Here is a 57,671-nt window from a genome sequence, read left to right on the forward strand (position 1 = left end):
GAGGTGGTGTGGGGGCGTATGTGGTGCAAGACCAGCTCGGAGCAACTAAAATGACTAATGTGGCGTTATCTTATTCGCAGCACATTAAAATTGGTGCAGGTAAGTTAGGTATTGGCGTACAGGGTGGTATGATGCGGATACGCAAAGGCGAATACAGGGCAAATGACCCCGGTGATCCTAGTGTACCCGAAAACAGTGCGGACCGGAAATTTGATGCAGGCGCCGGAATTTGGTATCATTCAGAAAAATTTTATTTTGGGGCCGGAATAAACAATCTTTTGCGATCGAAATACGTTTTTGAAGATAGTTTAGGAGTGGAAACGCCTGATGCAGGTAATATTACAGCAGAAAATCATTTGCACGTAACGGGTGGCTATAACTACGAAGTAAATCCGGGATTGGTACTAACCCCAACGGCTATTGTAAAATATGATTTTAATAAAATATCATTCGAAGGTGGCGTGCGCGGAACCTTTAATCAGAAATTCTGGTTAGGAGCCGGTTACCGGTATCAGGAGGCTATTACAGGTATGGCTGGAGCTTATTTATTAAAAGATAATACCTTGCGGCTGGGATACGGATTAGATTTAACAAATTTTGGAGTGGAAGCAAAAGCACGTACCTCCCACGAAATTATGCTATCTTATATTTTCCCGAAACCTGCCAATATTATTAAACCTCCGGTAAAAACACCACGTTATAGCTTTTAATAAATAGAAGAAATACTGCTTTTATGGTATTTTATTTTAGTAAAAAACTGTAAAATATTAAATATCATTGCTGTTTCTCTGTAGAAGTTAAATTATTCGGGGATTAGTAGTATTGTTTTTAAAATCTTATTGGTATATATTTGCTAGTCTTTAAAAAGTAATAAAAAGTCAAAAAAATTATCTTGTAATAGATCATGAATAAGTTTATCAAATTGTTCTCTTTGGCTCTTGCTGCCGGTTATTTAAGCAGTTGCGGATTGCTGGGAAGGGGTAATGAAGACACCGGCGATTTGTATGGTACAATGGACCGTCCGGAGTTTAATCCGCAGGAAGTGCCTTATGGGATGGTGCCATGTCCGGGAGGTACATTTCACATGGGACAAACCGATGAAGATGTAGCTGCTTCTATGTCTAACCTGAACAAGCAGGTTACTATTCGTGGCTTTTACATGGACGAAACCGAAATTACAAATAACGAATACCGGCAATTTATGGATGCCATTAAGCAAGACTCCATGGATGTGCTGACACCGGAATACGTAATGACCGAACTCTACCCGGATACCACCGTTTGGATGCGCGACTTTACTTATTCTATGGGTGACCCCATGATGCAGTATTATTATTCTCACCCGGCTTTCGACGAATATCCGGTAGTAGGGGTAGATTGGTTTGCTGCTAAATATTTCTGCGACTGGCGTACTAAACTGAAAACAGCTAGCAATATTGAAAATGAACTGGCTGCCAGCGTAAACTTCCGGTTGCCATCTGAAGCCGAATGGGAATATGCAGCCCGGGGCGGCCGCGATTTAGCAACTTATCCATGGGGCGGTCCTTATATGCGAAATGCCAAAGGTTGTATGCTGGCTAACTTTAAGCCAGGTCGTGGCGATTATTATAGCGATGGATATAGCTATACGGCACCGGTTGGTAAATATTTACCTAACGATTTTGGCTTGTACGATATGGCAGGTAATGTTTCGGAGTGGTGCGAAGATGCTTACAACGAAGCAGCCATGCCGGTAGTTTGGGATTTGAACCCTACTTATTATAATGATAATGAACCGCGCAAAGTGGTAAGAGGCGGCTCCTGGAAAGATATTGCATATTATTTAGAAACTGGTACCCGTAACTTTGAATATCAGGATTCTGCCCGTTCTTATATAGGATTCCGGTGCGCTATGATTATGCTGGGAGATACCGAAAGTAACCGCCGATAAAAAAAAAAGTTAATTGTATTTTTTTTATAAATGTAATTTTTCTTATTTTTACAGCACTAATAAAAAAACCATAAAAAAACCAAAAACAATAAACAGTAAAAAACAATGAGTACAGCAAAAGGCGGCAACTTCTTTTTTGACAAAGTAATGCCAAAAGTTTATGGAATAGGCGCAGCAGTAGTAATTATTGGTGCCCTCTTCAAAATCCTGCACTGGAAAGGTGCAAACGAAATGCTAATGGTTGGTTTAGGAACAGAGGCATTAATATTTTTCTTAAGTGCTTTCCAACCAACCGGACATGATGTAGACTGGACCCGGGTTTATCCGGAACTGGCCGATGATTACGATGGTCCGAAAAGAAAAGTGCCACAAATTGCCGCTTCTGGCCCATCGCTGACCGATGATTTAGATAAAATGCTGCGCGATGCCAATGTAACGCCGGCTACTATTAACTCATTAGGTCAAGGATTAAATCGTTTGAGTGAAACAACGGCGCAAATGGCTGATTTAAGTAATGCTACTGTGGCAACCCAGGAGTATACTACTAAAGTAAGAACAGCCGCTAACTCTTTAGACAAGATTAACCAGGCTTATTCTTCTACCGTGGAGGCTATTACGGCTATGGCTGGTGCCACCGCCGATGCCCGCGAATACCACGAGCAGGTGCAAAATGTAACTAAAAATTTAGGTGCATTAAATGCTGTTTACGAAATGGAATTGCAGGATGCGAACAACCACCTGAAATCTATGAACAAGTTCTACGGCAGCTTAGCGCTGGCAATGGATAACTTAACCGATGCTACTAAAGATACCGAGCAGTTTAAAAATGAAGTTGGTCGATTAACTCAGAACTTACATTCCTTAAATACTGTTTACGGTAATATGCTAAACGCCATGCGGGCACCTACTGCCTAATTTGCGTAGCCTAATATAAAACATCAAAAACATAATTTATTAATTAGTATATGGCTGGACTAAAAGAGACCCCGAGGCAGAAGATGATCGGTATGATGTACCTGGTACTGACCGCACTTCTCGCCCTTCAGGTAAGCTCAGCAATCATTTTGAAATTTAAATACCTCGATGACAGTTTAATGACTGTTAACAACAAAACCGTAGGCGATAACACCGGCTTGGTTAAAGGTATTGCCAAAGCGGTTTCCGAAGGTGGTAACCGGGCAAACGACCAAAAAGTAGTGGCACAAGCCAATGAGGTGCGCACCAAAACGGCCGAAATGGTATCTTACATTCACGAGTTACGCGAAACAATAATTACTAAATCGGGCGGACGCGAAGGTGAAGGATATAAGAACGCCGGCGAAGAAGAAGCAATTGCTGTAACTATGATTGGTGGCAAACGCAATGGCAAAGCTTACGAACTGGAGCAAAAGCTGAATGAGTATGCTACTTTTATGCGGCAATACAATGCCAATGTACCGGCCAAATTAGCTTTAGGAGGTTCCGAAGACCCAACTGCTAGAAAAGACCCGGACCAGCGTAAAAAGGATTTTGCTCATTTAAATTTTGAAGCCACACCTTTAGTAGCTGCTTTAGCCGTAATGGCGCAAAAAGAAACCGAGATTCTGAAATACGAAGCCGATGCATTATCGTCGTTAGCCAGCAAAGTAGGTGCTGATATTATCAAGTTTGATAAAATATTAGCAACGGCCAGCGCTGAATCCAAAACAGTTGCTGCTGGTACTAAATACCGCGCCGAAATGTTCTTAACCGCTTTCTCCGATGCAATTTCGCCTAAAATGAGTTCTAGTGCCGGACCGGTAAAAGTAGTAAACGGTAGAGGTCAGATTGAATTTACGGCTGCTGCTGGTGGTGCTAAAAACAAAGACGGCTTAATTGAAAAACAGTGGACCGGTAAAATTACTTTAAACAATAATGGCCGTGATACTACGTTTAATGTTTCACAGAAGTATTTTGTAGTAGAACCAGAATTGCAAATTCAGTCGGCTTCGGTAAATGCATTGTATTTCAAATGCGGTAACCGCTTAAATGCACAAGTGCCGGCTTTAGGAGCATTGTACGACCCGGTATTTTCCGGCTCAGGAGCATCGTTTACCAAAGGCAGTAAAAAAGGCGAAGTTTTAATTAACCCAACTGCCAAGCAGGTAACCATGAACGTGAGCAGCGGCGGTGTTAAGGTTGGTTCACAAACCTTTGATGTGCGGAAAACGCCTAAACCAGACGTAATTGTATTGGTTAATGGCCGCCCGGTAGATCCTATGAGAGGTTTGCCAGCTAGTTCAGCCCGTCAGGTTAATATTAGAGTAGAGCCGGATGAAGATTTTGCCCGCGCTTTTAAAGAAGATGCCCGTTATCAGGCTACCCAGGTTAAAGTAACTTTAGGTAGAGGTACCGATAAAATTGGTGAGCAAACATTCCCTAGTGGCGTGGCCAATATTTCGGGCTTGATGAGCAGAGCGCGTCCTGGCGATAAATTGGTTATCCAGGTTGGTGAAGTGGTTCGTTTAAATTATAAAAACGACATCGAAGAAATTCCGAACGCTTCGAAACCAACTATCGTAACATTGAATTAATATTTTAGAATGTCATGAGCAGAGTTTATTTATTAGTTTTGTTAATTGCGGGTATGTCTGTTCAGGCCCTTGGACAGACCAGAACCCCAGCTGCCGGTGGCACCCAGCCCAGACAGGCAACTGCTACGCAAACTACTACTACACCGCCGGCGGCTCCGGCCAATACAGCTTATAGTGGTACGCCATCTGTTCGGCCTATTCCGGAAAGTGATATGATGTATCGCCGCACGGTATGGCGGGTAATAGACTTGCGCGAAAAGCAAAACCGGCCTATGTACTCTGTAAACCATGAAGTTACTAAAATAATATTAGATGCGGTTAAGCGGGGTGAGTTAACGGTTTACAAAGATGATTCTTTGAACAAAACCATGACTCCTGAAGAATACCGTAAAGTTCTGGTGAAGCCTGGTGAAGAAATGGAAGAAACAGAAGAAGATCGCCAGGCCCGGCTCGAAGCTGAAAAGCAACTAGCACAAATTAATGCTGCCAGAAGACGCCAGGGGGGTGCTGTTGAGGCCGCACCTGTTGCAACAGCTGCCATGGGACCAATTGAGTATAGCCCGCGTGACATCAAAAAACTGGAACTGAAGGAAGACGTAATTTTTGATAAGAAGCGTTCTCGTATGTATTACGACATACATGCCATAACTTTAAAAGTGCCAAACGCTGTAACTGGCTTTGATGATGTTATTGGGGCGTTTGCTTATAAAGATTTAGTTAAAGTTTTCCGGAACCATCCAAAAGAGGCTATCTGGTACAACCCACAGAATAATGCGAATCATTTAAATTTAGCCGATGCTTTTGATTTACGGATGTTTGGCAACTACATTAAGAAAGTATCTAACCCGAACGATGATGATTTAAAAACTATTCATGGTGGTTCAGAGCAAGCTATTCTGGCAGCCCAAAGAGCTTTAGAAGAAATGATAGAATTTGAATATAGCTTGTGGAGCTATTAATTAAAATTTAGAATCGACAAGAAAAGGAAGCCAGCGGCTTCCTTTTCTTGTTTTAAGCCTTTTGTAGCACAATATTGCAAGTTCTTATGGAGTAGCGAGCTTTGTAAAGATTACCGCGCATTATATTCACTACCATATTAAAAATTGCGCCTTAGCTTCGCTCGTAATGTTTGTTAAGGAATTCTTACGCATCCCATTAAAATATTCTATCACTTAAAGTTTATTTGTTCAATAATATTAAGCTTTGTAGCAAAAGCTAAACGAGTACTTTTAGTAGCGGTAATTATACCGAAATGAGATGATTGCTGCGCTTTATAAATAAAGCAAATGCCATGCCTCCCACCGCGGTCATTCCGCAGGAATCTTATTGGTTGCCTACAAATTAGATTCCTGCGGAATGACCGCGGTGAGCGGGTATGTCTGAGAAAATATTAATAAAGAAGCTAATGAGCCATTTCAATTTGATAGGGTAATTACCAAGTATCTACAACTGATTTAAGTTAAAAACCAACTGATTCATGTTGAAGATGGCATCGGCAATTTTGTTTAACTGCTCGTGTACAATTTCGGTTTGGAGAATTTCGGTATCTAAGTGGAGGTTGATATTCTTAGCCGTAGAAACCAGACCTGTCTTTAACTCCAGATTAAATTTGTAAGCCGGGAAAGGTAGATCTTGGGGAATATTGCCGGCAACATTTTTTTCGGTAATTAAAGCAGTCATAATTTCTTCCAGTTGATCAGCGGCCTGGCGTAAGTAAGTATCGGTTTCGGCGTAAGTGGGGCTATCAACTTTTATTTGAGGCAGCAAGGCGGCCAGCGAAAGCAGCTCCCGCGACAGCCGAACGTTATAAAATGCCAGGTTTTGGGCTATTTCCTGCTTTTGTTTTTTTGTGCCGGGTTCTAGTTGCAATCTTTTTACCGATTCAGCAATTTCAATATTGGCGCCTTCAGCTTTCCGGCGGTCGGCAATTATCCGGGCATGAAATCCGGTCTGCGATAATAATTCGTGGTGAAGTTGCTGCAATAAATTAAAATTTGCCCGCAGGCCACGGGCCATAACAAAGCGCACCTTGGTTCTTTCCCAATCGGGCCATAATAAAAAAGCTGCAGTTACTGATAAGATAACGCCTAATACAGTAGCAAATAACCGATAAGCTGCTAAATGCCAGTCTATCGGGCCCGAAACCTCAAACATGGCTACCAGCATCATGGTTAAAAAAGTAACCGAAACAGCATAGTTGCGCTGTTGAAAGTATAAAAATAAAAACGAGAAGGTAGTAATAGCTAAAATAAATATTACGGGCGGAAAAGGATGAATAATCAGCAACGTTCCTAAAATGCCTCCGAGAAAAGTACCTAAAACCCGTTGCATAGCTTTTTGCTGCGTGGTGCCAAAATCTGGTTGCAATACTACCATTACGGTTAGAGGAATCCAGTAGCCCCGCGGAATCTGAAAGCCCAGGTAAAGCGCCACACCTACCGATGTTACCAACATAAGCCGCAGCGTATGTTTTAAAGGCACATTTTTAAATTGAAAAAGCGCCCGCAAAGGCGGCAATAATCTGGTCTTGTTCTGAGCAGCTACCTGGGTAGTTGGGAGTTGCTTTTTCTGGCGGATGCGCGTTAGCAAGTAATGGGCATCTTCGAGGTAGTGCGTGGCCGAATCTAACAAAGTAATAAACCGATGTAAATCTACCTGGATGGTAAAATCTTTTTGATTGCTGTCGGTTAATATTTGTAGTTGTTCTGTTGAGGTCTTTAGCTGAATAATTATTTCTTTAAGCTTATCTAGTTCCTGCGGGCGGGCCAGCACCAAGGCATTAACAATAATTTTCGCACCGGCTGCCGCCAAAAATAAGCGTTCCTGCACGGCCGGCATAAACAAATGCTTTTTAGGGTGTTCGCGTAAATGTTCCAGGGCATGGTTCATGGCCATAATAGTTACCCCAAACCTGGAGGAAGCCCGCACCACTTTAAGCAAATCGCGGCGTATGAAAAAATACCGGACATGATGCAGGCGCAAATAAGGTAGCACGTCGTTGATGGCCTGCCGCAAATTTATTTCTTTTTCCTGTACCCGCTCGGCGTAGTTTTTCCGGACGTTGGCAGAAGCCAAGAATACGGCCAGATTACTGCTTAATTCCCAGGGGCGGGCAATGCTGGTATAATAAGGCAAATCGGGTAAAAAGAACCAGAAAAACAAAGTAATAAAAGCTGCCCAAAGCCCGCCTAGCCAAACGGCCACGTAACGGTCTATGCCAATATCTAAGGAATGCGGCGGCGGTAATGCCAATAAAAAAATAATAACAGCACAAAAGCCAATAACCTGGCCAAAAGAACCAAATTCCTTCAGCAGCGAGGATATACCAGCAATAAGGGCCATAATAATTATGGCTAATCCAAAATAGGCGCCCAGCAACGTGCCAGCCAGAACTGCCGCCGTAATAAATAATAAACCAATAATTAATATTAAAGCGCGTTGCGGGTAGGTATGCTGAAATTTTATGACCAACAAATTCTGGCCGGTAACGGCGGCAAAACCGCCTAATAACGGTTCATTTAAATAATGCCCAACGGCAAGCGGCACCACCAAGCCCAAAGTAACAATAATAGCATAGAGCACATCCGGATTAAAAAATTCTTTTCGGGCAAAAACCTTTAGGGTATTTCTTAAATCCGGATTAAACATGCGCGCTAAATTTAACCCAAGCTACGAAATATTTGTAGAAAGAGATTTAACTTAACCGTAGCACTTGGTTATATAAACAAGAACATTGGGTTAATAAACAACTGAAATTAAATAGAATAACTTGTCAACAGCAAGTATAAAATAAATAATGGCTAAACTCTTAAGCTGCCGGGTTTGTGGCTTTGGGGTTTGCTTCGCTGGCAAAATAATCGAGCAGCAACCGAGCTTTACTTTTACCTACTTCGGCGGTTAGTTCGGCTTCGCTTAGTTCCCGTATTTTTTTAACCGATTTAAACTTAGCCAATAATTTGTCGGCGGTGGCTTTCCCCAAACCTTTTACTTCGGTTATTTCGGTTTTGAGGGTACCGGCATCGCGCTTGCTGCGGTGGAAAGTAATGGCAAAGCGGTGCGCTTCGTTGCGGATGCGCTGAATGAGCCGCAACGATTCCGATTTTTTATCGATGTATAAAGGCAGCGAGTCGCCGGGGTAAAATATTTCTTCGAGGCGTTTGGCAATACCTACCACGGCCATGCGGCCATAAATACCTAAATCTTTTAAAGCTTTTACAGCCATGCCCAACTGGCCTTTGCCGCCATCAATAATTATTAACTGGGGCAAGGGCGTGCCTTCGTCCAGTAACCGGCGGTAGCGGCGCGTAACAATTTCGTACATCGAGGCAAAATCATCGGGACCGACTACGGTTTTAATATTATAATGCCGATAATCTTTTTTAGAAGCTTTGGCGTTCCGGAAACACACCATCGAGGCCACCGGATTATCGCCCTGAAAGTTAGAATTATCGAAACACTCAATGTGTTTAGGTAATTCGGCTAATTTCAGGTCTTTTTTCATGGTTTCCATAATACGCACCTCATTGGTATCTTTGGCTTTGTCGTTCATGCTTTCTTTCTCTTTGCGCAAATACATGGCATTTTTAAGCGAAAGATTCAGCAGTTTCCGTTTGTCGCCAATTTGGGGTACGGTTATGGTCAGGCCATCCAGAGGTAAAGTTAAATCAATATTTACTAGTATTTCTTTGGAGTCGCTTTCAAACTCGTGGCGCAACTGAACAATAATAGAAGCCAATATTTCTTCGTCGGCTTCGTCCAGTTTTTTCTGAATTTCTAAAGATTGCGTCTGAATAATGGCCCCGTTTATTACTTTTAAGTAGTTAATAAAAGCACATTTCTCGTTCGAAGTAATCGAAAAAACATCAATATTGGTGAGCGTATTGCTTACTACCGTAGACTTGGCCTGGAAGTCTTCTAATATATCTAGTTTTTGCTTAAAGCTGTGGGCCAGTTCGTACTGCATTTCCTGCGCAGCCTCCACCATTTTATCTTTAAAATAATTTTTGGCCGTTCCTAAATTACCCGATAAAATGCTGCGAATCTGCTGAATGTGCAGGTTGTAAGATTCTTCGTCAATTAGATCTTCGCAAGGGCCTTTGCAGTTACCAATATGGTATTCGAGGCAAACTTTAAATTTACCTCTGGCAATATTTTCGGGCGATAAATTATAGGTGCAGGTGCGCAGCGGATACAAACTCCGGACCATTTCCAGCAGCACATTCATAGCCGTAATGCTGGCGTACGGCCCGAAATATTTAGAGCCGTCGGCAATTTTGTTGCGGGTACTGATTACCCTTGGAAAGCGCTCGTTGGTAATGCAGATATACGGGTAAGTTTTGCCGTCTTTTAAAAGAATATTATACTTGGGCTGGTGCTGCTTAATTAGGCTATTTTCCAGCAAAAAAGCGTCCGATTCGGTATCTACAATGGTAAACTCAATATTCCGGATGTTGGAAATGAGCTTAAGCGTTTTTTTGTTGTGCTGGTTAGATTTATTAAAGTAGCTGCTTACCCGTTTCCGAATGTCAACGGCTTTACCCACGTAAATAATCTGGTGATCGTCAAAAAATTTATAAATGCCGGGTTTATGCGGCAAATGGCTTATGATATCTTTTAAGCGTTCATTGGCAGGCATAGCAGGCTCCTCTTCTCCGGCAAAGGTTAATATTGGTACTTAAATAAATAATACGAGGTCGAATGAAGTACCATTACTATCTAAGATATTTACCGGTTTTAGCTTATTTTATATCTCCTCTTCAATATCGGGCTTAGCCGGCGTTAACAATATTTGATCCTGGCTTACCGTATCGCTGATTACACTATTGTTGTATTTACTGCAATCTATCTCAACGGTTAAAGGCTGTTCTGGTTTAGGAAAAGGCGCTTTAGATACACTCAGGTTTTTATCGGCGTATACTTTTTGCATAAACAAGCCATAAATAGGCATCGCCAGTTTATTTCCCTGTCCGTAATTAGCACTCTGGAAGTGAATACTCCGGTCTTCGCCGCCAACCCACATACCGCACACTAAATCGGGGGTTACGCCCATAAACCAGGCATCAGAAAAATTTTGGGTAGTACCAGTCTTTGCGCCAATTTCGTTCTTTAATTTATATCGGTTACGCAAGCCGTGCCAGGCCGTAGCTAAGCGAATATCCACCGCTCCTTGCAGCATGTGTATCATCAGGTAAGCCGTTTCTTCGCTTAATACTTCTCGCGAGCGAGGTACGTTCGTAAACAAAGTATTACCATTTTTATCTTCTATCCGGGTGATGTAAATAGGTTCGGTCCAGGTGCCTTTGTTAACAAAGGTGCCATAAGCTCCGGCCATTTCGTACACCGATACATCGCTGATGCCAAGACCAACCGAAGGCACCGCCTCTATGTTAGAACCCAGTCCCAATCTTTCGGCATATTTTACCACCAAATCCGGGGTTAAATTTTTAACCAGAAACATGGTAACCGTATTAACTGAGTTGGCCAGGGCCTCGCGCAACGTGTAATTTCTACCCGTATATTTATTGTCGCTGTTTTTAGCCGTATAGGCCGGCCGACCGCCCTCGGCCGGGAAAGTTACCGGTATATCGGGTACCTTGTAACAAGGGGAGTAGCCCCGGTCGATGGCTGCGGTATAAACCACCGGTTTAAATGTGGAGCCGGGTTGCCGACGTCCTTGTTTTACGTGGTCGTATTTAAAGTATTTGTAATCGGTACCGCCCACCCAAGCTTTAATGTTGCCATCCAAGGGATTAACCGCAATAAAACCGGTATGTAAAAAATGTTTGTAATAGGCCAGCGAATCCATCGGACTCATTACAACCTCTTTCTCGCCGGATGCTTCCCAGGTAAATACCTTCATTGGTATTTTCTTATTCAGGTAATAATTAATAGAGTCTTTATTACCCTCGTACCGGTTGTTCAGGCTGGTATAGCGTTCCGTACGCTTTATGGCTGTTTCCAGAAAGCCCTGAATGGTTTTTCCGTTTTCATCTACCCACGGCTTACGTTTTTTCCAGTAATCGAAAAACAGCTTCTGCATGGTTTTCATGTGTTCCCGTACGGACTCTTCGGCGTGTTGCTGCATCCGGGAATCGATGGTGGTATATATTTTTAAACCGCCGGCGTACAGGTCGTGGCCGTTGTCGCGGGCCCATTTAAGCAGCCATTTACCGGCTTCTGCCCGCAGGTAAGGCGCAATACCCGTGTTCTGGTTTTCTATCTGAAACTGCAATTTAATATCTTTGGCAACGGCAGCCGAATAAGCAGGTTCATCTATAAAGCCATATTTTTGCATTTGCGAGAGTACCCAGTCGCGGCGTTTTTGCGAACGCTCTTTTTGGGAAATCGGGCTAAACCGCGAAGGGGCATTTACAATGCCCACCAGTAATGCCGATTCTTCGAGCGCAAGGTCTTTGGGGGCTTTGCTGAAAAAGGTTTTGGCGGCCGATTTAATACCGTAAGCATTGCTGCCAAATTCTACAGTATTCAGGTACATTTCCAGAATTTCTTTCTTGGTATAAGCTTTTTCCAGCCTAATCGCAACAATCCATTCTTTGGTTTTAATAATCAGCATGCGCAGGCCCGGAATATCGGCCAGTAAACCTTCGCGGCTGGTGCCGGCCCGGGTGCGGAATAAATTTTTGGCTACCTGCTGGGTAAGCGTACTGGCGCCCCGGCTCCGGCCGGTCAGGCCATAATATCCAACCGCTAACAAACCTTTAAAGTCAATGCCCGAATGTTCTTCGAACCGAACGTCTTCGGTGGCAATTAACGCATCAACTAAATTTTGGGGTAAATCCTGGTATTTAACCGGCGAGCGGTTTTCGCGGTAATATTTTCCCATTAGTACACCATCAGCCGAATACATTTCGGAAGCTACTTCGCTTTGGGGATTTTCCAGTGTCTTAAAGTCGGGCAATTCGCCAAAAAGGTTCAGGAAGTTGATGCTAACGGCAAATACAAACAACGCAAACCCCAGCAAGCCGGCAATAAAAGCCAGCCAAATACTCCCCACCACTTTAGAATATTTTTTGGATGGCGCAACAGACTTTTTAGAACGGGCAACAGACATGTATACTTAGTAATTATTCTTATAAAATGTAAGATACTCTTCCAGGTTACCTTCTTTTAAGAAAACAGGTAAGTTTTCAGAAGAGATTACAAAGGTAGCAAATTCTATACCTCTTATCTTACTCAGCGGCGATTGTGGTGATTTTTGTTTAATGGTGTAAGTTTTGGCTTTGGCGCCATTGGTAAATTCCCGGATTACAACCATATCCTGCGTGGCGTTAAAAGTGGTTGTTTCTACGGTTAAATTATCGGAGGCATTATATTTACTGTTATAAGATTGCATTTTCTCGGCAACGCCGGCAAAGGAAGCATGCGCTTTTGGGTAAATAATTAAAACTACCTGGGGCGCCTGTAAATTAGCCGCGTATTTTGGTTTAGCCGGTTCCGGAACAACTGGCGTGGCCGGGGCTCCCGGTGGCGTGTTAGCAGGGGTATTACTTACCGGGGCATTATTAGCCGGCGTGTTATTGGTGGGCGTATTAGTTGCGCTAGCCGGGTTATTGGTTGAATTTGCTGCGGGTGTTTTAGTGGCTGGTGCCGGTGTACCTGCCACCGGATTCTGAGGCACTGTAGTAGCCGCTACCTGGGATTTATTATCAGACGGAGCTACTTCTTTTTTGTTAGTTAAAGCAACTGGCTTTTGGGTAGCCGGAACGGGCGGTGTTACAGCGGCACTTACCGGCACCACTGGTTTAGGTTGGTTCGGGTGCGTTCTGTCGAATTCTGCTTCCGATAATTTACCGCTCTCGAGCAAAGCAAAAGCATCTAAATATTGCTGGGCTTTGGGTAATAAATTGCTGTTGGGGTAAGTTTTTACGAAATTTTGTAAAGCTAATTTAAACAAGCTGGGTTGTTCGGTTTTGCTTATTATCAGCACATTCAGAAAAGCCACCCGGTCTATTAATTCGGCATCCGGAGAAGCTTGGCGAATATTATTAAGCATCTCGTTGGCTTCTTTAAATTTCTGCTCGTCGTACAAAGCAAAAGCTTTATCGTAAAGCTCCCGTACTTTGGCGTTATCCGCCGAAACCTCGGCCAAATAATTAGGGTTATCAATCAGTTTGGCATAACGGCTATTCGGAAACTGCTGCTTAATGCGGGCGGCATAGGTTTGCTGTTTTGGGTCGTTGGCTGGTTTGTAAAGCAGGTAAAGCGCATAATAAGCTTCCGGAGCGTTTTTCGAGTTAGGGAAACGCGCAACAAATTTCTCGTAAGTTTCAATGGCGTGGGCGGGCTCTTCTAACCGTTCGCGGTAAATATTGCCCAAAGTAAACAAACTGGTTTCTATTTTCTGGTTAGCGGCAAGCTTCATTTCGGGCGTAAGCGGAACATCCTGCAGCAACGTTTCCCGCATATTGGCGGCAGTAGCGGCCGTATCAGCGGTTGCTCCGGGCAAGGCACCCGGCGAAATAGCTTGCAAATTTTGCTGCGAACCGGTTGGTTGCTGGCTGCTTATCCGCCAGTTATCCTGGAGTGGCCGGTTACCCCAGCGCCGGACAAATTCTGCTTTGGCCGAACCAATAGTAGCCGGATTATCGAAATACCAAACACCGCCCGGACCTGCGGGTGTGCCCATATTGGCATCGCCGGAACCATTGTTATTATTGCCAAAAATATTGTTGCGGTTATTGCCGGTGGTATTATTATTAGCGCCTTTAGCAGCTAATTCCGCAGCCCGGCGGGCATCGGCGGCTTTCTTTTCTTCGGCGGCTTTAATAATGGCATCTATGCGGGTATCCAAAGTGGCTTTATCCAGGCTGGCTAGTTGTAGCAAGCTGTCTTGGCGGGTTACAATATTGTAGTGGCCTACAAAGTCGTTCAGTACATCGCGGCGTTCGGCAGCGGCGGCGTATTCGGCGGCAGTTTGGGGTAAAACCTGTACGGCACTGTCGTAATAAGCCTGGGCTAAGTTGTATTTCTGGAGTTTATCGTAATAGGTTTGCCCAGCTAGTAAATACGAATAACCTTTTTGGGCGGTATTTACCGTTGAGTTTTTAACCGATTGGGTTAAATATTGCAGCGCCAGCTCCGGTTTATTCTGTTTTAACTGAAACCGGGCCATTTCGTAATAAATCTTATCCAGGTATTCTTTGTTTTTAGCATCCCGCAGCAATTTCCGGAAATATTTATCTACGGCTTCTTTGCTGCTGGCATCCGATATTTCGGTTACCTGGCCTAAGTACAACTTGCTCTGAAACCCTAATTCGTAAGGCGGATTTTTGCGTAATATGCGGTTAAATTGCTGACGCGCCAGTTTTTCTTCGTTGTTTCGTTGGTAAAGCTGCCCCAGAATAAACCGGATACGGGCTTCTTCATCCTTCTTTTCGATTAGCGGAATGGCTAGTTTTAAGTTCTGAATGGCCAGTTTATCATCCTTTAACAACAAGTAATATTGCGCCCGCGTCAGAAACAGCAATAAAGCGTTTTCCTTCGTCAGGAATTGCTTTTTCATAATATCTGAAACCGCTTTGGCGCTTTCCAGATCTTCGGTTTGCAGAAAACTGCGCATGAGCCATACCAGCGCTTCGTGGCGAGTTACTTCGTTTTGGCTGGTGCTGTTTACGTATTTAAAGGTTTTAATGGCCTCGTCGTACTCCAGGCCGTAAAAACGGGATTTCCCAATTAGCAAATAGCTGTCGTCGGTCCAGTCGCTGGTAGCATGTTTTTGTATAGGGTAGGAGGCTTTCTTAATTATTTCTTCCAGATCTTTTTTAAAGCCGGCCGCAATAGTAGAGTCTATTACCGGAAATATAGGCAAAAGCCGGTTATAATCGGTTATGGCTTTAGCGGTTACGTCGGCTTCAATGGTTTTCAGTCGTTCGTTCCCTAAAAAATAAGCATTATACCGCGCCGTGGTATTCTGGTAGGCTTTGCTAAAAAAGTTGTTGCGTTCCGGCGAACAGCCGGCTAACAAAACTACTGCCAGGCACAGGCAGGCCATGTATATAATTATTTTGTTCAAAATAGTTGTAGTATTCCTATCGTGATGGTCCCTGCAAACTGCTTTAAAATATAACGACCATATTTGGTTTAATATTTTTAACTAACCATAAGTTCCGGTTCAGCCACAAAAACAGCAGTTAACTAATCTGTAAAAATAGATTTTTATTCAACGGTTTTAAAATCTGATAGCTAGATTACGCGGGTAATAGTAATATTATTTTCTGAGCGGGCTATTTTTTAAACAAAGAACTGCTTATTAGCAATATAAAACATCCGGTTTGGCAATTAAGGTTTAGTGCAAAATTTTAAACCTGGTAATTGTAAAATAATAAGTCAGGCAATAATATTACTTTAAGCTGTAAGTCTTGGCCAAAAGTATAGGTTAGCTAACCCCAGTCCAAATATAAAATAATGATTTTAACTTAATTAATAGCCTTTTGGGGTTAAGAAAAACTAGGCAAATTAATTATATTTGTTTTTACGCGTTAATGTCTGCCAGTCATGAAAAAACGCTTTCTATTTTGCCTTGCCTTTACGCTGTTGCTGGCTTTTAAAGCTAGTGCTGCCGAGATTCTGGTACCCATGGATGCGGACCAGAAAGACCACCTGAAAGCTTACGGCGTAGCTTATTGGGTATTACAAAACCAGCAGGAAGTAGATTGGCTGCTGAACTACCGGGGCGGCAGCTTTGCTTTTAAGCACGCCCCAAATATCGAAAATGAGTTAATGGTGCGGGGGGTAAGTTATTCGGTAATATCGGATGCGCAATATTCGGGTATTCTTACGCAAATTGCCAGCCCGGAAGTAAATATGGAATTGATGAAACTGGAGAAAGCGCCTAAAATTGCGGTGTACTCGCCCAAAACCAAACAACCCTGGGACGATGCCGTAACCCTGGTGCTCACTTACGCCGAAATTCCTTTTGACCTAGTGTTTGACGAAGAAGTGCTGGATCAGAAATTATTAAAGTACGACTGGCTGCACCTGCACCACGAAGATTTTACCGGCCAGTATGGTAAAACCATTCGGGGTTTCCGTAACCAGGATTGGTTTAGGGAGGCGCAACAGGAAGCCGAAGATATTGCCAAAAAATACGGTTACGCCAAAGTTTCGCAAATGAAGCTGGGCGTAGTAAAAAAAATTAAAGCCTATGTGGTCGGCGGCGGCTTTATGTTTGCCATGTGCTCGGCTACCGATACCTACGATATTGCCCTGGCCGCCGAGGGTATAGATATTGTAGATGTAATATTTGATGGCGATGGCGTAGATGCCGATGCCCAGCAGAAACTGGATTTTAACAAAACTTTTGCTTTTAAGAATTTTAGCTTAAACCTGAACCCGTACGACGGCGAATTTTCCAGCATCGATAACCAGCGGCGCGAGCGCAACCTGTACGAGCACAACGATTTTTTTTCTTTGTTTACTTTCTCGGCCAAGTGGGATCAAATACCGGCCATGCTCACGCAAAACCACGAGAAAACCATAAAAGGATTTATGGGCCAAACCACCGCTTTCAAAAAAGACCAGGTAAAAGCAGATGTAATTGTAATGGGCGAAACAAAATCGGCGGGCGAGGTGCGCTATATTAATGGTACGGCCGGCAAAGGCACCTGGACTTTTTACGGCGGCCACGACCCCGAAGATTACCTGCACATGCCCGGCGAAGAACCCACCGATTTAGCTTTGTATCCCAATTCGCCCGGTTATCGCCTTATCCTGAACAATATTTTGTTTCCGGCAGCCAAAAAGAAAAAGCAGAAAACCTAAGAGCAGGCCATAAAAGCAGAGTATTATAATTTAAATAATTAAACTGTTGCTGACGGCCGATGCTTACGGAGTTTTGTAGAAGCCAGCAGACCCTATGATAGGGCCGTAGCCCAGCAATTACGTCAGCATATTTTTTCAGTGGGCAACACCATCGACCTGGCCAACGGCTACCGTGCTTTCCGGGGCTGCAATTCCAAAACGGAGGCCCTGGTGCGTAAACGAGGCTTTTTACCAAATGAAAGAATATTACTAAGCCTGCTAATACCAAACGCAGATTATAGTATAACTTTAACTTTATAGCTGCAAAAGTATTGGCAAGATAAAAGGCTTGGCGCCCGAAAAATATTATTGGGTACTAAGCCTTTACTTATTAAAAAGCATCAACTGTTTATTTAGTTATCCGTTACTTTTAATATAATGTATTCATCTAAACCGTATGGAACCCGATTCAGAATCTTCTAAAAATCCTTCCCGGCAAGACCAGCTAAAGCCTTACCTGAAATATTCTGGTTTGGGCTTTCAGATGATTGCGGTTTTGGTGCTGGCCGCCTGGGGTGGCATGGCCCTGGATGATAGAATGGGTAATAAGAATCCGTGGTGGACCATTGGCCTGATGCTGCTGGGGGTAACGGCTTCGATGTATATGATTATCAAATCTGTAATAAAAAAATAGGTTTATACTTTTTGGTGCGTAATTTTGTGCCCTATTTAAAACCTATGTCTTTCTCACGCAATATTTTAGTGCTTTCTTTATTGTTAGTAGCAGTTATCGGGGCGCTGATATATTTTACCGGCTACAACTACGTACACCCTTTAACCTGGTATATACTGCTGTTTTTTGCCAGTATAACCTGGGCTACTTTCTATTTTATTCACAAAAGCATTGGCGAGGATGCCGGTAGCTTCCAGTTGTATTATTTCGGGTCTTCGGTTGCCCGGGTGCTGCTCAGCATGTTTGTAGTATTTTTTTACGTGTATTTTGCTGCCGAACGGGAATTCCAGTTTGCGATAAATTTCTTTATTATTTATTTTATTTATACTGGTTTTGAAATCTATAGCATATTGAGTAACTTGCGCCAAATTTCGAAAAAGCAGGTGTCGGAATGATGTTTTTACTGCTAATTTTTGAATTTAATAAGCTCTTAATGAAGAAGTTATTTACGTTAATTTTCTCTCTTTTTGCGATTTCCGGATTTGCGGCCGAACCAGCCGCCGAAGGTGGTAAATTCGATCCGGGCCAGATGATTACCCATCACATTGGCGATGAGCACAGTTGGGAGTTTGCCCATGGTGCAACTTTGCATTTGCCGGTGATTTTGTACGGTAAAAACGGTCTGGATATTTTCTCTTCTAAAAACTTCTACGACGAGCACGGTAACCTGAAACCCTATAATGGTTATGTAAAGGAGCATAGTCATATTTATTATGCCAACGAAGCAGGTGAGCCGGTAGTAGAAACCAATGCGGAAGGTAAAGAACATCACGCTGGTCCTTTGGATTTCTCCATCACTAAAAACGTAGCTTCGTTGTTTCTGAGCGTGGCTTTGCTCTTAATTATTTTCTTTACCATTGCTGGCCGTTATAAAGCCAATGCGGGTAAAGCGCCTAAAGGTATTCAGTCTTTCTTCGAGCCTATTATTATTTTTATTCGCGATGAAGTGGCTAAACCCAATATTGGCCCCAAATACGAGCGGTACGTGCCATACTTATTAACTATATTCTTTTTTATCTGGTTTAATAATATGCTGGGTTTAATGCCCGGTGGCGCTAACTTAACCGGAAATATAGCCGTTACGTTGGTACTAGCAGTATTTACTTTGCTGGTTACTTTATTTAGCTCAAACAAAGCTTATTGGGCGCACATCTTTAAAACGCCAGGTGTTCCGGTAGCGTTACTGCCCATCATGATTCCGATTGAATTAGTAGGTATATTAACCAAGCCGTTTTCCCTGATGGTCCGGTTATTTGCTAACATTACCGCCGGTCACATTATTATATTAAGCTTATTCTCTTTAATATTTATTTTCGAGAACATTGCTATTGGGCCCGTTAGTGTTGCCTTTGCCATTTTTATGAACTTCCTGGAGTTGTTTGTAGCCCTGTTGCAAGCTTATGTGTTTACCTTGCTTACCGCTATGTATTTTGGCGGTGCTACTGAAGAACACGACCATGTAGAAGATATGGGCTTTGGCGGAAACGTTAAAGACCACCATTAATAAGGATTTTTTTTATTTTTTAACTCTATAATTTTACAATTATGTTATTAGCAATTTTGCTTCAAGTGGTGCAAGGGCTTTCTGAAGGTACAGGTTTAGCAATTCTGGGTGCCGGTATTGGTGCTGGTTTAGTTGCTTTAGGTGCCGGTTTAGGTATTGGTAGAATCGGTGGTTCAGCCATGGAAGCTATCGCCCGTCAGCCAGAGGCTACTGCTCGTATCCAAACTGCGATGATTATCGCGGCAGCTCTTATTGAAGGTGTTGCCCTGTTTGGTGTGGTAGTATGTCTTCTTATTTCTTTCAAAGGCTAGTAAAGCCTCTAATTTTTCAGCGGACCGGCGCTTAGGGCATGCCTTTGCGCGCGGGCCGTTGAAAAAGAAAGAATCTGCCAAGCATAACACACAATTGTAGAGAAGAAAATAAGCAGCTGTTAAGAGGATAAACCTCTGATTCAATTAAACAATAAACCAAAATAAAGTAAAATGGAATTAGTAACACCGGGTATTGGCCTTATTTTCTGGCAAACCGTTACGTTCATTATTGTATTATTTTTATTATCTAAATTTGCCTGGAAACCGATTATGGCTTCTTTGCGTCAGCGCGAAGATTCAATTGAGTCGGCGTTGCGGATGGCCGATCAGGCTAAATTAGAGATGCAGGCCCTGAAAGCAGATAACGAAAAATTATTGCAGGAAGCCCGCATTGAGCGCGACCGCATTCTGCGCGAAGCCAGCGAAGCCGGTACTGCCATCATAGAACAAGCCAAAGCCAGAGCCAACGAAGAAGGTACCCGCATGGTTGCTAATGCCCGTCAGGCCATCGAAAACGAGAAGAAAGCTGCTTTAACCGAAGTTAAAAATACAGCGGCTACGCTTTCTATTGAAATAGCCGAGCGTATTCTGAAGCATGAACTGGCGAACCCACAGGCGCAGCAAGCCTTGGTAAACGCTTATATTAAAGAAGTAAACCTTAACTAATTGTTGAATGGCTAAATTGTTTAATTGTTAATCTTCTTCGGAAAAACAATTAACAATTCAACACCTAACAATTTAACAATATAAAAGATGTCTGATATAAGAGTTGCTTCCCGTTACGCCAAATCCTTGCTCGACCTGGCCCTGGAAAAAGGCTTGTTGGAACAGGTTTATCAGGATATGGTGCTTTTTGCTAAAACGGTAAAAGACAACCGTGATTTTGAGCTATTCCTGACAAACCCAATTATTAATCACGGTAAGAAACTGGCTGTTTTAAAAAGTTTATTTACCGGCAAGGTTAGCGATTTGACTCTGAAGTTTTTCTTGCTGGTAACGGAGAAAAACCGCGAAGCAATTTTGGCCAGCGTATCTACGGAGTTTATTAAACAATACAACGATTATAAAGGAATCCTGATTGCGCATGTAACCACAGCCGTTCCTTTAACGCCGGAACTGAGAGTTCAACTAGTACAAAGGCTGGCGCAGCAAACCGGTAAAACCATTCAGTTGCAGGAAAATGTGGATTCTGCTTTAATTGGTGGCTTAGTGGTGCGCATTGGCGATTTACAGGTAGATGATTCTATCAAGACCAACTTGCGGAACCTGAAAAATAAATTTAAGGAAAATCCTTATATCAACAAGCTGTAAGGAATTTGGTAACCGGTAAAACTGTTACCTCAATCGGTAGCCTAAAAGCACCGGCATTGCAAAAACGAAATAACATAAAAAAATAATCATGGCAGAAGTAAGACCTGATGAAGTATCCGCAATATTAAGGGAACAATTATCTGATTTCAGAACCGCAGCCGAATTGCAGGAGGTAGGTACCGTACTGCAGGTGGGTGATGGGGTAGCTCGGATTTACGGCTTGTCTAAAGCCCAATCTGGTGAGCTATTGGAGTTCGAAAACGGATTGCAGGCACTTGTTCTTAACTTAGAAGAAGATAACGTAGGAGCCGTAATGTTGGGCGACTACAGCGAAATAAAGGAAGGCGCTACTGTGCGCCGCACAAATAAAATTGCCTCTATTAAAGTAGGTAATGCCATGGTTGGCCGGGTAGTAAATACCTTAGGTATTCCTATTGATGGTAAAGGCCCAATTGGTGGCGAGCTGTACGACATGCCTTTGGAAAGAAAAGCGCCAGGGGTAATTTTCCGTCAGCCGGTAAACGAACCCATGCAAACCGGTATTAAAGCGATTGACTCGATGATTCCGGTTGGCCGGGGCCAGCGGGAGTTAATCATCGGCGACCGCCAAACGGGTAAATCTGCCGTGGCGATTGATACCATTATTAACCAGCGCGAATTTTTTGAAAGAGGCGTGCCGGTTTTCTGTATTTACGTAGCCGTAGGCCAGAAAGCTTCTACCATTGCGCAGGTGGTTAACGCCTTGCAGCAAGGTGGTGCTATGGATTACACCGTGGTAGTAGCAGCCGCTGCTTCTGACCCAGCGCCAATGCAGTTCTTTGCGCCATTTACCGGTGCCGCTATTGGTGAATTCTTCCGTGATACCGGTCGTCCGGCTTTGGTAGTTTACGACGATTTATCGAAACAAGCGGTGGCTTACCGCGAAGTATCGTTGTTGCTGCGTCGTCCGCCAGGACGCGAAGCTTACCCCGGTGACGTATTTTATTTGCACTCTCGCTTATTAGAGCGGGCGGCTAAAATCAACGCTTCGGATGAGATTGCCCGTAACATGAACGACTTGCCAGATTCAATCCGGCATTTAGTAAAAGGCGGTGGTTCTTTAACGGCTCTTCCAATTATTGAAACCCAGGCTGGCGACGTTTCGGCTTATATCCCAACCAACGTAATCTCTATTACCGATGGTCAGATATTCCTCGAAACTAACTTGTTTAACTCTGGTATTCGTCCGGCTATTAACGTAGGTATTTCGGTATCGCGGGTAGGTGGTAATGCCCAGATTAAATCCATGAAAAAAGTGGCTGGTACGCTTAAGCTGGACCAAGCGCAGTTCCGCGAATTGGAAGCTTTTGCGAAATTCGGTTCTGACCTGGATGCCTCTACCAAACTGACTATTGAGCGGGGCCGCCGTAACCTGGAAGTACTGAAGCAACCGCAATTCTCGCCGGTACCGGTAGAAGAGCAGGTAGCCATTATTTACTGCTGTACTAATGGTTTATTAGACGATGTTCCGGTTAACGAAGTAAGAAGCTTTGAAAGAGATTTCTTAGTAACCATGCGCACTTCTCACCCCGATGCTTTAAATTTATTAAGAGCCGGTAAACTGGAAGACAGCGCTATCAATGCGATAAAACAAACGGCGAAAGATCTTTCGGCCCGTTTCAGAAAATAATAAATACCAAAGGAACTTCCGGGTAAAATATTCCGGTGAGTTCCTTCTTTTTATCTATTATCTATTCAATCCGCTTTAAGATTTTAAGAGCTATCAGCTTAGAGCTAGAAAAAAATAAATGGCCAGTTTAAAAGAAGTACGCAACCGCATTGTATCGGTAACCTCTACCCAACAGATTACCAAAGCCATGAAAATGGTGGCAGCGGCTAAACTAAGACGTGCTCAGGACAATATTATCCGGATGCGCCCTTATGCCCAGCGTTTGAGCAGCATCTTAACTAACTTATCGCGTTTAACCGATGATGCCGGAAGCAATGAGTATAGCCAGCAACGCGAAGTAAACCGGGTTTTGGTAATTGCCATTACTTCCGATAGAGGTTTGGCCGGCGCCTTTAATACCAATATTGCCAAGGCTGTTGTTAGCCTGGTAAACGAAAATTATGCTTCCCAAATGGCAGCCGGAAAGGTTGAATTTTTAACCATTGGCAAAAAAGGTTACGAGGCATTAACCCGCCGGGGTTACAAAGTAATCGATACTTATACCGGAGTTTTCCTGAACTTATCTTTTGATACGGTACGCGCCGCTGCCGAATATGCCATGGAGCGTTTTACTGCGGGCTATTACGACCGCGTAGATTTGGTTTACAACGAGTTTAAAAACGTAGCTACCCAGATTATCCGGACTGAGCAATTTTTACCGGTGGTAGAAAAAGCCGAAGCGCAGACCGAAACTACGGCCACGGCTAACCTGAATTATATTTTTGAACCGAATAAAGAAGATATTATCCGGGAGCTGATACCTAAATCGTTGAAAATACAGGTGTACAAAGCAGTGCTGGAATCTAACGCATCGGAACACGGTGCCCGGATGACAGCCATGGACAAAGCAACTGATAATGCCGGTGAATTATTAAAAGAACTTAAATTAACGTATAACCGTTCGCGCCAAGCCGCTATTACTACCGAAATTCTCGAAATTGTGGGTGGTGCCGAAGCTTTGGCAGCCAGCCGATAGTAATAAAATATTACTCCAAAATAGAAAGCGCTTCTTTAACAAGAAGCGCTTTTTTTATTTTAAAGCCGTGTAAATATTGCTGTAGTAATAAGTCGGAATAGTTGTTACTTTGAATGCTTAAGTAGCCAGGCTAAGTTCTTTGCGTACCTTGGCCGGAAGTTTGGCAAATACAAGATTGTAAGATTGTTTAATATATTTTTCCCACTCTTTCGCATTCAGCCGATTAATATTATCTACATATACCCATTTGTATCGGGCTAAATAAGCAGCCGGCGAAAATCCTTCTTTGGCCGCAACTTCTTCAAATATATCGTCGGGTACTTTAAAAGAAGCGGTAGCCGGTGTACTATCAGGTGCAGTTACTAAAAACATTTTGCCGCCTACATTAAAGCAAAGGTGGTTATCCCATTTTATATCTTCGGTTACGCCCTTCAACTGTTGGCAAATATTTTGTATTAATTCAATGGTCATTCTTTATTAATTACGCTTAGTCAAGTCCTGTAAGTAGTTATTTAATAATAAAAAGAAGGCGCTACTGGTAATTAATATAGTAGTTTAAAAAGGTTGATTATTCCGATAACTTCATCAAATGCGTTTTCTCCTTTCAAACGCGCAATGCTGCTTTCCAGATCTTCTAACATTTCGTTAAGCTCATTCTTTTTACGGGCTAAATTCATGATTTTTACTTCTCCCGGAAACATAGCGAGCCGGAGCAATGGTTGGTAGCGCGGGTGTTGCATCAGCGAAAAAGATTCCTCTTCCAGGTCAGCTATTTGCTCTTTTAGTACCTCATTATAAATTTTGAGTTTATCGTCGGTCAGCTTTTCTAAATTTGCTTCTTCTTTCTCAATCCATTCTAATTCTAACCTTAAAAGGGTGTGCAGGTCATTTTTTTCGTAAGCCGTTGTAAGTTCCCGCATACGTAATTCTTTGTAGGCCTTTAATTCGGCCTCCTGTTCCAAGTCGGGGTGAAGGACCTTGGCCAGTTGTTTATATATCCGGCTAATGCTTTTGCTTTTTACTTCGGCAGCTTGCTTTTCGCGTTCTTCCCGCTCCAGTAGTTTTTTTGATTTTTTCCGGTCCGGCACCTCTTGATCTAAATCCTGGGCTTGTTGCAGTAATTTCTCTTCCATGGTCTGCATTTGCTCCATCATTTCTTCGGGGCTCATATCCGGGCACAGCTCGTCAAAGTTCATCTGGAAACCAAATTCCTCGAATATTTCGGTCATTTCGGATTTCATCTGATCGAAGTCCTGTTGTTGGGCCTCCTCGTATTTTACTCCTTCTACAGCTTCAAAAGCTTTTTTAAGTTCCTCGTCTGGCTCTTCATCGCTAAAAGAAAGCACATCGTTTAGCTGCTCTGCTAATACATCTCTTAATATTTTTTTATCTTTTTTGGGCAGCAGCTTTTTATTGGTGTAGTAGGGCAAAAGCAATTGTAACGTTTGCCGCCGCAAGGCTACTAACTGCTTTTCTAAAGGATGAATATTTTCGCCGTAAAAAGCCAGCTTTTCGTCTAGGATGCGACTGGTATTGGCTATTTCCTGCTGTAGCTTTTCTATTTTTTTGGTCAGCCGATTAAAGGTTTGCTGCGGCTTGCTTAAAACTTGCTGCTTTGGTTTTGTAATAGCTAACTCTTTTTTAGAAATAGGTTCTTTCGGGAAAATTTTTTTAGGAGATTTTGCCATTTCGGTAAATTTAGAGGCACACTTGCTATAACACACAAACACCCATTAACAGGTAAATTTTAAATAGATAAAAATATTAGGCGTAAATAAAATTAATAAAAACCGGGTAAAGCGAAATAAAAGCAATACTACCTAAACATTTAACTTTTGGTTTTGCTGCTCACGTCATAAAATTGCTTTAACAGCTAAAAAATAGATTTTGCCAGCATTATTCCGCCAAAGGTAGCCGCCAGGCATAATAAAACACTTAGAAAAATATTGCTCAGGGCCAAAGTAGGTTGGCCGGAGCGCAGTAAGTTTAAAGTTTCGTGGCTAAAGGTTGAGAAAGTGCTAAAGCCGCCGCAAAAACCTACCGCTAACAATAATCTTAAAGAAGCGTTCGCGCCATTTCTGAAATCGAGGAAACTCAGGAGAAAGCCCAGAATTAAACTTGCCAGTATATTAATTATTAAGGTAGCCAGCGGGAAGGTAGTTATAATGGCTAGATTAATGGCCCGTCCCAAGCCAAATCTTACAACACTACCTAGCCCACCACCCAGAAATACAAGTAAAAAGTCTTTCATGCTAAACAAATATGCGAAAGATAATATTTAAACTGCTTTGGTATAAGCGGAATTTGCAAGTTGTTTTAAATCCGTAATAATTTGATTTTACCAGATAGAGAAACCGTAAGCAGGATTTTGGGAATATTGATACCAAATAGTAATTACAACCTTTTAAAGTTATAATATAAAACCCCTTATTTGTCATGCTGAAAGCATCTATTGGTTAGAAAGTAGAGGAGGTAATTTTCGCTTAACTAGAGTTACCCGTAAAGGCTTCTATCCAATAGATCTTTCCAAGATGACAAAAAGAATATGGAAGATATAAAAACCATCTGGTATAATTTGTCAGGTAAAGCAAACAGCAAAATGAATTTAAATTATTCAGCGGATAAAGTGGTTTCACTCAAATCTGGTTCCGTTTCATTCGGGGGTAATGGTTGCAGTTGTAACGTATTGGTTAAGTAATTTAACAGACTTTGCGGGTCGGCGGGTTGCGACCGGAATGCAATATAATTATCGGGCCGAATAAGGTAAAAAGCATCTTCTACTATGCCAAACAAGCCATATACGCCGTGGTTTTGGTTGTGCGGATAAAGAATATGGCATTTTATCAGGTTGGGTAAATATTCCTGTAAAGCAGTTTCCAGTTCTTCCTGTAATTGTTCGGCCCGGTCGGTACCAAAGCTGCTTTTAAAAATGAGTAAGGTAAAATACGGGTTGCGTAATAGCGAATAAATACTCACCAATTTATCGTAATCGGAACTGAAAACCTGAATAAAAGGTACCCGGTCGCCGGGGCGCGGTGCTTCTTCCGGAAAATGATTGCCATCGGTGGGTGTAACGGATAACTTGCTTTTGCGGTACCGGATGCCAATTTGCGAAACCCGCCGGAATATTTCGGCCCGCATATAATTGGGCCGGGTTAGTTTACTTAACAGGGTAGGTAATAATTTTAACCGGAGGTAACTCAGTATTATATTTTTGCTTACCATTAGGCTAAATACCCGGTCGGTGGTAGAAACCAGGGTTTTGGCAACCGGCAAACGTTCGGCCTGGTAGCTCTGCAATAATTCCGGAGGAGCAGTTTTGTTCAGAACCAAAGCCAGTTTCCAGGCCAGATTATAAGCATCTTGCAGGCCAGTGTTCATGCCTTGGCCGCCCGCCGGACTATGAATATGGGCAGCATCGCCGGCTAAAAAACAGCGGCTCAGGTTAAACGGCTTGGCGTAGCGGTGGTGCAGTTTATAAGTAGAGAACCAGTTGGTATTGCTAAATATTACTTTAAAGCCGAGTTGCTTTTGTAAGCTGGGTGCAATGCGGTCGAAAGTAAGATCATCGCGGTTAAGAAGGTGGGGCGGCAAAAAACTTACCACCCGGAAACGTTTATTACCCGCCATCGGAAAAAAGGCAGCCAAGGTTTTATCGGCCAGGCAAACAAATATTTCGTTGTGGTTAAAGTCCCAGTCTACCTGAGTATCGGCTACTAAAAAAGTATGCTCGTAGGTGCCCCCAATAAAATCAATATCTAACAAATGGCGCACGCGGCTGCCGGCGCCATCAGCACCAACCAGCCAATCGCAGGTAATTTCTTCTTCGGTAATATCTTTAAAATGAAGCGAGGCTTTTACCTGCTCTTCGTCTTGCGTTAATTCCTGCAATTCGGTATTCCAATCAACCTGAATATGATATTGCGCTAAATATTGCAGCAGCAGTTTTTCGGTTTTGCTTTGCTCCAGAATGCACATAAAGGGGTAAGGGCTCTGGCCTTCGCCAATGCCCTGCAGGTTAATATTTTGCACCCAACGCCCTTTTATAATAAAGTTAAGGCCGGTAGCCGGATGCCCTTCTTGTAAAGCTTCTGTTACAATACCCATCTGCTCAAATATTTCGAGGGTGCGGGCCTGTACCACCAGCGCTTTCGATTTATTACTCGGACCCGAATTGCGATCGATAATCCGGAAAGAAATGCCGCGCATGGCTAACTGGCAGGCTAGCATCAGGCCAGTTGGGCCGGCACCAACAATCAGCACATTGGTATGATTTTTAGCTAAGGCCATGTGGTAAAGATACGTGGGTATTTAATGCTAAACGGAAGCAGTTTAAATTAATAATCTGTTAAAAAAGCAGGTTGCTTCCTGTGTACGTAAAAGAGGAACGGCTGCGTACACAATTTTGAGGTTAATAAAGGGCACTATTTTTTATAAAATAATTGCAGCTGCCTGAACTTAGGTAAATTCTTACTGAGCCGAAGCCGTAATTAAGCAGGAATGCACCGTAAAACTATCAATCAAAAAATAATGGTTTACAATTTCTGAACAATCGGGTTAAAAGCTTTGGCAAATACCTTTACCTGATCGCCGGGCTGCAAATTTTGAATTTCCTCAGCGGTAGCAACGGTTTTAATAATATTATTCCCAACCAGAATATCCAAAATAAAGACAACGCCGTTTTCCCGGATGCTTAATATTTCGCCTACTAACTGAATTTTACTGCTGAGCCGGGTTTGGCCAAAAACATCGTTAGGGGTGCCTTGTGCCATAATTTTACCGTTTTCCAGGCTAATAATATAATCCGATAGCCGGTAAATTTCGGATAATTGATGGCTAACCAGCAGGGTGGTGGTATTAAAGCTTTTGTGCAAGTGATAAATTTCGGTTTGCAGGGCCTGGCGCATTTCTAAATCCAGGGCCGAAAGTGGCTCGTCGAGGAGCAATATTTGGGGTTGACGTACGAGGGCGCGCATTAAGGCCACGCGTTGTTGTTGGCCACCCGAAAGTGTTAGCGGTTTGCGGTTTGCCAGTTGCTGCAAGGAGGCCCGTTCCAGTAAATCGTCGATTAGTGGTTTATTGGTTTTGCCGTTGAGCGCATACTGTAAGTTTTCGCGCACGGTCATGTTTGGGAACAAGGCGTAATCCTGGAAAACAAAACCTATTTTTCGTTGTTGGGGTGGTAGGTTAATATTTTTATTTGTATCGAGCCAAACCTCACCATTTACGGTTATGTAACCTTCGTCGGGCTGAATAAGGCCGGCTAATATTTTTAAGATAGTGGTTTTACCGACGCCCGATTTGCCGTAGAGCGTACAAAAACTGCCAGGCGCCAGCTTAAAATTTACTGCCAAATCGGTTGCGCCGGCGGCCATTTGCAATGTTTTCCGAACTTTAATCTGAATCATAGGCGCAACAAATATTAAATATTACTCCGGAACAGCGTTTAACTACAGGTTTTAACGGTTGAGAAAATCAGCTAAAAGTTTAAAAGGTTTTAACCAGTCGTTTATTAATTAAATAAACCGAAAGCAATATTAAAAAAGACAGCAGCAATAATACCAGCGAATAAACGTGCGCCGACTGGTAATTTAAACTTTCTACTTCGTGGTAAATCGCAATAGAAACTACCTGGGTTTCGCCGGGAATATTGCCGCCAATCATCAGCACTAAACCAAATTCGCCGATGGTATGGGCAAAGGCTAAAACTATACCGGTGAGCAACGCGGGCCGAATATTAGGTAATAATACCCGGAACAAAGTTTCGATTTTAGTACGACCTAAGGTGTAAGAAGCTTCGGTTAAAGAACTGGGCAAACTTTCTAAACCGGCCTGCAAGGGCTGCACCATAAAAGGCAAACTATAAATTATAGAACCCACCACTAAGCCGGTAAACGAAAAAACCAGCGGCAAATTAAAATATTCGTTAAAAATGCGGCCCGGAAACCCCGTGGGGCTGAAAGCTAATAATAAATAAAAGCCCAGCACCGAAGGCGGCAACACAATGGGCAAACTAATAATGGCTTCGGCTACTGGCTTTAACCGCGAACGGCTGTTGGCCAGCCACCAGGCCAGCGGGATACCCAACAACAAAAGCAAGAAAGTAGTAATGGCTGCCAGTTTAAAGGTAAGCCAAAGCGGTTGCCAATCGAGTTGCATCTTAAAAAGAGCCCTCCATTAACGATATCTCATTGGTTTTAACCAGGCCAACTACGCTATCACCAACGGCCAGTTGCAGGTCCGTAACCGATTGCGTGGTAATAATGGCGCAAAGCAAATGGCCTTTAAAATCCAGAATAATGCGCGAAAGCACAGTGCCGGCGGTAATTTCCTGAACTGTAGCCGCAAAACGGTTGCGTAAGCTTAAACCACCAGTCAAATTTTTGCCAATCGCCATCTCGGTTTCTTTAAATACCATATTTATCTCCTGGTTAGGTTTTAAATAAGCCGCTGTTTGGGGCGTATCAATTATTAAAGCCGAAAAAGTTTCGCCGGTGGCGCTTACCGTAACCAGCGAAATATCTTTTTCGGTGGTAATTGATTTAATTACGCCTGCTAGCCGGTTCATGGGTTAAAAATTTAATTTAACGAATAGCCGTATTGTTTAAATATTAATTTGGCCCGCGCACTAAATAAAAACTTATAAAACCGCTGGGCCTGGGCTAAGTTACGGCTCCGCGCCGATTTTAATATTACAGCGCTCTGGGCAATAGGCGGGTAAACTGTTGGGTTTACCGATACATATTTTCCTTTCCCTTTGATGGCCGGGTCCAGTACTACCGATTTGGAAGTAAACCCAAAATCTACCACCCCCGATAAAATATATTGGTTGGCCTGGGCAATGCTTTCGGCGAATACTAATTTAGGCTTGGCTATAGGTTCTAGCTGGTAATGCTGCATGGCTTTGCGGGCGGCATCGCCGTAGGGGGCTAGTTGCGGGTTTGGAATAGCTATTTTTTTTACGGTTGGGTCTTTTATTAATTGCAGGCCTTTGGTTAAATCCAGGTTCCGGGTAGTCCAGATAACCAAAGCGCCGTAAGCATAAACTTCTGGTTTGCCCTGGGTAAAGCCTTTCCGGTACAAGGTGTTGGGGTAAAAAGTATCGGCCGATAAAAACACATCGAAAGGAGCTCCTTGTTCTATTTGGGTAGCTAGCTTGCCGGAAGAGCTAAAAACAAAATCGACGGTGGTTTTGGTTTCTTTTTCGTAGGCTGCTTTTAAGGCCTGCGCCACAAATTGGGCGTTGGCGGCAACGGCTACCCGTATTTTTTGCGCTTGAGCAATCTGGTAAGTTAAAAAAAGTAAGGTTAAAAACAGAAAACGCAACATGAGGTATTAATGGCTAGCCCTGGTAATATTTGAACAACCAGGTTACGAAAATAAAGTAAATCCTTTTAATATTTAAGGCGAAAGCAGTTTTCGGGAAAGATTAAAATTTTAATTACGCGTAGAAACAAAAATTAACCCAAAAGAATATTCAATACAGTTTTAAAGCAGATAAATTTAAAAATTTTAAAGAGCTTACATTTTTGTTTAAAATTTCGTAAATAGATACGGATGGTGTTATCTTTACACCATTAAAATCAGAAATTTAATATTTTTTATACTGATGAAACAACTGTTACACCAAAGTAACGGTAGCGGGTAGTAAGCAGTAGATAAATTAAGATTAGAGCATCCGGAGCCGGGCAAAAGTAGTATAAACATAAATTAATTAGTGCAAGGCTCCTGCAACAAAATATTATATTAATAATTACATGACAAGAAAAAACAATCCCTGGCACAGTGTAAAATACGGTGAGAACGCACCAGAAGTAGTTACCGGCATTATTGAAATTCCGAAAGGTTCGAAAGCAAAATATGAACTTGATAAAGAGAGCGGCTTACTAAAACTGGACCGCGTATTATTTTCAGCGGTGCATTACCCGGCCAACTACGGTTTTATTCCGCAAACTTACTGCGATGATAAAGACCCGCTAGATATTCTGGTAATTTGCTCTATTGACGTAGCGCCTATGTGCATTATCGATGCCAAAGTAATTGGGGTAATGCAGATGATTGATAACGACGAGGAAGATGATAAAATTATTGCTGTAGCGGCCCACGATATGTCGGTTAACCACGTGAACGATATTTCGCAATTGCCACCGCATACCTTGTTGGAAATCCGCCGTTTTTTTGAAGATTATAAAAAGCTGGAAAACAAGGAGGTAATTGTTGAACAGTTTTTAGGCCGGGAACAAGCTTACGGAATTATTCAGAAGAGCATAGATTTATACAACAGCACTTTTAAGGGGCAGGTTAAAGAAGTTATTTAATAATAGCTACCTTTTATAGGCACAGGTCTGGCAATTTAAACACCCTTAACCTAAATTATACTTAAGTGAGCCTGGAGCCGTAGTACCCTGCGTACTATTGTTGCAGGCTTTATTTTTGTAAACCTGGTTTTGGGGTGCCAATAAAGCCTGTAAGAATAAATCTATTATCAGATGGTTCTGTTACCACGTAGAAATACGAAATTGCACCGGTTTTTATTTTTATTTAGTTGAGCTTACTCCCAATCAGGCTACTTAAAAGCGCAGGAAACTATTTGTTTTTCGGGAATATTTTTATCTCGGGGTGCGCCTTTTGCCAGTTCTGGACTACCTGTTTGTTGTGGGAGTTGCCCTTACCGCTGGCACTAGGCTTGTTTGTATTTCTCGCCACTTTTTTGCTTTATAATTTCGATAGATTATTACCATACAAACTGGCGCAGCAAGCCGCATTTTCGAACCGGCGGGCCTGGGCCGAGCAACACAAAGCCGTCATTATTAGCTTAATGGTTTTAGCCGGAGTAGGCGCTTTGTATCTTTTTTTTAAGGTTATTTTGTTCCGGTATAATATTTTACTGCTGGCGCATTTGGGCGTATTAGCGGTATTGTATTCGCTGCCGGTATTACCCATTAGGGGCCAATTGTGGCCGCTCCGGCACATACCCTTGCTCAAAATATTTCTGATTGCCTACGTCTGGACGTGTGTAACCGTTTGGCTGCCGTTGCTGGCCTATAACCAACCAATATTTTCGGCGGAAGCGTGGTTATTTTTTCTGCGGCGTTTCCTGTTTATCCTGCCTATTACTATTATTTTCGATATTAGGGATGTAGAACGCGACCGGGCTACCGGCACCATTACTTTGCCCGGTACCATTGGAATAAATAAAGCCAAATTTATTGCCTGGAGCAGTTTAGGCTTGTTTTCTTTGCTCGTCGGGCTCACCCCGCCGGAAACCCACCGGGCGGCCTTATGGCTGTCGGCGGTAATTACGGGTTATGTGGTTTGGCAGACAGATGCTACCAAAAACGAATATTTTTTCTCGGTTATAGCCGATGGCATGATGGTTTTGCAGTTTTTGTTAATCTGGCTGTTGTAAAATAAACCGTTAATTCTGGCTGAGTTGCCCAAAAGCTGCTCCCAGGTTTTCTATTAAATCCGAAGCAATCAGCGAAATTGCACCTATCTGGTTGCGGGCTAAATCGCCGGCTAACCCGTGTATATAAACGCCCAGGCAACAAGCATCTAACGGCGAATATTTTTGGGCTACTAAAGCCGTAATAATGCCCGTAAGCACATCGCCGGTGCCGCCGGTAGCCATGCCGGGGTTGCCGGTAATATTAAAGTAAAGTTCGCCGGCCGGAGTGCCAATGCACGTATGGCCACCTTTTAAAACCACGTAGCACTGGTAATTACGGCAAAATTCCTGTAATAATTCCAGCCTATGATAATCGTTAGCAGCCGGACCAGCCAGGCGTTCAAATTCTTTCGGGTGCGGTGTTAAAATAGAATGCGCGGGCAGGTTAGCTTGTAAGTTTTCTTCCGCAATAATATTCAGCGCGTCGGCATCAATAACGAGCGGGGCAGGAGTAGTACTTAATAGCTGGCGTACCAGGTTTCTGGTGGCCGACTCTTTGCCTAAGCCAGGACCAATGCCAATGGCCTGGTAAATATTTAAATCCGGCAGTTGGGTCAGGTGAGTTTCTTCTGTATCCGGCAGCGTCATGGCTTCGGGTACCGCGGTTTGCAGCACAACATAACCAACCTTGGGACAATGCACAGAAAGTAAACCCACGCCGCTCCGCAAACAAGCCTGGGCCGCTAATGCCGCTGCCCCCATTTTGCCGTAACTACCCGCCAATAGCAAGGCATGGCCGTAGGTGCCTTTATGCGAAAATTTCCGGCGCGGTTTAAGTAAACCAGTTACCTGCTCCCGGCTAATAATATATTTATTTGTTTTAACCTCCTGCAAATAATCCGGACTTAAATTAATACTTACCAAGTGCCACTCGCCCACAAATTTTTCGTTTTGGGGTAGCAGAAAAGCGAGTTTGGGTACTTCAAAACTGAGTGTATACTGGGCCTGCACAATTGCATCTTCAGGCTGATTGGGCTGTTCTGTATATAAACCCGATGGCACATCAATGGCAATTTTTACAACTGGCAAGTTATTGAGGTAGTTGATTACTTCGGCAAAAATGCCGCTTACCGGACGGCTAAGGCCAGTGCCAAACAAACCATCTATCACTAAATCAGAACCCAATGTAGCCGGAATATCAGCAGCTTGCTTAATATTTATAACCGGAATAGCGGTTGGTAAACGTTCCTGATTGGTCAGAAAATCAGGGGAAAACTTCTTTTCCGGCGAAACAATCCAAACTGTTACAGAATAATGCAAGGCGTGTAGCATCCGGGCAATGGCTAACCCATCGCCGCCATTATTGCCTGGCCCGCAACAAACCAAAATGCTTTGCCCGTTGTCCGGAAATTTTCCGGTAAACCAATCGGTAAAAGTGTTGGCTGCCCGCTCCATTAACGCCGCCGAAGGAATATTTTCTTCCGCAATAGTTTGCCGGTCGGCTTCGCGAATTTGGGGAGCAGTCAGTATTTTCATAGGTTTAACAGGAGCGGTGAAGTTGTAAGTACTAGGTTTTAAGTACTAAGTACTAAGTTTATCAAAATCTGGTTAGATAGCGATAAAATATTTAGGAGCTTAATCTAGCTTTAAACTTAAGCTACTTAAACTTCCCTTTGAGCTTAATCGGCTTACCGGTCCAGTTCGCCCAGCACAATATCTACGGAACCCACAATGGCAATCATATCGGCAACCATGCAGCCCCGCGAAATTTCGTGTAGCACCGATAAATTAGAAAAGCACGGCGAGCGGCCTTTGCACCGGAACGGAATATCGGATTTGCCGGTTGCGCGGAAAAAATAGCCTAATTCACCGCGGGGCGTTTCGGCCCTAAAATATAATTCCTGTTCTTTCGGGCGTATTTTTTTCGGGCACATGGCCTGCGGATCAAAATCGGGGGTGCGTTTGCAATCCGTTTCTAAGTGGTCTAAACATTGGCGGATAATTTTAGACGACTCGCGGCATTCCAGGGCGCGTATGTAGTTGCGGTCCCAGCAGTCGCCGGTAGTACCCATAATGCCTTGGCCCACGGGTATATCAAATTCCAGTTCTGGGTAAACCGAGTAGCCATCTACCCGCCGCAAATCAAATTTAAGCCCCGATCCGCGCAGCATCGGGCCGGAGCAACCGTAATTAATGGCTACGTTAAGCGGCAGAACCCCAATATTGGCGGTGCGGTCTATGAATATTTTATTTTTCAGGAGGATGTCTTCAAATTCATCCAGTTTAGGTTGCAAATAATCGATAAACTCGCGGCAACGTTCTTCAAAGCCTATTGGCAAATCGTAGTAAAGGCCGCCAATCCAGATGTAATTATAAAGCATGCGCGCACCCGATACCCATTCGAGTAAACGCTGAATGTGTTCACGGTCGCGGAGCATCCACAAAAAAGGCGTATAGGCCCCAATATCAATGGCATAGGTGCCAATAGCCAGAAAATGCGAGGCAATTCGGTTTAGTTCGGCCACCAATACCCGGATAAATTCTACCCGGCGGGGCAACTGCCCATCAATCCCTAACATTTTCTCGACGCCCATGGCCCAAACGTGCTCCGAGTTCATGGCCGCCAAATAATCCATGCGATCTACGAACGGAATGGTCAGGTTGTAGGCGCGGGTTTCGGCGTGTTTCTCGAAACAGCGGTGCAGGTAACCAATATGGGGCACTACATCGGTTATTATTTCGCCGTCGGTAATTACCTCCAGGCGCAAAACGCCGTGCGTAGATGGGTGTTGCGGGCCCATGTTCAGCAGCATTTCCCCGGCTTTCAGGTTATCGGGGTTATGCAAAGTAGGCTCGGCCTGAATAATATAATTAGAATAGGGGGAGCTAGGTTGCGACATTTCTTTTTGTCTGTTGCCCAGAATTAAAACCTGCGGCAATATTTACTTTAGTTTTCGGCTGTTACTATTTAGCCGCAATTTTTAATTTGATTACCGGTAATGCTTTAAATATTAAGATTCGAAAGTTTTAAAATATTCGCCTTTAAAGCCGTTTACCTCGTTGTGGTTGTCGTAGCGCACTTTCAGGCCGTGGTAATATTCCGGCCATTCGTAATCGCGGCGCAACGGGTGACCTTCCCAATCGTGGGCGCATAAAATGCGGCGTAAATCGGGGTGGTTGGTAAAATTAATTCCCACCAAATCATAAGCTTCGCGTTCGTGCCAGTCGGCGGTGCGCCAGATATGGGTTACGGTAGGTACGTCGGGTAAGGTTCCGGTGGGAGTTAAACGCTCCGTAACTACTTTTAAAGTTAAGTGGTGGTCGTACGGGATAGAATATAAATTATAAATTACTTCGAGGGTACCCGCTTCCGGACCGTTATCTAAACCAGTAATACAGGCCAAATAATCGAAATAAGTTTGGGGATTGGAAAATAATTCCTGGCAAACATCGGCGAGCCGCTCCGTTTTAATAATTAAAAACGGTTGCGGATTTTGCGTGTTTTCGCCGGTAATTATTTCGGTGCCAAATCTGGCTATTATTAGTTCTTTTATTTCGTTGTAAGACACACTTTCTATCTTTAATATTTTACCGGAATCAGCTATTACTTTACCTGGTGGTAACGTTAATTAATTGGTGATGGTAGTTTAAGTTTAAGCGCCGTTAATTCTTAGCTTTAAAGATTTCTCCGTTTAAAGTGTTTTACCTAACGTATCAGGGTATATATTTTTCTAACTCGTCTGGATTTCTTCTCGAATCCCAAACCACAAGAATCAGGATTTCTTTTTCTTTAATTTCATAGAAAATAGAGAATGTACTTTTTATCAGAATCCGGACACTAGCATCAGAGGTCTGTCGGCCTAAGAAGAAGTTATTTTGAAGTTTTTCTATTATTTGAAAGATTTCGTCCGCCAGTTTTTTGCTATAGTCGCTGGTACCGTTTCTTTCAGTATAATATTGTAAAGTTGCTTTAAAATCAAGTTTAGCTTCTTTCGTCCAGATTATACGCTTTTTAGCCATGAATCAATTTCTTGTTTTATGCTTTCCTGAGAGAAAGTTTCTCCATTAGCATATTGTTGTCTGGCTTTATCTATTTTTTCCTGCTCAAACTGATTCAATTGGTAATTATCGTTTTCAACTTTAGAATCAGTCAATATTTTTAATGCATTTAAAAAGGCTTCGTCGTTGATAGCTTGAATGCGTTGAATTAATATATCTTTTAAACTGTTTGCTTCCATTTCTTCCAAATTAAAACCTGATTAAATTTATTCAAACCTCACAATTTAAGCTAAGCTTTGTATTTTTATTAACTTGTGCTCTAACTACTAATATAATAGTAAATAATTACGTAGTACAGCCAATTGGGGCGTATATAAGTAACTGAACTAACGAATATACTTATATAAAATAAGTTAACTTACCGCTTCCGTTTGCTGATTCTCGACTGATTCCGGCAGATTATGCTTTCCCAATAAATTCTGCACCGCTTTAGGTGCCAATAAACTTTCGTTCCGGATTTTTTCCTGTAGTTTCATAAAGCCGCCAATTAGGGCTTCGGGCCGGGGCGGACAACCGGATATATAAACATCAACCGGAATAATGCGGTCTACGCCTTTTACCACGTGGTAGCCTTCTTCCCAATAAGGGCCGCCGCAGTTAGAGCAATTACCCATCGAAATAACGTAGCGGGGCTCCGGCATTTGTTCGTAAAGCCGCCGGATGCGGTCGGCCATTTTAAAGGTAACGGTGCCCGAAATAATAATTACATCCGACTGCCGCGGCGAAGCCCTTGGGATAATGCCTAATCGGTCAATGTCGTAGCCCGAAGACCAGGCACCCATCATTTCGATGGCGCAACAAGCCAAACCAAACTGCATGGGCCACAACGCTGAAAGCCGAGCCCAGTTGAGCAAATCGTCTAATTTTGCAATAATTATATTGCCTTCTCCATCTTTCTCGCGCTCAAAACTCATAATGTAGCGGTTAGGGTTTAGCTTGTAGCTTAAACAATTGTTATTAATTTATTCTGTAATTAAACTTCGGCCGGTTTTTCTACTTTCTTAATCGGGTATTGCCGTTCGTTTACGCGCTGGTACAAATCGGCGGGTACCGGCGAATGAATGGTAGGAATAATGGGTTTAGGTTTAATCCAATCGAGGTGACCTTTTACCCAGGCATAAGCCAGGCCCAGCGCCAGAATGGCTATAAACAAGAACATCTCAGCCAAGGCAAACCAGCCCCATAAACCATCTGTAGCTTCTATTAAATCGCGCCGCCCAAATACCACGGCCCACGGAAACATAAATGCCAGTTCTACATCAAAAATGATAAATATTAAAGCAATTACGTAAAACCGCGGGTTAAACTGCACCCACGAGTTACCTACTGCTTCTTCGCCGCACTCGTACGTAGCCAGCTTTTCGGCGTTGGGCCGGTGCGGCCGGATTAAACGGGCCGTAAAAAGCCCGATTACAATAAAAATAGCGCCGCCAATCAGAAATAATAAGATAACGCCAAAATCCGATAAATATCCTGCTGCCATATCTTTAATATCTTAACCACAAAGATATATCCTATTTTACGTTTTTTTGTTTTTAATTATTCGCCCTCCAAAAGAACCAATAATATTCCTAACCTGTAGGCTGTACCTACATCCTGCTTTAAGAACGAAAATATTAAGTAGAATTATCTATAGCTAGGCGTAACATTTAGTGCCCGAAACCTGTTGAATTACCCTTATCTATTTATATATAATTGTAAATAGAAATTCCGCTGAACCTACTAATACCTAAACAAGGCTATGATAACCGGACGTGTACGTGCTCCTGAGTTAAATACCAGGCACGGTTGGCTTAATACCGATAAGAACTATACTTTAAAAGAATTACGAGGTAAAGTTGTGCTGCTCGATTTCTGGACCATGGGCTGCATTAACTGCCAGCACATTATTCCGGATTTAAACCGCTTAGAAGCGGAATACCCCGAAGAACTGGTGGTAATTGGGGTGCACTCAGCCAAATTCGACGCTGAGAAAAGCCAGAACAGCATCCGGAAAGCCATCTTAAAATTTGGCATTAACCACCCGGTTATCAACGATGCCGATTTTGAGTTATGGCGGCAGTACGCCATTAACGCCTGGCCCACCGTAGTATTAATTGATCCGGATGGGAATGTAATTGGCCAGAAAGCTGGCGAAAACATTTATGAAGTGGTTAAACCCAATATCGACCAGCTTATTCAGGATTTTGGGCCGAAGCTAAACCGCGAAATATTGCCGTTGCAGCCGGAAACTAGTCTGGATACACCTTTGCAATTTCCGGGCAAAATGATAGCCGCCGCCGATGGTAGTATTTTTTTATCGGATAGCGGGCATAACCGCATTTTACAAATTACTACAGAAGGGCAGGTGCTAGCCATAATTGGCAACGGCGAAGCCGGCTTTGATAACGGAACCTACGAAGAAGCAACTTTCCGGGAACCACAGGGTTTAGCCCTGAAAGGTAATATTTTGTACGTAGCCGATACCAAAAACAACGCCATTCGGCTGGTGGATTTAGTAGAAAGAACGGTGTTTACCGCTGCTGGCACCGGCGAACTGGAATATTATTTTTACCAGGAGAAACTAGATGAACCCGTAAACCCGAATAGTCCCTGGGATTTAGCCCTCGTGGATGAAGTGTTGTATATTGCCAATGCGGGCAATCACCAAATATTGCGCATGGATTTACGCACCGAAAAAGTGATGCGGTTTGCTGGCAACGGCCGCGAAGCCCTGGTGAATGGCCCCTTGCACGAAGCCAGTTTTAACCAGCCCAGCGGCCTGGCTCTGAAAGGTGATTTATTGTATGTAGCCGATGCCGAGGCCAGCGCTATTAGAGTTGTAGATGTAGCCGCCGGCACGGTACATACCTTGGTAGGTCATGGCTTATTCGATTTTGGCGATTTAGACGGAGCCGCCGATGTAGCGAAATTACAACACGCTGTTGGCCTGACGGTGGTAGACAGTAATTTATATATTGCCGATACCTACAACGGCAAAATAAAAGTGCTCGATTTAGAAAAGAAACGGGTACGTACCCTAATTGGCGGCCTGGATGAACCCAACGATGTAAAATTTATAAACGGCTTTTTGTGGGTTACCGATACCAACCATCACCAATTAATAAAAGTAAATTTAGAAACTAGCGAGAAACACCTGGTGCCAATCAGTTTTTAAAGCTGATTATACACTAAATAACAAGGCTTAAATAATTTAAAATTCGTATATTTTAAGGAGCGGTAATATTTGCTGCTCCTTAAAATATACGAATTTTAAATTAATACCATGTCGTTGTTATTTCAGGATTTTGCCAGTTGGGAAAAGCATTACCAGGAAACGGGCGAACCACTTTACCAGCCGGTTTTACAATACGAAATTGAGCAGAAAGACCGGACCGAAGCTTATATCTGGGAAAATATTGCCCGGGCTTACGACGTAATGCGCGAAGCCGTGAAAACCGGTTTAACCCAGAACATGACATCCCGCTCGGGTATGGTAAACAACGGTGCCAAAAAAGTTGCTGCCACACCAATAACGGTTCTTAGTCCTGATTTTAAATTGTTAATAGCGCGTACGTTGGGCGCTAAAGAAGTAAACTCGTGTATGGGCCGGGTGGTGGCAGCGCCTACGGCCGGGGCTTCGGGCATTTTACCCGGCATACTTACCACGTTGCAGGATATTCACCAACTCGATGACCGCAAAATTCACGAAGCGTTATTAGTAGCCGCCGGTATTGCTTTAATTATAGAAGAAAATGCCTCGTTGGCTGGGGCTGTAGGTGGTTGCCAGGCCGAAACCGGTAGTGCGGCGGCCATGGGGGCCGGAGCCATTGTGTATTGTCTGGGCGGTACGGTGCCGCAGGCTTTTAATGCGGTAGCTATTACCATCCAATGTATGCTGGGCTTGGTTTGCGATCCGGTGGCCGGGTTGGTAGAAGTGCCCTGCATTGTACGTAATGCCAGCGCCGCGGCCATTGCTTTTTCCTCGGCGCAAATTGCCATTGCCGGCGTAGACCCAGTTATACCCGTAGATCAATGTGTAATGGCTTTGGGCGAAGTAGGGCAGAGCATGGAAACCCGCTACAAAGAAACGGCCTTAGGTGGCCTAGCCAATACGCCCACCGGCCGGGCCATCGAAAAACAGGTACTGGTGCAGGATATCGAAATATTACCGGATACGCCGTCGGAATAAAATTATTCCTTGGAATTTACTGGTGGGTGATTTTTATAAATAAAATACGAGTAAACCACCGGGGTTACTACCAGCACACCCAGGTAAATAAAAAATACCCATTGTTTTTTGTGCCAGAAATCGAATATTAACAACAGTAGCGAACTCAGAACCCAAACCTGAGCCGTAAACCGGTGCGTTTTATTCCAAACATAGGAACTACTTAAAGTCCAGGGTGTTTTAATACCGATAAAATTATTTGGCCGGATACTACCTAAATAATTGCCCAAAAGCAGAAACAGACCAATTAATCCGTATTTTATTGTTAGTGCTACCGGTAACTCATAGCCCAACGCCATAAAGGAAAAAATAAAAAACAAATAAGTAATAAACAGGTGGGTAATTACCTGCAGAATATACCATTTGGGCTGAAAGACAGCATAACTTTTTCCTTTTGGGTCGAGGTGCGGCAATACCAGAAACAGCCCAAACAATAACAGGTTAAACGCCGCTAAACCCACAAAAGCCAGTTTGCTGCCGTAACCATCTGCTTCGCCATGCAGGTTCCAGTGCAGCGGCACGCGGGTGGGCAACTCGTTCCAGAATATTGCCAGAAAAATAAAGGGCAGAACAATTATTAGCAGCCGTAAACTTTCCTTTTGTAACCAGCTGGCCTTTTTTGCCTGCTGCATTTATTCAATTTCCAGTTGTGAAATCGAACTGGACATAACACCATCGGCACCCAGGGCCAGTACCCGGTTAATGGCTTGCGGGTCGTCTACGGTCCAGGGATACGTTTTGAAACCGCTGTTATGAAGTTCTTTTACAAAACCTTGGGTAGTAAAATATTGGTTGGCATTAATGGCCATGGCCCGGTCGTATTTATCGAAATTACCCCATTGTAACCTATGGTCGAAGTAAAGCGGAATAAAAGGAATTTTGGCTACTATTAATTTGTGTGTTGGCACGGCTAATTCGTTTTTCCAGATATTTTCTAAAACCGGGTCGTAGAAGGTTTGTAAAATACACCAGTTTTGGGCTTTGTTTTCCTGAATAATTGCTAAAATTTTATTTTCAATGCCATTATACAATCCGTCCCGGCCTTTTTTTATTTCAATAAGCAGCTTTTTTCTGCCTTTTACCAAAGCTAAGGTTTCGCTTAAGGTGGGTACACGCTCGTGCTGGTACGCCGAATCGTACCACAAGCCAGCGTCCAGCTTCTTTATTTCGGCCAGTGTTAGACTGGCAATGGTGCCTTGCCCGTTGGTAGTGCGGTTTACGGTGGCATCGTGCATTAAAATTATTGCACCGTCTTTTGTTTGGTGCACATCTACTTCTATGTAATCTGCCGGGCCTTGCAAGGCTTTTTTAACAGCGGCCAGGGTGTTTTCGGGGGCAACATCGGAAGCGCCCCGGTGGGCAATCAGGTTTATTTTTCGTCGCTGTTTGGTTAGTTGAATTTTTTCGTCTTTACCGGAATCGCAGGAAACAAAATACAAGGTTACACAGGCCATTATTCCCAGGCCTATTACAAACCGGTTAATTTTTAGCTGAAAGTTGTTGAATATTTTAGCCACGGCCATACTAATTATGCGAAGCTAATTTACAATAATAACTCGCATTAAAAATAGTTAGGGTAGCTTATATTTATTAACCCAAGTGTGTATACTAAGCTAATATTTACTTGTAAATAGAATAGTAAATAAGTCTTAAGTTCCGGTTTACGATAAGAGTACTTTGAAGGAATTTCAGAAGTTTGGGGCAAATAAAAAAAGCTCCTGGAACAAATGTTGGGAGCTTTACTTTATATTCTTTGGTAAGGATTGCTAAATATTGATTACCGGTTTTGAATTTCATCTTCTATAATGGCCGCCAGGTGTTGGAGTACGCGCTGGTCGGCTTCTGAAAAATCGCGCGGCTCTTTATCTACCACGCAAATAGAACCAACAGTATAGCCATCGGCAGTTTTTATAGGAGCACCGGCGTAAAACCGCAGGCCAAATTCCCCCACTACCAAAGGATTGGCCAATAAACAAGGTTCGGTGGTGGCGTTTTTGAAAACAGTTATGTCTTCGTTTAATACTACTAAAGAACAAAGGCTAACGCCGCGGTTTACTTCCAGGGTGTCTTCCATGCCCACATTAGCTTTAAACCAAACCCGGTCAGAATCTACGAAAGAAACCAGCGCAATCGGAACATTAAACATGTGTGCCGCCATAGCCGCCACATTCGCAAAAGATTTTTCGGTGGGTGTATCCAGTATTTGTAATTCGTGTAACCGGGCAAGTCTTTCTGTTTCGTTATCCGGAATAATGGGTACACCAAAAGTATTAAGCATGAGTATAAATTAAATGCGGAAATATTAAAGCTAGCTTACGGGTAAATAATTATTTCGGCTTAAACCAGCCGGAAAATTATTGGAGCCGGTAGTGGTTGGGTTAAATAAAAAGTTTTTTGGCTATTACGCCGGGTATAGAATAACCAGAAGCAGCATAAGGGGTAAACCGAAAAAAGAGGCTTATGTTTTGGGTAGTGTAGTTATTTGGGTGGGCAAAAGCCTTAATACTGAAAATATTGCTTAATAAGCCTATGGGGTTAGCAGCGGCTTACTAAGCAATATTATTATTTTTGCTGATGTTCTTTCCAGAGATCTTTAAAGGTTTTGGAAGGTACAGTAAGCGGCTCACGTTTTTTGCTCCAGGTATCTTTTAAGATTAAGCGCAAACCGTAATTTTTAAGGCCGGTTGGCACCAGGTTAACCCACGATTTGTGTTTCATGGCGGTTTCCCAAACCCGGAAAGCCATTTTTTCTTGCTTATCTACGTGGCCTTCGGCTACACTTTGCTGCCGGTTTAATAACAGTAAGCTATGCAAATTAATTTTAACCGGACAAACCGAGGTGCAAGCGCCGCATAACGAACTGGCGTAACTCAAATGCTTGTTATCGGCCATGCCTTCGTAGTGCGGCGATATAACCGAACCAATAGGGCCGCTGTAAGTAGTTTCGTAGGTGTGGCCGCCAATATTTTTGTAAACCGGGCAAACATTCAGGCAGGCGCCGCACCGGATACAGTTTAGCGCTTCGCGTTTTTCGGGCAAAGCCAGTAAATCGGTACGGCCGTTATCGAGCAGAATGACATACATTTCGTCGGGGCCGTCTTTTTCCTGAGGCTGCCTGGGGCCGGTAAAAATAGTATTGTAAACCGTTACATTTTGCCCGGTGCCGCTGGTTGCCAGCAAAGGCCAGAATAAATCCAAATCGTTTAAAGAAGGAATTACTTTCTCGATGCCAACAATGGCAATATGCGTTTTCGGGAATGTAGTAGACAAACGGCCGTTGCCTTCGTTTTCGGTTAGAGCCACGCCGCCAATATCCGAAATCAAAAAATTACCGCCGGTAATGCCTACTTCGGCCGAAGTATATTTGTCGCGGAGCAACATGCGGGCCGTTAACACCAGTTCCTGCGCATCATCGGTAGGCCGGATACGCAGTTTTTTTACGAACAGCTCGGCAATATCTTTTTTAGACATGTGCATGGCCGGCGTTACAATGTGGTACGGCCGCTGGTCGGCGAGCTGCACAATATATTCGCCCAAATCGGTTTCTACGGTATCAATGCCGTGCTTGCCCAAATATTCATTTAAATGAATTTCTTCGGTGGTCATCGATTTCGATTTTACCACTGTTTTCACCCGCCGGCGCTGCATAATTTGCCCAATTTCCCGCAGAGCTTCGTCTTTGTTCTGGGCCCAGATTACCTTGCCGCCCCGCTGCGTAAAATTGCGCTCGAACTCGTTTAAATATTTATCGAGGTTATTAATAACATTGGTTTTAATATAAGATGCCCGGGCACGCGCCAATTCGTGGTCTGCGTATTGGTTCAAACCATTTTTTACCGCAACATTATATTTGCCAATATTAAATCTTATTTTTCGCCGGTGTTCCAGATCAAATGCCTTCGCCTCGGAGTCCTGCAGAAATTGCTTTAATTTAATGCTCACTGTTTATATTTTTTAAGGGCAGCTTTCCAAGGTACTACCATTTATTACCAGTTGATTATAGCGGCTAATCTCCTCTGGAAAATGAACAAGAGTAAACCGCTTTAGAAAGAACGTAATAACCCGCCGTTTATGTCGCATCTCAAACGAGTTTTAATCAGCCTGATGCCATAGGGGTATAATACTACTGGCTTATTTACTAACCACTAATAGCTAATAACGTACTGGGCTTTACAGTAGCGTAGCTATAGTAAAGGTGTTGTAAGCAGTAATATTTCAACTTAGAAGATTTTATTTTTCTTATTTAAATAAAATTCTTCTGCTCTCTCGCTAAGAACACATCCCTTTTCTACTAAATAATGAAGACTCGTATACAACTCGGTTTCATTATTAGTATTCAAGCTTACTGTGATAATTGAATTAGTTCTTATAAAGTAAATATTATTAGTTTTTATCCAGATTAGGATATCAATTTTTTCAATTTCGCTATAATCAATTCTGCTAGTGAATAAAAATGCGCGATATTCAATGCCTGCTTCTGATAATATAAGTTTAGGATTGAAATTAGTAGAGGCGAAAGCAACCACCTTTGGCAAAAACTTAACACCTAGAAACCCAGCTTTTACTTTTATTTCTAGCCTTCCTTTTTCTCCTTCGACTTTAGGATTCATATTAATATTGCTTACAACTAATCCCCTGCCAGCTACTGCTTATTACTATCTACTTTCAGGCGTTCTTCGCGGTTTGCTATTTCCCAGGCCGTGTAAAAGGCCAGGCGGGATACTTTTTCGGCACTGTCAAATAATATTTTATCTACTTCGTCGCTGGGTTGGTGGTAATCGTCGTGCACGCCGTTGAAGTAAAAAATAATGGGAATCCGGTGCTTGGCAAAGTTGTAATGGTCGGAGCGATAGTAGAAACGGTTGGGATCGTTTTCGTCGTTAAACGTATAATCCAGCTTTAGCTTAACGTATTGCTGGTTGGCTTGCTCGTTTATCTGGTGCAATTCCGAAGAAAGTTTGTCTGCGCCAATCACATAAATATAATTGCTGTCTTTGGTACGCTCGTATTTTTTATCCATGCGACCAATCATATCAATATTTATGTTGGCTACCGTATTTGCCAGCGGAAACACCGGATTATTAGAATAATATTCGGAGCCTAGTAAACCTTTTTCTTCGGCAGTTACGGTCATAAACAGCATACTGCGGCGCGGACCAACGCCATCTTTCTTGGCTTGGGCAAAGGCTTCAGCCATTTCAATTACGGCTACCGTACCAGAGCCATCGTCGTTGGCACCGTTGAATATTTTATCGCCGGGTAAGTCTTCATTTACGCCTACGTGGTCGTAGTGCGCAGTTATCACCACAATTTCGTCTTTTTTATCCGTGCCTTCAATAAAGCCCAGTACGTTTTCGGTGGGCAGCGCCTGAATATCGCGGGTAGTTTTAACTTTTACGTTTTTAGCGCTGGAGAAAGCATTTGTACTTGGTTTGCCATTGGCAGCTGGGCGGTAAGCAAAAAGTTTCTCGGGCGTGGTATTCAGCAAAGCCGCACCTAAAGCCGGCGAAACATACAGCATACCGGTATTGGCTTGCCCATTGGTTTCGCTTTTCAGGCCAATGGTGGGGCGCTTGCCGTGGCTTTTTAACCGTTCGGTAAGTTCGTTAAATTCTGCGGCATTGGTACCGGTAACTACCAATATGCTCTTAGCGCCGTGTTTCATGGCGGCGTTGCGTTTGGTGCGCGGGTCGTTGCCCCAGTCCGAGGCTTTGCTGGTGCCGCTAACCAAATAATTGCCATTGCTGGCGCGGGGTTCGCCGGCCAGTACTACCACCATTTTGTCTTTCACGTTCAGGTTGGTGTAGTCCGAATATTTGGGCGCATCTATGCCGTGGCCGGCAAAAACTACTTCGGCGGTTTCTTCGGTTTGGTACGGCGAACTGCCTACTACAAAGAAATCTTGCTGCATCATAAATTTGCGGGAACCTACTGTTATATGGCCCTCGCCCCAGGCGCTTTTCTCTAAATCAAAAGTTTGGTAATAAGGACTGGTGCTGCTGTTTTTTACCGGGCCAACCAGGCCGTCTTCTTTAAATTCTTTAGCAATATAAGCCGCTGCCATTTTCTGGCCTTTTTGCCCGGTATCGCGGCCTTCGTACTCGTCGGAAGCCAGAATGTGCAGGTGCTTAGATAAATCGGCTGCCGTAATGGTAGCTGCGTATTTAGGTGCCGCCTCCGATAAGTTGCTGGCTTTGGCGGGTAACTGGCTGGTATTGCCGCTACCCTGCAAAGTAGGTTTGGGCGCACAACCTGCCCCCAAGGCTAAAAATAGGATAAAAGGATAAAGTGATTTATTCATATAAAGTTTTTGTAGGTCTGGGTTGTGTAAGTTAAGTATTAATCTTTGTAAATAAGTACGGTTGCATACGCAGCAACGCCTTCTTTGGTGCCTACAAAGCCTAACTTTTCGGTAGTGGTGGCTTTAACCGAAATATCGTCTTCGGGTATGTTCATTACCTCGGCCAAACAGGTTTTCATGGCCGGAATATGTGGGTTTACTTTAGGCTCCTGCAAACAAACCGTAGAATCGATGTTGCCAATGGCGTAACCGTTTTCGGTTAAAAGCGCTACCACGCGCTGCAGCAATATTTTAGAGTCGATGCCTTTGTATTGCGGATCTTTGTCGGAGAAATGATAACCAATATCGCGGAGGTTGGCTGCGCCCAGCAAGGCATCGCAAATAACGTGTATTAATACATCGGCATCGGAGTGGCCCAGCGCCCCGTGCGTATGCGGAATTTTAATGCCGCCTAACCAGAAATCAAGTCCTTCGCGCAACTGGTGTACATCGTAGCCGAAGCCTGTTCTTATTTTCATAGGAGTGATTGTTTATACAAATTTCTTAAAAAATGCCGAATGCGCTTCTTTTAATAAGAAGTAATTGTTGATAACTGAGGTTAATGCAATTTATGTTATAAGTAAGTGTGGTTATGTAATTGTAATAAATGAATGATTTTAATTTTTTATGATTGTAATTAATAGGAATAAACCTTTTAAAATATTGTAAATAAAGCTTTAAAATATAATTATTACGCTTTTGTATTTTTATTAAATATTTAATTATGTTTGCATACTGAATATTGTAAAACAATTTATCTCTTATGAATAATTCTACTCTTGTTGGGTTAGAAACTGTTGTGGATGTACTGCTTAGGGCCCAAGTTGCTAACGTAAAGTCGTTTAAAACATTGGCCTTGCAATGTCTGAAACAAGGACTGGTAATTTTAACGGTGCTACTGTATTTTGCCGGTAGTGCCCATGGCCAGGCAAACCGGGCCGTTTCGGAAATTATTACGGATTTTGGCGGCTATTGGCGGAGTGGCGTTGGCGCTATTAATACGGTAAAGCCCAACAACAGTCATAATTTGTTAGCATTTAAGTATAATAACGTTACTTATTCCACCGGGGTAAACGATAAAACACTTTCTTTAAGAGGTATTAGCCATAGTCCAATGGCTTTTGTAGCCTTACCGGTAACTTCTGTGCCGGGTACCGTAACCTCCAATACTAAAATTGGTTTAGGATCTATGTACGATGGGGTAGCCGTTGGACCCAGCAACCCGCCGCCAGCTAATAATATTCCGCTCTATCTTTCGGATGGCGTAAATGGTCTGGATTTAGGAACCTGTGTGGCCAATTTACCAGCGGGTACGATGTCTTTTGCTATTACCAGTGTGTCGGCGGCGGCTATCGGCGATGGTATTCCGGATGTGCTGGTAACCCAGGTGGCCGACCCTTCCGGTACTTCTTTTGACCGCTATAGCTTTACCGATGTTAATGGCACCCAGATAGGTACGCCACTAGACATTATATTTTCTAATATCAGCCCGGTTGGGCAGTGGCTAGGTGACTTTTATGAAGCTAGCGTTACTCCCATGACCTTAAGCAATGCTACCGGTAGTACGTTTACCAATGGTTCCAGGGATATACGTTTATGGGCCGCCGACTTCTCTGATTTTGGTATAACCAGCGCTAATATCAGCAATATTCGCAATTTCCAGATAAAATTATCCGGGGTAAGCGATGTGGCATTTGTGGCGCACAATAATTCTTCTTTTAAATCTACAAATCCAATAGGTAATATTTTGCCGGTAAACCTTACTTACTTTACCGGTAAAAGTCAGAGCGGGCAAACAATGTTGTCGTGGCAAACGGCTACCGAAAAGAACAACCAATATTTTGCCGTAGAAACCAGTACCGACGGAAAAGGTTTTGAAACATTAACAACTTTAGCGGGTGCCGGCAATAGTACAGCTAAAATTAACTACAATTATACCCACACCAAACCAGCCATTGGTGGTAATTATTACCGGTTAAAACAAGTAGATACAAACGGCGATTTTGAATACAGTAAAATAATTTTTGTTAAAAACCAGGTTGCCGAACGCGCATTAACGCTTTATCCAAATCCGGCCCACGGGGTAGTAAATGTTGCCCATGATTTAGCTACTGGTAAAGAGCAAATACAGGTACTCAATATTATGGGCAAGGTGCTGTTGCGCAAGCAACCCGAAGTTGCAGCCAGGCAAACCAAACTGGTAGTAACAAGTTTATCAAAAGGTTATTACCAGGTAGTTTATATCTCGGCTACCGGCACTAAATCGGTGAAAAAGCTGGTTATAGAGTAGTTTAATATTTTGTAAAACAGTAAGTTATAAATAAAAAATCCCCGGCTTAAATTATGTAAGCCGGGGATTTTTTATTTATATGTAAATTTTTGTGTTGCAATAATTAAATTTCGGCTGTTGCGGCTTCTTCTGCTTCTTTTGGATCGGCGTGATAAATTAACGTGGCGCAATTATCGGGGCGCAGCATTTGCCGGGATTCCTGCAAAATATCCTGCGCCGTAACAGCTTGTACTTTTTCACTTTCCAGGTTTATCAGGTTGGCATCGCCTAATAATTTGCTGTGGGCTAAGTTCATGGCGCGGTTTAGCAATTCTATTTCGGAGAACACAATCGAGGCTTCGGCGTGGTTTTTTACTTTGGTTAGTTCTTCTTCGCTTATTAGTTCCTCCATTAATTTCTGATTAATTTCTTCTATGGCCGCATTGGCTACCTGGGCATCCACGCCTTCGTTTAACTTACCCTGAATTACGAGCAAGCCTTTTTCGTTAGAGCCGGTACAAGAAGCACTAATGGAGTTAAATAATTTACGTTCTTTTACCAGTTCGCTGTATAACCTAGACGATTTTCCCCGGCCCAGAATATCGCTTACCAAATCGGCGGCATAATAATCTGCATCGTTGCGGCCGGGCATCAGGTAAGTTTTGTAAATACCCGTTAGGGGTACGTTGGCGGTATGCTCCAATAATTTGGCTTCGGTCCGAACAGGTTCGGAAGGCAGGTTGCGCTCGTATTTTTCGCCGGACGGAATCGGGCCAAACCATTTTTCAGAAAGTTCGCGGGCTTTGTCAAAAGTAATATTGCCGGCAATTACCAATATGGCGTTTATCGGCGAATAATGTTTCCGGAAAAAGCTGCGCACATCTTCCATTCTGGCATCGGCTATGTGCGAAATTTCTTTACCAATGGTGGGCCATTTATACGGGTGCACGTCGTAAGACAAAGGCCGCAGTTTTAGCCACACATCGCCGTAAGGCTGGTTTAAATAATTTTGTTTAAACTCTTCAATTACCACTTTGCGCTGTACTTCCAGGCCGTTCTCATCGAAAGCCAAACCCAGCATCCGGTCAGATTCGAGCCAGAAACCGGTTTCAATATTCTGGGCCGGCACCGATAAATAATAGTTGGTAATATCGGGGCTGGTAAAAGCATTATTTTCGCCGCCTACTTTTTGCAGCGGCTCGTCGTAACTCGGAATATTTACCGAGCCGCTAAACATTAAATGCTCAAATAAATGCGCAAAACCGGTTTGGGATTCGGCTTCGTCTTTCGAGCCTACGTCGTACAACACGTTTAACACGGTCATGGGTGTGGTAAAATCTTCGTGTACTACCACCCGCAGGCCATTATCTAAGGTAAATTCTTTAAAATCTATCACGGGCTAATTATTTCTTTTTAAGCTGGAAAATTTATTCCTGATGCCGGTGCCACCTCTATGGCAAAAGCATACGGAAAACGAATTGATATGGATAATTCTTTTCAAAATTCGACATTTAAAACAAGAGATTCAATAAATGTTAGTTTTTACCTTAATTTTGAATAATTTTTAGTTGCCCAAGATGAATTTTAACCGCAAACAATATACCGACGACGATTTACTGGCCTTATACCGGGGCATATTGCTGCCCCGCCTGATTGAAGAACGCATGCTGATTTTGCTCCGGCAAGGCCGCATTACCAAATGGTTTTCGGGTATTGGGCAGGAAGCTATTTCGGTAGGGGCTACGCTGGCGTTAAACCCCGATGAATATATATTGCCGCTGCACCGCAATTTAGGTGTTTTTACCGGCCGTAATATTCCTTTGGAACGGTTGTTTGCGCAATTTCAGGGAAAGAAAACCGGCTTTACCAAAGGCCGCGATCGGTCGTTTCACTTTGGCAGCAAAGAACACCACATTGTGGGCATGATTTCGCACCTGGGGCCGCAACTAGCTGTTGCCGATGGTATTGCCTTAGCCGATTTGCTGGATAAAAAACAAAAAGCAACTTTGGTTTTTAGCGGTGATGGTGGCGCCAGCGAAGGCGATTTTCACGAGGCTTTAAATGTAGCGGCTGTCTGGAGTTTGCCGGTTATATTTATGATCGAAAATAATGGCTACGGTCTTTCCACGCCCAACAGCGAGCAGTTTAAATTCGCCAGTTTTATCGATAAAGGTCCGGCTTACGGCATCGATACCTTGCAGATAGATGGCAACAACGTGGTAGAAGTGTACGATACGGTGCGGCAGGCCGCTGCCAGCCTCCGCCAAAATCCTCGCCCCATATTAATCGAAGCCATGACTTTCCGGATGCGGGGCCACGAAGAAGCTTCCGGCACCAAATACGTACCGCAGGAATTGTTCGAGAAATGGACCAAGAAAGATCCGGTTGAAAATTTCGAAAAATATCTCCTCGACGAAATGGTGCTGACCGCCCGGTCGCAAGTGGCTATTCGGGAAGAACTTAAAAATTTAATAGAAGATGGCCTGGAAAAAGCTTTTGCTGTACCCCTGCCCGAACCAGATTTGGCCGAAGAACTGGCCGATATGTACCGCTCGTTTAACCAGGTGTTAATAGCGCCAACTAGTGCAGATACTACCGAAAAACGGTTTGTAGATGCTATTGCGGATGGGTTGCGGCAAAGCCTGGAGCGCTACCCCGAACTAGTAATAATGGGACAGGATATTGCGGAGTACGGCGGCGTTTTTAAAGTAACCGAAGGTTTTGTGGAGCAGTTTGGCAAGCAACGCATTCGCAACACGCCATTGTGCGAATCGGCTATTGTGGGTATTGGTTTGGGCATGTCGGTGAAGGCGAAGAAATCGGTAATAGAAATGCAGTTTGCCGATTTTGTGACTTGTGGCTTTAATCAGGTGGTAAATAATTTAGCTAAATCGCATTACCGCTGGGGCCAGAACGCCGACGTAGTAATCCGGATGCCAACTGGGGCGGGTACCGCCGCCGGACCATTCCATTCGCAATCGAACGAAGCCTGGTTTTTCCATACGCCCGGTTTAAAAGTTGTGTATCCATCCAGCCCCTACGATGCCAAAGGGTTGTTAAATGCGGCCATCGAAGATCCTAACCCGGTACTGTATTTCGAGCATAAATTATTATACCGTTCTATTGCCAGCCAAATTCCCGACGATTATTATACCTTAGAAATTGGTAAAGCCAAAATGGTTACCGAAGGCAGTGATATTTCAATAATAACCTACGGCATGGGCGTACATTGGGCCGCACACTTATTGCAAACCATGCCCGAAGTAAGCGCCGATATTTTGGATTTGCGTACTTTGCTACCTTGGGATCAGGAAGCGGTGGCCAGAACCGTTAAGAAAACCGGTAGGGTGCTTATTTTGCACGAAGATACTTTAACCGGTGGCATTGGCGCCGAGATTAGCGCCTGGATATCAGAAAATTGCTTTACTTACCTCGATGGACCGGTTATTCGGGTAGCCAGCCTCGATACGGCCGTACCTTTTTCGCCGCCGCTGGAGCAGCAGTTTTTACCGGTGCAGCGCCTGCAAGAAAAAGTAGAGCAACTGCTTAAATATTAATGGGTTAAGCCTAACTGTAACATGCTCAAGTTTTCATTTGATAAAAAACCAGGAGCAACTTATAGTTATTTTGGTGGGGCTGTTTGCATCGTATTTATTAAATTATAAATATGTATTTATTCTTTATTTTTGAACAATTGCATAAATCTGATTGTCTTTGAAAGTAGTAAGAAGTTCTTTTTTAATGTTATTGGCAGCGAGCTTGTTACTGGCAAGTTGCCGGAATGGTAAAATTCCGTGTCCTAAGTTTGGTACCGATAAGAAATTTGGCTTGTTTAAAACAAAATCAGTTTCGGGTAAGTCCAGCGAAGGCCCGCTGGGCGAAAAGGTAGATTACGGGAAAGATGGCTTAATCAAGAAAAATAAATATAAGTATTTGAGAAACAAACCTAAACGCAAAAAGTATAGAAGTAGGTAATGCTAAAACCGGCGGCTATGGAAATGAAATTTACATTTACTAAAAATATAATTTTTGCTGTAGCTGGCGGGTTGCTTTTACTGGTAAGTATTGTGCCAACCTTTGCCCAAACAACGTACACCACCCCGGCTAAAATTAAAGCCGATACCAGGAAAAGTAAAAGAGAGGCCGTTGCTTATAAAGCCGACCACAAAGAAACCCATTTGGATGTGGCCCCCTATAACTATAAAATAGGAAAGGCTGGACGCAAGCCAAGGATGGTAGACGAAGAACCTACGGATTATAGCAACGATAAAGAAAAAAACGCGCTTTTTGAAAGCCCGAAAAAGATAAATAAAAAGAAGAAGCTTTTGCAAGCGCAAAAGCAAGAATAAAGTTTAATAGGAGTATGGTTAATTGGAACGCTTTAACGCAACAAAATCAGATACAGGAAATAATAACCGAATCGAAAGAAACACCTGTAATAATATTTAAACATAGTACCACCTGCGCCATTAGCGCTACGGCCAAAAACCGGCTGGAGCGGCAATGGGCCGATGCCGGTATAAAAGGCGTAAAAACTTATTATTTAGATTTACTGGCGCATCGGCCGGTATCTAACCAGGTAGCGCAGGTATTTGGAGTAGAGCATCAATCGCCCCAATTATTGGTAATAAAAAATGGCGTTTGCCAGTATGATGCCTCGCACTTAGGTATAAACCTGAACGAAGTTAAAAAAAATATAGCCTAACGGTTAAACACAGCTAAATAACAAAGGGCCAGATACTAAGTAATCTGGCCTTTCGTTAATAAGGCAGCATAAATAAAATTAAGTTAGTTTCCTGGTTACGGTTTTAAACAGAAGGAAAGTTAAAATTTACCGGATAAGTGGGTTGCAACAAATAACAAGTCATGCTTGTTGTTTAGGTTGCATGCTGGTGCAAGGTAAGCGGCGGGAAAAGACCGGATAAAGAAATAAAATTTAGTTTTCAGTATTTTCAGGTATTAACCTGATTTTGTTCGTGCCGTAAATTATATATATTTAAGTAAATATTAACAGCTTGTTTTGTGTTGAAAATAAATCTACTCTTTTGTGCCTTCTTGATGTTAGTTTCTACGGCGTGGGCACAGCAGCACGATGAAGAAGCCTACCGGCGGGAGTTTAACTACGGCATTAACTTTAATTCTAACGGCGGGCTGATCGGTGGCGGTATGATCAAAGCTTCGCAATACCTGAAGCCTAACTGGTCTAAGTTCTGGGCCCTGGAGATTGTAGAAGTGAAGCACCCGAAAGAAAAAGGCAACCGGGTTTTCAGTCAGGAAACCGGCAACTCTTTTATTTTTGGTAAAAGCAATTATTTATATGCCCTGCGGCCGCATTATGGCCGGGAGTATGTGTTTTTCCGGAAAGCACCCGAATCGGGTGTGCAGGTAAACGGTATTTTTGCGGGTGGACCCACCATTGGGTTATTGGTGCCTTATTATATTGTATACGATTATAGCACCAATTCCGGCCCCAGACCAGGTGGGCAAACCGATTACCGCACCGAACAATACGACCCAATTAAGCACGACAGTAACGAACGTATCCGCGGGAATGCGGGCTTTTTATCCGGATTTGGACAAACTAATTTTAACCTGGGCTTACACGCAAAAACCGGTGTAAGTTTTGAATACGGCCGCTACCGCGAAGATGTAACCGGGGTAGAAGTAGGTTTTTTATTTGAAGCCTATCCTAAAAAGATGATACTGGTGCCGCGCGCCAATAATACCAGTTTCTTTTCTTCGGTTTATTTAATTTTGTACTACGGCCGCCGCAAATAATATTTATTAAAGCTGAGAAGGGCATAGCTGTAGCAAATAAATATTACGCTAGGGTATTCCTTCTTTTGGGTAAAATTTACAATCCTCTCTTTCTCCACCGCAAAATTTACACTAACTGTAATCTTTCCGGCCCTTGGGCTGTTGTATATTAGCTATTAACAGATATTGCTTATCTTTGCGTTATGGATGAAATGGTATTATTGCCGGTAATTCAGCCGGAAGCCGCGCAACCGGCCAGGCCGCGTAAGCCGGATTGGCTCCGGGTAAAATTACCCGTTGGAAAAGAATATGCCCAGGTGCGCAGCCTGGTTGATCAATATAAACTACATACAATTTGTGAGAGTGGGAATTGCCCCAATATGGGTGAGTGCTGGGGTGCCGGCACGGCCACCTTTATGATTTTGGGTAACGTGTGTACGCGTAGCTGCTCTTTTTGTGCCGTTGCCACCGGCCGGCCGAATGAGTACGATACGGATGAGCCACGCCGGGTAGCCGAAGCCATTAAATTAATGGGGGTGAAGCACGCCGTTATCACCTCGGTTAACCGCGATGAACTAAAAGACCGCGGGGCCAGCATCTGGCACGAAACCGTGGTGCAAGTAAAACAACTATCGCCCGAAACGACCATCGAAACGCTTATTCCGGATGTGAAAGGCAACTGGGAAGCCCTGTATACCATGATTTCGCCGGGCCAGGAAGTGGTCTCGCACAACATGGAAACTGTAGAAAGCCTTTACCGCATGGTGCGGCCGCAAGCCAAGTACGAACGCAGCCTGGAGCAGTTGAAACGTATTAAAGAATACGGTAAACGCTCTAAATCCGGTATTATGCTGGGCCTCGGCGAAACCAAAGAAGAAGTGTACAAAGCCATGGATGATTTAGCGGCAAATGGCCTGGATATTTTAACGTTGGGTCAATATTTACAACCCACCAAGCGTCACCTGGAAGTAGCCGAGTTTATTCACCCGGATTTATTTGCCCACTACCGCGAAGAAGGATTAAATCGGGGCCTCAAATATGTAGAATCCGGCCCATTAGTGCGTTCGTCGTACCACGCCGAACGGCACGTACATATTTAAGAATATTAAATAATTTATCTTTAAATAAAAGGAGCCCATTTATTTAAATGGGCTCTTTTATTTTCCAGGCTGCTATAAAATGCCGGGAAGTTTTCAGAAGAAGTAGGGCACCTGCCTGTTAAGGGAATATTCTGAATATTATTTATTTTTTCTTGATTTTTCAGTTAAGCCCTAAGCTTGCGATTGAAATATTTTATCCATTAAAATCCACTTTTCGCCTTCTTTGGCCCAGGGCAGCGGTACCTGGTATTTCCACATAAGTTTTTCCCATTCCTGCACTTTGGGTTGAGCAGCATCCATCGCCGCTTTTTTTTCAAACGAAAAATCATCGTCCGTGTCCATAATCATAAACATCCGGTTGCCGGTGCGGTAAATCTGTAGGTTTATAATGCCCGCATCCAAGTCATGTTGCGTTATCTCAGGCCAGGCATTGCCGGGGGCATGGTAATTCTCATATTCACTTATTAGTTGGGGATCATCTTTTAGATCAAGGGCGAAGCAAAATCTCTGCATTTCTTTTTATAAAAATAGCTGTGTTACTGATTATTAAAATATTGTTTAAAAGCTTTTATGGTTTGCCTGGCGGCCTCGTCTGGATTAGGCCAGGGAAAAGCTTCCGCTGATACATAACCGTTATAGGTAATCTCTCTTAAGGCAGTTGCAATATCGGCCATCGCGGTATGGCCCAGCCCAACGGGTCGGCGATTGCTGTCAGCAAAATGGACATGGCCAATAGAAGCACCATGTGCCCGGATGCTATCGGG

53 protein-coding genes (2 of these 53 cut by a window edge) are annotated in these 57,671 nt (G+C 43.3%); 24 read left to right on the plus strand and 29 right to left on the minus strand.

The window, feature by feature from the left end; all coding sequences use genetic code 11:
• From F0145_RS12060 to porN, 5 genes are all read left to right on the plus strand, one after another.
• Positions 1 to 710 carry the 3' portion of a PorP/SprF family type IX secretion system membrane protein gene (locus F0145_RS12060; protein ID WP_150088665.1) on the plus strand. 256 nt of this gene lie to the left of the window's left edge, so 710 of the gene's 966 nt are visible here — the last part of the coding sequence; the start codon falls outside the window, past its left edge; it ends in the stop codon at positions 708 to 710.
• A 194-nt stretch (positions 711 to 904) separates the two neighbouring features.
• Entirely contained in the window at positions 905 to 1,930 is a 1,026-nt protein-coding gene (gene porK / locus F0145_RS12065) for a T9SS ring complex lipoprotein PorK/GldK (protein ID WP_150088666.1), read from the plus strand.
• A 105-nt stretch (positions 1,931 to 2,035) separates the two neighbouring features.
• Entirely contained in the window at positions 2,036 to 2,845 is an 810-nt protein-coding gene (gene porL, locus F0145_RS12070; RefSeq protein WP_150088667.1) for a type IX secretion system motor protein PorL/GldL, read from the plus strand.
• Positions 2,846 to 2,895: 50 nt separating this feature from the next.
• Complete coding sequence (gene porM / locus F0145_RS12075) at positions 2,896 to 4,482, plus strand: type IX secretion system motor protein PorM/GldM (RefSeq protein WP_150088668.1); 1,587 nt, start codon at positions 2,896 to 2,898, stop codon at positions 4,480 to 4,482.
• A 14-nt stretch (positions 4,483 to 4,496) separates the two neighbouring features.
• Positions 4,497 to 5,441, plus strand: a complete 945-nt coding sequence (porN, locus tag F0145_RS12080; RefSeq protein ID WP_223816011.1) for a type IX secretion system ring subunit PorN/GldN — start codon at positions 4,497 to 4,499, stop codon at positions 5,439 to 5,441.
• 484 nt (positions 5,442 to 5,925) lie between these two features.
• Here the strand turns inward: porN and F0145_RS12085 are convergent, their stop codons facing one another.
• The 4 genes from F0145_RS12085 to porW form a co-directional block, all read right to left on the minus strand.
• Positions 5,926 to 8,130 carry an FUSC family protein gene (locus F0145_RS12085; protein ID WP_150088669.1) on the minus strand — a complete coding sequence of 735 codons (2,205 nt, stop codon included), beginning with the start codon at positions 8,128 to 8,130 and terminating at the stop codon, positions 5,926 to 5,928.
• Positions 8,131 to 8,290: 160 nt separating this feature from the next.
• On the minus strand, positions 8,291 to 10,117 hold the full coding sequence (uvrC, locus tag F0145_RS12090; protein WP_150088670.1) for an excinuclease ABC subunit UvrC: 1,827 nt from the start codon (positions 10,115 to 10,117) through the stop codon (positions 8,291 to 8,293).
• Between the two features lie 108 nt (positions 10,118 to 10,225).
• On the minus strand, positions 10,226 to 12,553 hold the full coding sequence (locus F0145_RS12095) for a penicillin-binding protein 1A (RefSeq protein WP_150088671.1): 2,328 nt from the start codon (positions 12,551 to 12,553) through the stop codon (positions 10,226 to 10,228).
• Between the two features lie 6 nt (positions 12,554 to 12,559).
• On the minus strand, positions 12,560 to 15,493 hold the full coding sequence (gene porW, locus F0145_RS12100) for a type IX secretion system periplasmic lipoprotein PorW/SprE (protein WP_150088672.1): 2,934 nt from the start codon (positions 15,491 to 15,493) through the stop codon (positions 12,560 to 12,562).
• A gap of 503 nt (positions 15,494 to 15,996) precedes the next feature.
• Here porW and F0145_RS12105 point away from each other — a divergent pair.
• The 9 genes from F0145_RS12105 (at position 15,997) to atpG (ending at position 23,784) form a co-directional block, all read left to right on the plus strand.
• Positions 15,997 to 17,262, plus strand: coding sequence for an asparagine synthetase B (locus F0145_RS12105; protein ID WP_150088673.1), 1,266 nt, complete (start codon positions 15,997 to 15,999; stop codon positions 17,260 to 17,262).
• 436 nt (positions 17,263 to 17,698) lie between these two features.
• The gene (locus F0145_RS12110) at positions 17,699 to 17,935 is read left to right on the plus strand and encodes an AtpZ/AtpI family protein (RefSeq protein WP_150088674.1); all 237 of its coding nucleotides are present in this window, start codon (positions 17,699 to 17,701) and stop codon (positions 17,933 to 17,935) included.
• Between the two features lie 44 nt (positions 17,936 to 17,979).
• Positions 17,980 to 18,369, plus strand: a complete 390-nt coding sequence (locus F0145_RS12115; RefSeq protein WP_150088675.1) for a hypothetical protein — start codon at positions 17,980 to 17,982, stop codon at positions 18,367 to 18,369.
• 38 nt (positions 18,370 to 18,407) lie between these two features.
• Positions 18,408 to 19,478 (plus strand): F0F1 ATP synthase subunit A, encoded by a 1,071-nt coding sequence (gene atpB, locus F0145_RS12120; RefSeq protein WP_150088676.1) that lies wholly within the window; start codon positions 18,408 to 18,410, stop codon positions 19,476 to 19,478.
• Positions 19,479 to 19,519: 41 nt separating this feature from the next.
• Positions 19,520 to 19,789: an ATP synthase F0 subunit C gene (gene atpE / locus F0145_RS12125; protein ID WP_150088677.1), complete on the plus strand. Its 270-nt coding sequence runs from the start codon at positions 19,520 to 19,522 to the stop codon at positions 19,787 to 19,789.
• A gap of 171 nt (positions 19,790 to 19,960) precedes the next feature.
• Positions 19,961 to 20,455, plus strand: a complete 495-nt coding sequence (locus F0145_RS12130; RefSeq protein WP_150088678.1) for a F0F1 ATP synthase subunit B — start codon at positions 19,961 to 19,963, stop codon at positions 20,453 to 20,455.
• Between the two features lie 87 nt (positions 20,456 to 20,542).
• A complete protein-coding gene (atpH, locus tag F0145_RS12135) occupies positions 20,543 to 21,100 on the plus strand; it encodes an ATP synthase F1 subunit delta (protein WP_150088679.1) in 558 nt (185 codons plus the stop codon).
• Between the two features lie 88 nt (positions 21,101 to 21,188).
• Positions 21,189 to 22,769, plus strand: a complete 1,581-nt coding sequence (gene atpA, locus F0145_RS12140; RefSeq protein WP_150088680.1) for a F0F1 ATP synthase subunit alpha — start codon at positions 21,189 to 21,191, stop codon at positions 22,767 to 22,769.
• Positions 22,770 to 22,887: 118 nt separating this feature from the next.
• Positions 22,888 to 23,784: an ATP synthase F1 subunit gamma gene (gene atpG, locus F0145_RS12145; protein ID WP_150088681.1), complete on the plus strand. Its 897-nt coding sequence runs from the start codon at positions 22,888 to 22,890 to the stop codon at positions 23,782 to 23,784.
• A 117-nt stretch (positions 23,785 to 23,901) separates the two neighbouring features.
• Here the strand turns inward: atpG and F0145_RS12150 are convergent, their stop codons facing one another.
• The 8 genes from F0145_RS12150 to modA form a co-directional block, all read right to left on the minus strand.
• Positions 23,902 to 24,255: an MmcQ/YjbR family DNA-binding protein gene (locus tag F0145_RS12150; RefSeq protein WP_150088682.1), complete on the minus strand. Its 354-nt coding sequence runs from the start codon at positions 24,253 to 24,255 to the stop codon at positions 23,902 to 23,904.
• Positions 24,256 to 24,326: 71 nt separating this feature from the next.
• Complete coding sequence (locus F0145_RS12155) at positions 24,327 to 25,472, minus strand: hypothetical protein (protein WP_150088683.1); 1,146 nt, start codon at positions 25,470 to 25,472, stop codon at positions 24,327 to 24,329.
• Positions 25,473 to 25,657: 185 nt separating this feature from the next.
• Positions 25,658 to 26,035: a fluoride efflux transporter CrcB gene (gene crcB / locus F0145_RS12160; RefSeq protein WP_150088684.1), complete on the minus strand. Its 378-nt coding sequence runs from the start codon at positions 26,033 to 26,035 to the stop codon at positions 25,658 to 25,660.
• 359 nt (positions 26,036 to 26,394) lie between these two features.
• Positions 26,395 to 28,074, minus strand: coding sequence for an FAD-dependent monooxygenase (locus F0145_RS12165; RefSeq protein ID WP_150088685.1), 1,680 nt, complete (start codon positions 28,072 to 28,074; stop codon positions 26,395 to 26,397).
• Between the two features lie 245 nt (positions 28,075 to 28,319).
• Entirely contained in the window at positions 28,320 to 29,192 is an 873-nt protein-coding gene (locus tag F0145_RS12170; protein WP_150088686.1) for an ATP-binding cassette domain-containing protein, read from the minus strand.
• A 79-nt stretch (positions 29,193 to 29,271) separates the two neighbouring features.
• On the minus strand, positions 29,272 to 29,943 hold the full coding sequence (modB, locus tag F0145_RS12175; protein WP_150088687.1) for a molybdate ABC transporter permease subunit: 672 nt from the start codon (positions 29,941 to 29,943) through the stop codon (positions 29,272 to 29,274).
• 1 nt (position 29,944) lies between these two features.
• Complete coding sequence (locus tag F0145_RS12180) at positions 29,945 to 30,352, minus strand: TOBE domain-containing protein (RefSeq protein WP_150088688.1); 408 nt, start codon at positions 30,350 to 30,352, stop codon at positions 29,945 to 29,947.
• Positions 30,353 to 30,363: 11 nt separating this feature from the next.
• The gene (gene modA, locus F0145_RS12185) at positions 30,364 to 31,113 is read right to left on the minus strand and encodes a molybdate ABC transporter substrate-binding protein (protein ID WP_150088689.1); all 750 of its coding nucleotides are present in this window, start codon (positions 31,111 to 31,113) and stop codon (positions 30,364 to 30,366) included.
• Positions 31,114 to 31,541: 428 nt separating this feature from the next.
• Between modA and F0145_RS12190 the strand changes: the two genes are divergently transcribed.
• Positions 31,542 to 32,102 carry an inorganic diphosphatase gene (locus tag F0145_RS12190; RefSeq protein WP_150088690.1) on the plus strand — a complete coding sequence of 187 codons (561 nt, stop codon included), beginning with the start codon at positions 31,542 to 31,544 and terminating at the stop codon, positions 32,100 to 32,102.
• A 272-nt stretch (positions 32,103 to 32,374) separates the two neighbouring features.
• Positions 32,375 to 33,193, plus strand: a complete 819-nt coding sequence (locus F0145_RS12195; protein WP_150088691.1) for a UbiA prenyltransferase family protein — start codon at positions 32,375 to 32,377, stop codon at positions 33,191 to 33,193.
• Between the two features lie 9 nt (positions 33,194 to 33,202).
• Here the strand turns inward: F0145_RS12195 and F0145_RS12200 are convergent, their stop codons facing one another.
• From F0145_RS12200 to F0145_RS12230, 7 genes are all read right to left on the minus strand, one after another.
• On the minus strand, positions 33,203 to 34,708 hold the full coding sequence (locus tag F0145_RS12200) for an NAD(P)H-hydrate dehydratase (protein ID WP_150088692.1): 1,506 nt from the start codon (positions 34,706 to 34,708) through the stop codon (positions 33,203 to 33,205).
• A gap of 152 nt (positions 34,709 to 34,860) precedes the next feature.
• The gene (locus tag F0145_RS12205; RefSeq protein ID WP_150088815.1) at positions 34,861 to 36,072 is read right to left on the minus strand and encodes an NADH-quinone oxidoreductase subunit D; all 1,212 of its coding nucleotides are present in this window, start codon (positions 36,070 to 36,072) and stop codon (positions 34,861 to 34,863) included.
• 111 nt (positions 36,073 to 36,183) lie between these two features.
• A complete protein-coding gene (locus F0145_RS12210) occupies positions 36,184 to 36,741 on the minus strand; it encodes an NADH-quinone oxidoreductase subunit C (protein WP_150088693.1) in 558 nt (185 codons plus the stop codon).
• Between the two features lie 145 nt (positions 36,742 to 36,886).
• The gene (locus F0145_RS12215) at positions 36,887 to 37,192 is read right to left on the minus strand and encodes a type II toxin-antitoxin system RelE/ParE family toxin (RefSeq protein WP_150088694.1); all 306 of its coding nucleotides are present in this window, start codon (positions 37,190 to 37,192) and stop codon (positions 36,887 to 36,889) included.
• The gene (locus F0145_RS12220) at positions 37,174 to 37,419 is read right to left on the minus strand and encodes a hypothetical protein (RefSeq protein ID WP_150088695.1); all 246 of its coding nucleotides are present in this window, start codon (positions 37,417 to 37,419) and stop codon (positions 37,174 to 37,176) included. The genes F0145_RS12215 and F0145_RS12220 overlap by 19 nt, the downstream gene beginning before the upstream one ends.
• Before the next feature lie 165 nt (positions 37,420 to 37,584).
• The gene (locus tag F0145_RS12225) at positions 37,585 to 38,145 is read right to left on the minus strand and encodes an NADH-quinone oxidoreductase subunit B (protein WP_150088696.1); all 561 of its coding nucleotides are present in this window, start codon (positions 38,143 to 38,145) and stop codon (positions 37,585 to 37,587) included.
• 59 nt (positions 38,146 to 38,204) lie between these two features.
• Positions 38,205 to 38,714, minus strand: coding sequence for an NADH-quinone oxidoreductase subunit A (locus F0145_RS12230; protein WP_150088697.1), 510 nt, complete (start codon positions 38,712 to 38,714; stop codon positions 38,205 to 38,207).
• Between the two features lie 258 nt (positions 38,715 to 38,972).
• On the opposite strand from F0145_RS12230, the gene F0145_RS12235 reads away from it, so the two are divergent.
• Entirely contained in the window at positions 38,973 to 40,388 is a 1,416-nt protein-coding gene (locus F0145_RS12235; RefSeq protein WP_150088698.1) for a thioredoxin-like domain-containing protein, read from the plus strand.
• A gap of 108 nt (positions 40,389 to 40,496) precedes the next feature.
• The gene (gene sdaAA, locus F0145_RS12240; protein WP_150088699.1) at positions 40,497 to 41,402 is read left to right on the plus strand and encodes an L-serine ammonia-lyase, iron-sulfur-dependent, subunit alpha; all 906 of its coding nucleotides are present in this window, start codon (positions 40,497 to 40,499) and stop codon (positions 41,400 to 41,402) included.
• Positions 41,403 to 41,404: 2 nt separating this feature from the next.
• Here the strand turns inward: sdaAA and F0145_RS12245 are convergent, their stop codons facing one another.
• The 7 genes from F0145_RS12245 to ispF all read right to left on the minus strand — a co-directional run bounded on the left by F0145_RS12245 (position 41,405) and on the right by ispF (position 48,260).
• Positions 41,405 to 42,073: an SdpI family protein gene (locus F0145_RS12245; RefSeq protein WP_150088700.1), complete on the minus strand. Its 669-nt coding sequence runs from the start codon at positions 42,071 to 42,073 to the stop codon at positions 41,405 to 41,407.
• Complete coding sequence (locus F0145_RS12250; protein ID WP_190277537.1) at positions 42,074 to 42,958, minus strand: glycerophosphodiester phosphodiesterase; 885 nt, start codon at positions 42,956 to 42,958, stop codon at positions 42,074 to 42,076.
• 260 nt (positions 42,959 to 43,218) lie between these two features.
• Complete coding sequence (locus tag F0145_RS12255) at positions 43,219 to 43,719, minus strand: GAF domain-containing protein (RefSeq protein WP_150088702.1); 501 nt, start codon at positions 43,717 to 43,719, stop codon at positions 43,219 to 43,221.
• A gap of 284 nt (positions 43,720 to 44,003) precedes the next feature.
• Entirely contained in the window at positions 44,004 to 45,383 is a 1,380-nt protein-coding gene (locus F0145_RS12260) for a LutB/LldF family L-lactate oxidation iron-sulfur protein (RefSeq protein ID WP_150088703.1), read from the minus strand.
• Positions 45,384 to 45,661: 278 nt separating this feature from the next.
• Positions 45,662 to 46,051, minus strand: a complete 390-nt coding sequence (locus F0145_RS12265; RefSeq protein ID WP_150088704.1) for a hypothetical protein — start codon at positions 46,049 to 46,051, stop codon at positions 45,662 to 45,664.
• Positions 46,052 to 46,083: 32 nt separating this feature from the next.
• Entirely contained in the window at positions 46,084 to 47,742 is a 1,659-nt protein-coding gene (locus tag F0145_RS12270; protein ID WP_150088705.1) for a M28 family peptidase, read from the minus strand.
• A 38-nt stretch (positions 47,743 to 47,780) separates the two neighbouring features.
• Positions 47,781 to 48,260, minus strand: a complete 480-nt coding sequence (gene ispF, locus F0145_RS12275) for a 2-C-methyl-D-erythritol 2,4-cyclodiphosphate synthase (RefSeq protein WP_150088706.1) — start codon at positions 48,258 to 48,260, stop codon at positions 47,781 to 47,783.
• A 284-nt stretch (positions 48,261 to 48,544) separates the two neighbouring features.
• On the opposite strand from ispF, the gene F0145_RS12280 reads away from it, so the two are divergent.
• Complete coding sequence (locus F0145_RS12280) at positions 48,545 to 50,071, plus strand: T9SS type A sorting domain-containing protein (protein ID WP_150088707.1); 1,527 nt, start codon at positions 48,545 to 48,547, stop codon at positions 50,069 to 50,071.
• Positions 50,072 to 50,174: 103 nt separating this feature from the next.
• On the opposite strand, the gene F0145_RS12285 is transcribed toward F0145_RS12280, so the two are convergent.
• Entirely contained in the window at positions 50,175 to 51,446 is a 1,272-nt protein-coding gene (locus tag F0145_RS12285) for a M16 family metallopeptidase (protein ID WP_150088708.1), read from the minus strand.
• A gap of 181 nt (positions 51,447 to 51,627) precedes the next feature.
• On the opposite strand from F0145_RS12285, the gene F0145_RS12290 reads away from it, so the two are divergent.
• The 5 genes from F0145_RS12290 to lipA all read left to right on the plus strand — a co-directional run bounded on the left by F0145_RS12290 (position 51,628) and on the right by lipA (position 56,907).
• Positions 51,628 to 53,607: an alpha-ketoacid dehydrogenase subunit alpha/beta gene (locus F0145_RS12290; RefSeq protein ID WP_150088709.1), complete on the plus strand. Its 1,980-nt coding sequence runs from the start codon at positions 51,628 to 51,630 to the stop codon at positions 53,605 to 53,607.
• 441 nt (positions 53,608 to 54,048) lie between these two features.
• Positions 54,049 to 54,399 carry a hypothetical protein gene (locus tag F0145_RS12295; protein WP_150088710.1) on the plus strand — a complete coding sequence of 117 codons (351 nt, stop codon included), beginning with the start codon at positions 54,049 to 54,051 and terminating at the stop codon, positions 54,397 to 54,399.
• A 14-nt stretch (positions 54,400 to 54,413) separates the two neighbouring features.
• A complete protein-coding gene (gene ytxJ, locus F0145_RS12300; RefSeq protein ID WP_150088711.1) occupies positions 54,414 to 54,755 on the plus strand; it encodes a bacillithiol system redox-active protein YtxJ in 342 nt (113 codons plus the stop codon).
• Positions 54,756 to 55,108: 353 nt separating this feature from the next.
• Entirely contained in the window at positions 55,109 to 55,828 is a 720-nt protein-coding gene (locus tag F0145_RS12305) for a hypothetical protein (RefSeq protein WP_223816026.1), read from the plus strand.
• A 191-nt stretch (positions 55,829 to 56,019) separates the two neighbouring features.
• Positions 56,020 to 56,907 carry a lipoyl synthase gene (gene lipA, locus F0145_RS12310; protein ID WP_146901836.1) on the plus strand — a complete coding sequence of 296 codons (888 nt, stop codon included), beginning with the start codon at positions 56,020 to 56,022 and terminating at the stop codon, positions 56,905 to 56,907.
• 171 nt (positions 56,908 to 57,078) lie between these two features.
• On the opposite strand, the gene F0145_RS12315 is transcribed toward lipA, so the two are convergent.
• Together F0145_RS12315 and F0145_RS12320 are read right to left on the minus strand one after the other, a co-directional pair.
• The gene (locus F0145_RS12315) at positions 57,079 to 57,420 is read right to left on the minus strand and encodes an L-rhamnose mutarotase (RefSeq protein WP_150088712.1); all 342 of its coding nucleotides are present in this window, start codon (positions 57,418 to 57,420) and stop codon (positions 57,079 to 57,081) included.
• 23 nt (positions 57,421 to 57,443) lie between these two features.
• Positions 57,444 to 57,671 carry the end of a sugar phosphate isomerase/epimerase family protein gene (locus tag F0145_RS12320; RefSeq protein ID WP_150088713.1) on the minus strand. Its footprint extends 594 nt past the window's final position, so only the last 228 of its 822 coding nucleotides appear in the window; its start codon lies off the right edge, out of view; it ends in the stop codon at positions 57,444 to 57,446.

It is taken from the genome of Adhaeribacter rhizoryzae, from assembly GCF_008629685.1.
Taxonomy (GTDB): domain Bacteria; phylum Bacteroidota; class Bacteroidia; order Cytophagales; family Hymenobacteraceae; genus Adhaeribacter; species Adhaeribacter rhizoryzae.

What these genes read in the sequence shown, in the direction of transcription:
- porK (WP_150088666.1), top strand. Translation starts at nt 905, where the DNA reads ATGAATAAGTTTATCAAATTGTTCTCTTTGGCTCTTGCTGCCGGTTAT.
- porL (WP_150088667.1), top strand. Translation starts at nt 2,036, where the DNA reads ATGAGTACAGCAAAAGGCGGCAACTTCTTTTTTGACAAAGTAATGCCA.
- porM (WP_150088668.1), top strand. Translation starts at nt 2,896, where the DNA reads ATGGCTGGACTAAAAGAGACCCCGAGGCAGAAGATGATCGGTATGATG.
- porN (WP_223816011.1), top strand. Translation starts at nt 4,497, where the DNA reads ATGAGCAGAGTTTATTTATTAGTTTTGTTAATTGCGGGTATGTCTGTT.
- F0145_RS12085 (WP_150088669.1), bottom strand. Translation starts at nt 8,130, where the DNA reads ATGTTTAATCCGGATTTAAGAAATACCCTAAAGGTTTTTGCCCGAAAA.
- uvrC (WP_150088670.1), bottom strand. Translation starts at nt 10,117, where the DNA reads ATGCCTGCCAATGAACGCTTAAAAGATATCATAAGCCATTTGCCGCAT.
- F0145_RS12095 (WP_150088671.1), bottom strand. Translation starts at nt 12,553, where the DNA reads ATGTCTGTTGCCCGTTCTAAAAAGTCTGTTGCGCCATCCAAAAAATAT.
- porW (WP_150088672.1), bottom strand. Translation starts at nt 15,493, where the DNA reads ATGGCCTGCCTGTGCCTGGCAGTAGTTTTGTTAGCCGGCTGTTCGCCG.
- F0145_RS12105 (WP_150088673.1), top strand. Translation starts at nt 15,997, where the DNA reads ATGAAAAAACGCTTTCTATTTTGCCTTGCCTTTACGCTGTTGCTGGCT.
- F0145_RS12110 (WP_150088674.1), top strand. Translation starts at nt 17,699, where the DNA reads ATGGAACCCGATTCAGAATCTTCTAAAAATCCTTCCCGGCAAGACCAG.
- F0145_RS12115 (WP_150088675.1), top strand. Translation starts at nt 17,980, where the DNA reads ATGTCTTTCTCACGCAATATTTTAGTGCTTTCTTTATTGTTAGTAGCA.
- atpB (WP_150088676.1), top strand. Translation starts at nt 18,408, where the DNA reads ATGAAGAAGTTATTTACGTTAATTTTCTCTCTTTTTGCGATTTCCGGA.
- atpE (WP_150088677.1), top strand. Translation starts at nt 19,520, where the DNA reads ATGTTATTAGCAATTTTGCTTCAAGTGGTGCAAGGGCTTTCTGAAGGT.
- F0145_RS12130 (WP_150088678.1), top strand. Translation starts at nt 19,961, where the DNA reads ATGGAATTAGTAACACCGGGTATTGGCCTTATTTTCTGGCAAACCGTT.
- atpH (WP_150088679.1), top strand. Translation starts at nt 20,543, where the DNA reads ATGTCTGATATAAGAGTTGCTTCCCGTTACGCCAAATCCTTGCTCGAC.
- atpA (WP_150088680.1), top strand. Translation starts at nt 21,189, where the DNA reads ATGGCAGAAGTAAGACCTGATGAAGTATCCGCAATATTAAGGGAACAA.
- atpG (WP_150088681.1), top strand. Translation starts at nt 22,888, where the DNA reads ATGGCCAGTTTAAAAGAAGTACGCAACCGCATTGTATCGGTAACCTCT.
- F0145_RS12150 (WP_150088682.1), bottom strand. Translation starts at nt 24,255, where the DNA reads ATGACCATTGAATTAATACAAAATATTTGCCAACAGTTGAAGGGCGTA.
- F0145_RS12155 (WP_150088683.1), bottom strand. Translation starts at nt 25,472, where the DNA reads ATGGCAAAATCTCCTAAAAAAATTTTCCCGAAAGAACCTATTTCTAAA.
- crcB (WP_150088684.1), bottom strand. Translation starts at nt 26,035, where the DNA reads ATGAAAGACTTTTTACTTGTATTTCTGGGTGGTGGGCTAGGTAGTGTT.
- F0145_RS12165 (WP_150088685.1), bottom strand. Translation starts at nt 28,074, where the DNA reads ATGGCCTTAGCTAAAAATCATACCAATGTGCTGATTGTTGGTGCCGGC.
- F0145_RS12170 (WP_150088686.1), bottom strand. Translation starts at nt 29,192, where the DNA reads ATGATTCAGATTAAAGTTCGGAAAACATTGCAAATGGCCGCCGGCGCA.
- modB (WP_150088687.1), bottom strand. Translation starts at nt 29,943, where the DNA reads ATGCAACTCGATTGGCAACCGCTTTGGCTTACCTTTAAACTGGCAGCC.
- F0145_RS12180 (WP_150088688.1), bottom strand. Translation starts at nt 30,352, where the DNA reads ATGAACCGGCTAGCAGGCGTAATTAAATCAATTACCACCGAAAAAGAT.
- modA (WP_150088689.1), bottom strand. Translation starts at nt 31,113, where the DNA reads ATGTTGCGTTTTCTGTTTTTAACCTTACTTTTTTTAACTTACCAGATT.
- F0145_RS12190 (WP_150088690.1), top strand. Translation starts at nt 31,542, where the DNA reads ATGACAAGAAAAAACAATCCCTGGCACAGTGTAAAATACGGTGAGAAC.
- F0145_RS12200 (WP_150088692.1), bottom strand. Translation starts at nt 34,708, where the DNA reads ATGAAAATACTGACTGCTCCCCAAATTCGCGAAGCCGACCGGCAAACT.
- F0145_RS12205 (WP_150088815.1), bottom strand. Translation starts at nt 36,072, where the DNA reads ATGTCGCAACCTAGCTCCCCCTATTCTAATTATATTATTCAGGCCGAG.
- F0145_RS12215 (WP_150088694.1), bottom strand. Translation starts at nt 37,192, where the DNA reads ATGGCTAAAAAGCGTATAATCTGGACGAAAGAAGCTAAACTTGATTTT.
- F0145_RS12225 (WP_150088696.1), bottom strand. Translation starts at nt 38,145, where the DNA reads ATGAGTTTTGAGCGCGAGAAAGATGGAGAAGGCAATATAATTATTGCA.
- F0145_RS12230 (WP_150088697.1), bottom strand. Translation starts at nt 38,714, where the DNA reads ATGGCAGCAGGATATTTATCGGATTTTGGCGTTATCTTATTATTTCTG.
- F0145_RS12235 (WP_150088698.1), top strand. Translation starts at nt 38,973, where the DNA reads ATGATAACCGGACGTGTACGTGCTCCTGAGTTAAATACCAGGCACGGT.
- sdaAA (WP_150088699.1), top strand. Translation starts at nt 40,497, where the DNA reads ATGTCGTTGTTATTTCAGGATTTTGCCAGTTGGGAAAAGCATTACCAG.
- F0145_RS12245 (WP_150088700.1), bottom strand. Translation starts at nt 42,073, where the DNA reads ATGCAGCAGGCAAAAAAGGCCAGCTGGTTACAAAAGGAAAGTTTACGG.
- F0145_RS12255 (WP_150088702.1), bottom strand. Translation starts at nt 43,719, where the DNA reads ATGCTTAATACTTTTGGTGTACCCATTATTCCGGATAACGAAACAGAA.
- F0145_RS12265 (WP_150088704.1), bottom strand. Translation starts at nt 46,051, where the DNA reads ATGAATCCTAAAGTCGAAGGAGAAAAAGGAAGGCTAGAAATAAAAGTA.
- F0145_RS12270 (WP_150088705.1), bottom strand. Translation starts at nt 47,742, where the DNA reads ATGAATAAATCACTTTATCCTTTTATCCTATTTTTAGCCTTGGGGGCA.
- ispF (WP_150088706.1), bottom strand. Translation starts at nt 48,260, where the DNA reads ATGAAAATAAGAACAGGCTTCGGCTACGATGTACACCAGTTGCGCGAA.
- F0145_RS12280 (WP_150088707.1), top strand. Translation starts at nt 48,545, where the DNA reads ATGAATAATTCTACTCTTGTTGGGTTAGAAACTGTTGTGGATGTACTG.
- F0145_RS12290 (WP_150088709.1), top strand. Translation starts at nt 51,628, where the DNA reads ATGAATTTTAACCGCAAACAATATACCGACGACGATTTACTGGCCTTA.
- F0145_RS12295 (WP_150088710.1), top strand. Translation starts at nt 54,049, where the DNA reads ATGAAATTTACATTTACTAAAAATATAATTTTTGCTGTAGCTGGCGGG.
- ytxJ (WP_150088711.1), top strand. Translation starts at nt 54,414, where the DNA reads ATGGTTAATTGGAACGCTTTAACGCAACAAAATCAGATACAGGAAATA.
- F0145_RS12305 (WP_223816026.1), top strand. Translation starts at nt 55,109, where the DNA reads ATGTTAGTTTCTACGGCGTGGGCACAGCAGCACGATGAAGAAGCCTAC.
- lipA (WP_146901836.1), top strand. Translation starts at nt 56,020, where the DNA reads ATGGTATTATTGCCGGTAATTCAGCCGGAAGCCGCGCAACCGGCCAGG.
- F0145_RS12315 (WP_150088712.1), bottom strand. Translation starts at nt 57,420, where the DNA reads ATGCAGAGATTTTGCTTCGCCCTTGATCTAAAAGATGATCCCCAACTA.